The sequence below is a fragment of the Martelella radicis genome, assembly GCF_014196625.1.
Lineage (GTDB): Bacteria > Pseudomonadota > Alphaproteobacteria > Rhizobiales > Rhizobiaceae > Martelella > Martelella radicis.
On sequence record NZ_JACIDZ010000001.1, the window covers coordinates 513,927 to 571,077 of the forward strand.

General features: G+C 61.8%; 51 protein-coding genes and 1 tRNA gene (1 of these 52 running past the window's edge). 26 read left to right on the forward strand and 26 right to left on the reverse strand.

Translation table 11 applies throughout. The features are described from left to right. Positions 1 to 411 precede the first annotated feature (411 nt). A complete protein-coding gene (locus GGR30_RS02345) occupies positions 412 to 1,233 on the reverse strand; it encodes a hypothetical protein (protein ID WP_183482027.1) in 822 nt (273 codons plus the stop codon). A gap of 264 nt (positions 1,234 to 1,497) precedes the next feature. Between GGR30_RS02345 and GGR30_RS02350 the strand changes: the two genes are divergently transcribed. The 12 genes from GGR30_RS02350 to GGR30_RS02405 all read left to right on the forward strand — a co-directional run bounded on the left by GGR30_RS02350 (position 1,498) and on the right by GGR30_RS02405 (position 13,002). Beyond that, a complete protein-coding gene (locus GGR30_RS02350) occupies positions 1,498 to 2,163 on the forward strand; it encodes a hypothetical protein (RefSeq protein WP_183482030.1) in 666 nt (221 codons plus the stop codon). 341 nt (positions 2,164 to 2,504) lie between these two features. Further along, a complete protein-coding gene (gene rpsF / locus GGR30_RS02355) occupies positions 2,505 to 2,921 on the forward strand; it encodes a 30S ribosomal protein S6 (RefSeq protein ID WP_183482033.1) in 417 nt (138 codons plus the stop codon). A 25-nt stretch (positions 2,922 to 2,946) separates the two neighbouring features. Further along, positions 2,947 to 3,195, forward strand: coding sequence for a 30S ribosomal protein S18 (gene rpsR, locus GGR30_RS02360; protein WP_018062978.1), 249 nt, complete (start codon positions 2,947 to 2,949; stop codon positions 3,193 to 3,195). A 152-nt stretch (positions 3,196 to 3,347) separates the two neighbouring features. Continuing rightward, positions 3,348 to 4,346 (forward strand): DUF2232 domain-containing protein, encoded by a 999-nt coding sequence (locus tag GGR30_RS02365; RefSeq protein ID WP_183482036.1) that lies wholly within the window; start codon positions 3,348 to 3,350, stop codon positions 4,344 to 4,346. Further along, positions 4,337 to 4,963 carry a 50S ribosomal protein L9 gene (gene rplI, locus GGR30_RS02370; RefSeq protein WP_183482039.1) on the forward strand — a complete coding sequence of 209 codons (627 nt, stop codon included), beginning with the start codon at positions 4,337 to 4,339 and terminating at the stop codon, positions 4,961 to 4,963. Before GGR30_RS02365 ends, rplI begins: the two co-directional genes overlap by 10 nt. 329 nt (positions 4,964 to 5,292) lie before the next feature. Further along, positions 5,293 to 6,786, forward strand: a complete 1,494-nt coding sequence (locus GGR30_RS02375) for a replicative DNA helicase (protein ID WP_183482042.1) — start codon at positions 5,293 to 5,295, stop codon at positions 6,784 to 6,786. 62 nt (positions 6,787 to 6,848) lie between these two features. Beyond that, the gene (alr, locus tag GGR30_RS02380; protein ID WP_183482045.1) at positions 6,849 to 8,030 is read left to right on the forward strand and encodes an alanine racemase; all 1,182 of its coding nucleotides are present in this window, start codon (positions 6,849 to 6,851) and stop codon (positions 8,028 to 8,030) included. Positions 8,031 to 8,055: 25 nt separating this feature from the next. Next, the gene (radA, locus tag GGR30_RS02385; protein WP_183482048.1) at positions 8,056 to 9,456 is read left to right on the forward strand and encodes a DNA repair protein RadA; all 1,401 of its coding nucleotides are present in this window, start codon (positions 8,056 to 8,058) and stop codon (positions 9,454 to 9,456) included. 58 nt (positions 9,457 to 9,514) lie between these two features. Next, a complete protein-coding gene (locus tag GGR30_RS02390; RefSeq protein WP_183482051.1) occupies positions 9,515 to 10,093 on the forward strand; it encodes a CvpA family protein in 579 nt (192 codons plus the stop codon). A gap of 69 nt (positions 10,094 to 10,162) precedes the next feature. Then, positions 10,163 to 11,650, forward strand: a complete 1,488-nt coding sequence (gene purF / locus GGR30_RS02395) for an amidophosphoribosyltransferase (protein WP_183482054.1) — start codon at positions 10,163 to 10,165, stop codon at positions 11,648 to 11,650. 27 nt (positions 11,651 to 11,677) lie between these two features. After that, the gene (locus GGR30_RS02400; RefSeq protein ID WP_183482057.1) at positions 11,678 to 12,421 is read left to right on the forward strand and encodes an SDR family NAD(P)-dependent oxidoreductase; all 744 of its coding nucleotides are present in this window, start codon (positions 11,678 to 11,680) and stop codon (positions 12,419 to 12,421) included. A gap of 20 nt (positions 12,422 to 12,441) precedes the next feature. Further along, positions 12,442 to 13,002, forward strand: coding sequence for a DUF1349 domain-containing protein (locus GGR30_RS02405; protein WP_183482060.1), 561 nt, complete (start codon positions 12,442 to 12,444; stop codon positions 13,000 to 13,002). 6 nt (positions 13,003 to 13,008) lie between these two features. Here the strand turns inward: GGR30_RS02405 and GGR30_RS02410 are convergent, their stop codons facing one another. The 9 genes from GGR30_RS02410 to GGR30_RS02450 all read right to left on the reverse strand — a co-directional run bounded on the left by GGR30_RS02410 (position 13,009) and on the right by GGR30_RS02450 (position 23,720). Then, positions 13,009 to 14,157: an MFS transporter gene (locus GGR30_RS02410; RefSeq protein ID WP_183482063.1), complete on the reverse strand. Its 1,149-nt coding sequence runs from the start codon at positions 14,155 to 14,157 to the stop codon at positions 13,009 to 13,011. A gap of 71 nt (positions 14,158 to 14,228) precedes the next feature. Continuing rightward, entirely contained in the window at positions 14,229 to 15,029 is an 801-nt protein-coding gene (gene iolB / locus GGR30_RS02415) for a 5-deoxy-glucuronate isomerase (RefSeq protein ID WP_183482066.1), read from the reverse strand. A 22-nt stretch (positions 15,030 to 15,051) separates the two neighbouring features. After that, positions 15,052 to 15,945: a myo-inosose-2 dehydratase gene (iolE, locus tag GGR30_RS02420; RefSeq protein WP_183482069.1), complete on the reverse strand. Its 894-nt coding sequence runs from the start codon at positions 15,943 to 15,945 to the stop codon at positions 15,052 to 15,054. 29 nt (positions 15,946 to 15,974) lie between these two features. Then, positions 15,975 to 17,804 (reverse strand): 3D-(3,5/4)-trihydroxycyclohexane-1,2-dione acylhydrolase (decyclizing), encoded by a 1,830-nt coding sequence (iolD, locus tag GGR30_RS02425; protein ID WP_183482071.1) that lies wholly within the window; start codon positions 17,802 to 17,804, stop codon positions 15,975 to 15,977. Further along, the gene (locus tag GGR30_RS02430) at positions 17,804 to 19,735 is read right to left on the reverse strand and encodes a bifunctional 5-dehydro-2-deoxygluconokinase/5-dehydro-2-deoxyphosphogluconate aldolase (RefSeq protein WP_183482074.1); all 1,932 of its coding nucleotides are present in this window, start codon (positions 19,733 to 19,735) and stop codon (positions 17,804 to 17,806) included. Before GGR30_RS02430 ends, iolD begins: the two co-directional genes overlap by 1 nt. Before the next feature lie 3 nt (positions 19,736 to 19,738). Next, complete coding sequence (locus GGR30_RS02435) at positions 19,739 to 20,518, reverse strand: ATP-binding cassette domain-containing protein (protein ID WP_183482077.1); 780 nt, start codon at positions 20,516 to 20,518, stop codon at positions 19,739 to 19,741. Between the two features lie 2 nt (positions 20,519 to 20,520). After that, complete coding sequence (locus GGR30_RS02440) at positions 20,521 to 21,603, reverse strand: ABC transporter permease (RefSeq protein ID WP_183482633.1); 1,083 nt, start codon at positions 21,601 to 21,603, stop codon at positions 20,521 to 20,523. 207 nt (positions 21,604 to 21,810) lie between these two features. Next, positions 21,811 to 22,758 carry a sugar ABC transporter substrate-binding protein gene (locus GGR30_RS02445; protein WP_183482081.1) on the reverse strand — a complete coding sequence of 316 codons (948 nt, stop codon included), beginning with the start codon at positions 22,756 to 22,758 and terminating at the stop codon, positions 21,811 to 21,813. A 125-nt stretch (positions 22,759 to 22,883) separates the two neighbouring features. Continuing rightward, the gene (locus tag GGR30_RS02450; protein ID WP_210287901.1) at positions 22,884 to 23,720 is read right to left on the reverse strand and encodes a MurR/RpiR family transcriptional regulator; all 837 of its coding nucleotides are present in this window, start codon (positions 23,718 to 23,720) and stop codon (positions 22,884 to 22,886) included. A gap of 114 nt (positions 23,721 to 23,834) precedes the next feature. Here GGR30_RS02450 and iolG point away from each other — a divergent pair, with 114 nt between their 5' ends. From iolG to GGR30_RS02465, 3 genes are all read left to right on the forward strand, one after another. Next, entirely contained in the window at positions 23,835 to 24,839 is a 1,005-nt protein-coding gene (gene iolG / locus GGR30_RS02455) for an inositol 2-dehydrogenase (RefSeq protein ID WP_183482086.1), read from the forward strand. A 257-nt stretch (positions 24,840 to 25,096) separates the two neighbouring features. Further along, positions 25,097 to 26,923, forward strand: a complete 1,827-nt coding sequence (gene recQ, locus GGR30_RS02460; protein WP_210287902.1) for a DNA helicase RecQ — start codon at positions 25,097 to 25,099, stop codon at positions 26,921 to 26,923. A gap of 108 nt (positions 26,924 to 27,031) precedes the next feature. Next, the gene (locus GGR30_RS02465) at positions 27,032 to 27,196 is read left to right on the forward strand and encodes a hypothetical protein (protein WP_183482089.1); all 165 of its coding nucleotides are present in this window, start codon (positions 27,032 to 27,034) and stop codon (positions 27,194 to 27,196) included. Positions 27,197 to 27,314: 118 nt separating this feature from the next. Here the strand turns inward: GGR30_RS02465 and GGR30_RS02470 are convergent, their stop codons facing one another. Together GGR30_RS02470 and aceA are read right to left on the reverse strand one after the other, a co-directional pair. Next, complete coding sequence (locus GGR30_RS02470) at positions 27,315 to 27,587, reverse strand: SMc00767 family acetate metabolism repressor (protein WP_183482092.1); 273 nt, start codon at positions 27,585 to 27,587, stop codon at positions 27,315 to 27,317. 40 nt (positions 27,588 to 27,627) lie between these two features. After that, positions 27,628 to 28,914 (reverse strand): isocitrate lyase, encoded by a 1,287-nt coding sequence (gene aceA / locus GGR30_RS02475; RefSeq protein WP_183482095.1) that lies wholly within the window; start codon positions 28,912 to 28,914, stop codon positions 27,628 to 27,630. 217 nt (positions 28,915 to 29,131) lie between these two features. Between aceA and GGR30_RS02480 the strand changes: the two genes are divergently transcribed. Beyond that, positions 29,132 to 30,550 (forward strand): helix-turn-helix domain-containing protein, encoded by a 1,419-nt coding sequence (locus tag GGR30_RS02480; protein ID WP_183482098.1) that lies wholly within the window; start codon positions 29,132 to 29,134, stop codon positions 30,548 to 30,550. A gap of 43 nt (positions 30,551 to 30,593) precedes the next feature. On the opposite strand, the gene GGR30_RS02485 is transcribed toward GGR30_RS02480, so the two are convergent. Continuing rightward, positions 30,594 to 33,089, reverse strand: coding sequence for a heavy metal translocating P-type ATPase (locus tag GGR30_RS02485; RefSeq protein WP_183482100.1), 2,496 nt, complete (start codon positions 33,087 to 33,089; stop codon positions 30,594 to 30,596). Between the two features lie 231 nt (positions 33,090 to 33,320). On the opposite strand from GGR30_RS02485, the gene GGR30_RS02490 reads away from it, so the two are divergent. The 3 genes from GGR30_RS02490 (at position 33,321) to GGR30_RS02500 (ending at position 34,584) form a co-directional block, all read left to right on the forward strand. Next, entirely contained in the window at positions 33,321 to 33,647 is a 327-nt protein-coding gene (locus tag GGR30_RS02490) for a hypothetical protein (protein WP_183482103.1), read from the forward strand. A gap of 148 nt (positions 33,648 to 33,795) precedes the next feature. Then, a complete protein-coding gene (locus tag GGR30_RS02495; RefSeq protein ID WP_183482637.1) occupies positions 33,796 to 34,140 on the forward strand; it encodes a penta-EF hand family protein in 345 nt (114 codons plus the stop codon). A 12-nt stretch (positions 34,141 to 34,152) separates the two neighbouring features. After that, positions 34,153 to 34,584 carry a hypothetical protein gene (locus GGR30_RS02500; RefSeq protein WP_183482106.1) on the forward strand — a complete coding sequence of 144 codons (432 nt, stop codon included), beginning with the start codon at positions 34,153 to 34,155 and terminating at the stop codon, positions 34,582 to 34,584. 91 nt (positions 34,585 to 34,675) lie between these two features. Here GGR30_RS02500 and GGR30_RS02505 read toward each other — a convergent pair whose 3' ends face one another. The 9 genes from GGR30_RS02505 to GGR30_RS02545 form a co-directional block, all read right to left on the reverse strand. Continuing rightward, entirely contained in the window at positions 34,676 to 35,995 is a 1,320-nt protein-coding gene (locus GGR30_RS02505) for an MFS transporter (RefSeq protein WP_183482109.1), read from the reverse strand. Positions 35,996 to 36,002: 7 nt separating this feature from the next. Further along, positions 36,003 to 36,263 (reverse strand): metal-sensing transcriptional repressor, encoded by a 261-nt coding sequence (locus GGR30_RS02510; RefSeq protein ID WP_183482112.1) that lies wholly within the window; start codon positions 36,261 to 36,263, stop codon positions 36,003 to 36,005. Between the two features lie 178 nt (positions 36,264 to 36,441). After that, a tRNA-Lys gene (locus tag GGR30_RS02515) sits at positions 36,442 to 36,517 on the reverse strand. A gap of 134 nt (positions 36,518 to 36,651) precedes the next feature. Continuing rightward, complete coding sequence (locus GGR30_RS02520) at positions 36,652 to 37,560, reverse strand: PhzF family phenazine biosynthesis protein (protein ID WP_183482115.1); 909 nt, start codon at positions 37,558 to 37,560, stop codon at positions 36,652 to 36,654. A gap of 42 nt (positions 37,561 to 37,602) precedes the next feature. Continuing rightward, positions 37,603 to 38,343, reverse strand: coding sequence for an NUDIX hydrolase (locus GGR30_RS02525; RefSeq protein WP_183482118.1), 741 nt, complete (start codon positions 38,341 to 38,343; stop codon positions 37,603 to 37,605). Between the two features lie 128 nt (positions 38,344 to 38,471). Continuing rightward, entirely contained in the window at positions 38,472 to 39,698 is a 1,227-nt protein-coding gene (locus tag GGR30_RS02530) for an aminotransferase-like domain-containing protein (RefSeq protein ID WP_183482121.1), read from the reverse strand. 268 nt (positions 39,699 to 39,966) lie between these two features. After that, entirely contained in the window at positions 39,967 to 40,986 is a 1,020-nt protein-coding gene (gene ilvC, locus GGR30_RS02535; protein WP_183482124.1) for a ketol-acid reductoisomerase, read from the reverse strand. Positions 40,987 to 41,041: 55 nt separating this feature from the next. Continuing rightward, positions 41,042 to 41,668, reverse strand: a complete 627-nt coding sequence (locus GGR30_RS02540) for a TetR/AcrR family transcriptional regulator C-terminal domain-containing protein (protein ID WP_183482639.1) — start codon at positions 41,666 to 41,668, stop codon at positions 41,042 to 41,044. An 885-nt stretch (positions 41,669 to 42,553) separates the two neighbouring features. After that, positions 42,554 to 42,952: a winged helix-turn-helix transcriptional regulator gene (locus GGR30_RS02545; protein ID WP_183482127.1), complete on the reverse strand. Its 399-nt coding sequence runs from the start codon at positions 42,950 to 42,952 to the stop codon at positions 42,554 to 42,556. A 244-nt stretch (positions 42,953 to 43,196) separates the two neighbouring features. Between GGR30_RS02545 and GGR30_RS02550 the strand changes: the two genes are divergently transcribed. Further along, positions 43,197 to 44,078, forward strand: a complete 882-nt coding sequence (locus GGR30_RS02550; protein WP_183482129.1) for an NmrA family NAD(P)-binding protein — start codon at positions 43,197 to 43,199, stop codon at positions 44,076 to 44,078. Positions 44,079 to 44,152: 74 nt separating this feature from the next. Here GGR30_RS02550 and GGR30_RS02555 read toward each other — a convergent pair whose 3' ends face one another. Continuing rightward, positions 44,153 to 44,905 (reverse strand): pyridoxine 5'-phosphate synthase, encoded by a 753-nt coding sequence (locus GGR30_RS02555; protein ID WP_183482132.1) that lies wholly within the window; start codon positions 44,903 to 44,905, stop codon positions 44,153 to 44,155. Between the two features lie 768 nt (positions 44,906 to 45,673). Here GGR30_RS02555 and GGR30_RS02560 point away from each other — a divergent pair. The 6 genes from GGR30_RS02560 to GGR30_RS02585 all read left to right on the forward strand — a co-directional run bounded on the left by GGR30_RS02560 (position 45,674) and on the right by GGR30_RS02585 (position 52,503). Continuing rightward, positions 45,674 to 46,702, forward strand: coding sequence for a LacI family DNA-binding transcriptional regulator (locus tag GGR30_RS02560; RefSeq protein ID WP_183482135.1), 1,029 nt, complete (start codon positions 45,674 to 45,676; stop codon positions 46,700 to 46,702). A 43-nt stretch (positions 46,703 to 46,745) separates the two neighbouring features. Continuing rightward, positions 46,746 to 48,008: an ABC transporter substrate-binding protein gene (locus GGR30_RS02565; protein WP_183482138.1), complete on the forward strand. Its 1,263-nt coding sequence runs from the start codon at positions 46,746 to 46,748 to the stop codon at positions 48,006 to 48,008. 57 nt (positions 48,009 to 48,065) lie between these two features. After that, positions 48,066 to 49,673: a glycoside hydrolase family 43 protein gene (locus GGR30_RS02570; RefSeq protein ID WP_183482141.1), complete on the forward strand. Its 1,608-nt coding sequence runs from the start codon at positions 48,066 to 48,068 to the stop codon at positions 49,671 to 49,673. A gap of 70 nt (positions 49,674 to 49,743) precedes the next feature. Further along, positions 49,744 to 50,760 carry an ABC transporter ATP-binding protein gene (locus GGR30_RS02575; RefSeq protein ID WP_183482144.1) on the forward strand — a complete coding sequence of 339 codons (1,017 nt, stop codon included), beginning with the start codon at positions 49,744 to 49,746 and terminating at the stop codon, positions 50,758 to 50,760. After that, entirely contained in the window at positions 50,753 to 51,664 is a 912-nt protein-coding gene (locus GGR30_RS02580) for a carbohydrate ABC transporter permease (protein WP_183482147.1), read from the forward strand. Before GGR30_RS02575 ends, GGR30_RS02580 begins: the two co-directional genes overlap by 8 nt. Further along, positions 51,661 to 52,503: a carbohydrate ABC transporter permease gene (locus GGR30_RS02585; RefSeq protein ID WP_183482150.1), complete on the forward strand. Its 843-nt coding sequence runs from the start codon at positions 51,661 to 51,663 to the stop codon at positions 52,501 to 52,503. The genes GGR30_RS02580 and GGR30_RS02585 overlap by 4 nt, the downstream gene beginning before the upstream one ends. A gap of 109 nt (positions 52,504 to 52,612) precedes the next feature. On the opposite strand, the gene bglB is transcribed toward GGR30_RS02585, so the two are convergent. The 3 genes in view from bglB to GGR30_RS02600 are tightly spaced (at most 13 nt apart) and all read right to left on the reverse strand, a layout consistent with a single transcriptional unit that may run on beyond the window. Then, positions 52,613 to 53,713, reverse strand: a complete 1,101-nt coding sequence (gene bglB, locus GGR30_RS02590) for a beta-galactosidase BglB (RefSeq protein WP_183482153.1) — start codon at positions 53,711 to 53,713, stop codon at positions 52,613 to 52,615. A 13-nt stretch (positions 53,714 to 53,726) separates the two neighbouring features. Beyond that, complete coding sequence (locus GGR30_RS02595; protein WP_183482156.1) at positions 53,727 to 56,222, reverse strand: hypothetical protein; 2,496 nt, start codon at positions 56,220 to 56,222, stop codon at positions 53,727 to 53,729. Further along, positions 56,215 to 57,151, reverse strand: partial view of an HAD family hydrolase gene (locus tag GGR30_RS02600; RefSeq protein WP_183482161.1) — the 3' portion only. The gene runs 320 nt beyond the window's last position; the window shows 937 of its 1,257 coding nt (coding positions 321-1,257); its start codon lies off the right edge, out of view — the gene reads right to left on this strand; it ends in the stop codon at positions 56,215 to 56,217. The genes GGR30_RS02595 and GGR30_RS02600 overlap by 8 nt, the downstream gene beginning before the upstream one ends.

The following is a 57,151-nucleotide window of genomic DNA, read 5'->3' on the forward strand; positions in this document are numbered from 1 at the left end:
GGGCCGCGTCCACGGCTGGTGCGTCGCCTAATTCGAAACCATGCACCGCATGCGCACCTATCTCAGACAGGAACGCGGGCTTAGGCCGGATCAGCTCTATATTTCCAGCTACTGGAAACAGGGGCTCGGGGAGGATCGGCATCGGGTGGTGAAACGGGCTTATGCTGAGACGATGGATGATCCTCGATTTTGCGGAAAGCCCAATGAATTACCATTCGGTTGCACAAGGAACTCAACGTCGGTAGCGGTATAGCTTAGTGCCTGTCCAAGAATTAGCCGATAGGTCCTTAGCCCACAAATTTGCAGGCGTTAGGTCCATGAAATACGATATCCCAAGCTGGTTTGGCCTGACCCGACGCCACAATCTGCCGACAATTATGCATTCTTGAACAGACTCTGAGTACGTCCTTCCTATCCAAACAATCCGAGCAAGTCCGGAATCCCGAACGCCAGAGGCGTCGAAATGACCGATCTTTTATTCTGATCGACATGCTTCACAATACCCAGTCCTGCCAGTTGGGCGGTGCCCTGACGGACACTACCCCTCGCCGTCATGGTAGTTAGCCAAATCGGATCATAAGGGAATACGTAACGGTAAGCATGGGCTTCTGCGTAAATAAGTGGAGATTTTTCAAACGAATAGTTTTCTACATAGCATTTATCGGTATTGGCACCATTCTTTGTCCTACATCTTCTGTAGAATGAAATCGTCAACCCCTCCGCAACTTGCTTCTCAGGTTGTAGAATTTGCTCAACATCGATGGCCTTGATAGAAATCAGACGAAGAACCGTGCTCACCTCATACAGCTGAGGCGCGATGAAACCATCTTCGGGAAATCCTCGATTGAACATGGCCCGCGTCTCAGGGGACAGCACACCCGCTTCGGAAAGATGAAGCACCCTCGGCACATTTACATAATGTGGGGACCGAAGTTTATCGAGCCATACTGGCCTGCTAGCCGCGGTGCGCAAGAGCGACGCGTTAGAAACCTCTTGCTCTGCACTCGCCTTCCAACTTCGTAGAAGTTCCGGTGAAAATCCATCCCCACTGTTTTTGTCGATCAAATCGGCACAATCTGCGCATAGCCATATACCGTTATCAGCAGATTTACGTTCGGAGGCTGTCAAATTAGCTTCGAATCGGGGGCCATTCTTTGATGCTGCGGTGATGTGCGCGGCTCTACCAAAAGACGAAACATAAGCGGGATAGTCTGGGCTTGGAACGATTGTCATTCTCCGACACTCTGGACGAGAGCAATAGCCCGCTACCCTCGTCATAAGAGTACGAACGGTCGCCGCGTTGAAATCATCTCTGTTATTTTTGCCCATCTCCAACTCCCTCCTTCAAGCCAACCATAGCGCAAACAATCCACAATTAATTAGTCACCTTCTAAGGCAACACATAAAGTTCTTTATTACATAAATTAAGTCGTGATAGAATTTTATCGAAAATGTATTTCTTGCCGTGTTCGACCCTGCTACTCTGGAGCTTGAGATATGTCTGTATTGGATATCCCTCTGCGAAAATTGCTACAGCTGTTCTACGCGGCACCTCCACTGCGGCGGTCAATTCTGAAAAGGGATATTCATTTAGATCGTAAGAAGGCAGACGGCGGTAATCGGACCCAAGGAGGAGACTTCCACGGCCCATTCTGGTCAGATGTGAAGAAGCATATTGCAGGTGAAGGTGAGCTATTGCAGCTGACCGATGCGCGCGTAAATTCCAACAAGAATTTCAGAAGACTTTACCCACTCCTAAAAGAAGGCGTCCTCGAACTACTGAACGAAAAGTTGCGCTGGTCGAATGAGAGAGTTGAGATTATTCCTCAAAGTGTTCACGGCAACCTTCAGATCGAAGATCTTGGAGCAACAATTCGCATTAGGGACGCCCTTAACGCGAGAGTCAGAGAAAAGTATACACGCGTGGTATACCCATACTTCAGCGAGGACCCCGCTCTCTCTGAGGAAGGGGCGCGCATAGGCCTTTGGGTGATGAAACGGGCGCTTATAAATCTCAACGAGGACGACATGCGCATCATTGACCCGCTTCGAAAAACTTTCTTCTCCCCACAAACCGCGCCATGGCAGGGTGACGAAGAGTCCGTGCTCCATAAAAGGTACCGGTCGTTGATCAGCGAATGGGAGCACTTGAAACGCGAGTGAGCCTGTAATGCCTCATGCTCGGCAAACGAAGCTATCGGTGAGGACATAGCGCGCTTGTATCAATAGCCAATCTCTCACTTCGCCCACCCCTTGCATTCCGTCCGAAAATCCGTATAAGCCGCTCATCCACAGGTCCGGTCTTCAGGCTGGTGGCTGAACGGAGGGCTGTTTTCGCCGTGGCGAAAGCGCTTGGTGCGTGAAAAGCGCCTGCCTCCCGTGTCGCCGCTCTCGACCGTCTCGATCAAACGCTTTTCTTGCCGGGCTTGGCCCTCCAGGAGCAGTCGTTGAGGCTTAGCCGCCGAGGTCCGGATCACGGGTAAATGCAAGAAAGGCAATTCAACATGGCACTTTACGAACACGTGTTCCTGGCCCGCCAGGACATCACGGCGCAGCAGGTTGACGGCATCGTCGAGCAGTACAAGGGACTGATCGAAGAGCATGGCGGCAAGGTTGGCCGTATCGAGAACTGGGGCCTGAAGTCCCTCACCTACCGTATCCGCAAGAACCGCAAGGCGCATTACGCGCTGATGGACATCGACGCGCCGGCTGCCGCGATCCACGAGATGGAACGCCAGATGCGCATCAACGAGGACATCCTGCGCTACATGACCATCAAGGTCGAAGCGCATGAGGAAGGCCCGTCGGCGATGATGCAGAAGCGCGACCGCGACGACCGTCCGCGCCGCGACGGCGGCAACCGCGACCGCGGTGATCGTGGCGACCGCGGCGATCGCGGCGATCGCCGTCCGCGCAGCTGATTGCGAGATTTAAGGAGTTTTTATCATGGTAGCTATCGCCTCCATCCCGACGCGTCGTCCGTTCAACCGTCGTCGCAAGACCTGCCCCTTCTCCGGCGCCAACGCTCCGAAGATCGACTACAAGGACGTTCGTCTCCTGCAGCGCTACATTTCCGAGCGCGGCAAGATCGTTCCGTCCCGCATCACGGCCGTCAGCCAGAAGAAGCAGCGTGAACTCGCCCGCGCCATCAAGCGCGCCCGCTTCCTCGGCCTCCTGCCCTACGTCGTTTCGTAAGGCGCTTCGGCCGCAAGGCATGATTTCGGAGAAGGCGCATCTGGCGGCTTCTCCGGCACAAGGCTCCGGCGCGGTGGGCGCGCAGCAGCCAGAAAATTGAACCCAGGTTGGGAAACTTGATTTCCCTAACTGCTCAAAAGGCAGGACAGCGGATGAAAACACTCAATGCAAAGACATTGCTGATTGGCGCGCTTGCCGGCGTTGCGGGCTTCATGCTTGCTTACGCGGCGAGTTTCAACGCGCTGTTTTCAACGCTGCTTTCCGCCGCCTCCGCGCTTCCCATCCTGATTGCCGGCCTTGGCTGGGGCAATTTTGCCGCGATCGTCGCGATCATCGTCGCCGGCGGTCTCGGCGCGACCATGGTCTCGCCCTTCTTCGCGCTTTATACGCTCGCCATCACGCTGGTGCCGGCAGGCTGGCTCAGCCATCTCGGCAATCTGGCGCGCCCGGCAAGCGAGATCGGCGGTCCGGAAGGCCTTACCGCTTGGTATCCGCTGTCCGATATCCTGATGCATCTGTGCGCCGTCATCACGCTGGCGCTGATCGTGCTGGGGGCTGTCGCCGGTTACGGCCCGAATGCGACCGGCGAACTGATCGATGCCTTCATAGAGGCGTTGACGGTCCAGAACCCGGACCTTGCAGCCGATGCGGCGCTGATTGCGCAGTTCAAGTCGATGTTCGTGGTGATGCTGCCGATCGTCCAGGGCGCGACCTCGGTCATCCTCCTGTTCGTCGCCTATCATTTTGCCGCGCGGATCGTGATTTCGTCCGGGCTGACGAGCCGGCCGCGCGAGGACGTGGCCAAGTCGCTGCGCATGCATCGCAATGCGATCTTCGTGTTTCTCGCGGCGCTGGTCGCGACCTTTTTCGGCGGAACGATCGGCCTCATCGGCGCGGCCTGTATCGGCGCCTTCGGCGGCGGCTTTCTGCTGGCCGGTCTTGCCCGCATGCATCTTGCCGCGCGCGGCCAGAGCTGGGGCGTGCCGGTCATCATCCTCTCCTATCTTTCGCTGATTTTCACCTTCCCGGCCCTGATCTTCGTGGTGATGGGCCTTCTCGACACGCGGCGGGCCATTGCGCTCTCACCGGGCGCAACCCCGCCGGACGATGACAATGACGACGACACTGAAAGGAAAAACCCATGGACGTAATCCTGCTTGAACGCATCGCCAAGCTTGGCCAGATGGGCGAAACCGTCAAGGTTCGCGATGGCTATGCCCGTAACTACCTTCTGCCGACCGGTCGCGCGCTGCGCGCCAACGCCGCCAACAAGGCCCGTTTCGAAGCCGAGCGCGCGGTGCTGGAAGCCCGCAACCTCGAGCGCCGCAACGAAGCCCAGAAGATTGCCGACACGCTTGACGGCAAGTCCTTCATCGTTGTCCGCTCCGCCGGCGAGACCGGCCAGCTCTACGGCTCGGTCGCGACCCGTGACATCGTCGAGATCCTCGGCGAGGAAGGCTACAAGATCTCCCGCAATCAGGTGGTTCTCAACCACCCGATCAAGACGGTCGGTCTGCACAAGGTCGAGATCCAGCTCCACGCCGAAGTCTATGTCACGGTCGAGCTGAACGTCGCCCGCACCGCCGAGGAAGCCGAACGTCAGCTCCATGGCGAAGACCTCACCTCCGCCGATGCCATCTACGGCGTTGACGAGGATGCGCTGCGTCCGGAAGACTTCTTCAACCCGGATGCCGACTACGACCTCGACGACGAGGACGAAGCCGAAGAAGCCTCCGCCGAAGAAGAAGGCGACGAGGAAGACAAGTAAGGCCTCTGGTCTTGCACAGGCTTCCGGCAACCTTTGCTTTCCTCTGACCTGTCATGCTCGGGCTCGACCCGAGCATCCAGGCGGCACGGAAAATGAGCGACGGTCCGCTATGCGCCCGGCCTTTCCAAGGCCGGGTTTTTCGTTTTCCGCCGCTCGGGTGTATCATGCACTCTCGCGTGACGGGGGCGAATCGTGTCAAGGCCGCTTGGCCCCGCCCTCGCGTTTAATTTTTCAGCCTGTGAATTAGTGTTGAGGACGGCTTCGGCCCTTCACCAGCATTCTCATTCGTCTATGCTTGGGCGAACCAGACGAGAGCCACCGGAAAAATCATGAATGACATCGCGCCTTCCCTTTCCTTCCAGACGCCCGGAGCGCCCCAGCAGCGCGAGGCGCCGAACAATCTGGAAGTCGAACAGGCCCTGCTCGGCGCAATCCTCGTCAACAACAGCGCGTTCTACCGCGTCTCCGATTTCCTGAAGCCGGAGCATTTCTACGAGCCGCTGCACCGCAAGATCTACGAGCTTGCCGGCGACACGATCCGCATGGACAAGATCGCCAACACGATCACGCTGAAGACGCATCTTCCCTCCGACATGAAGGTCGGCGACCTGACGGTCGCGCAGTATCTCGCCCGTCTCGCGGCCGAGGCCGTCACCATTATCAATGCCGAGGATTATGGCCGAACCATCTACGATCTGGCGATCCGCCGGCAGTTGATCGAGATCGGCGAAGGCATCGTCAATACCGCCTATGACGCGCCTATCGACCTGCCGCCGGCCGAGCAGATCGAGGACACCGAGCGCAAGCTTTTCGCGCTTGCCGAGACCGGCCGCTACGAGGGCGGTTTCCAGTCGTTCGAAAACGCCGTGACCATCGCCATCGACATGGCGAGCAAGGCGTTTGAAAGCGACGGTCACCTTTCGGGCATTTCCACCGGCATCAACACGCTCGACGGCAAGATGGGCGGCCTGCAGCGCTCCGACCTGATCATCCTCGCCGGGCGTCCGGGCATGGGCAAGACCTCGCTTGCGACCAATATCGCTTGGAACGTCGCCTCGGCCTATGAACCCGAGGTCCTGCCTGACGGCACGATCGAGGCCAAACAGGGCGGCGTGGTCGCGTTCTACTCGCTCGAAATGTCCGGCGAACAGCTCGCCACCCGTATCATTTCCGAGCAGACGGAAGTCTCGTCTTCGAAGATCCGCCGCGGCGACATCACCGAGGCCGACTTCGACAAGCTCGTCGCCTGCTCGCAGACCATGCAGAAAGTGCCGCTCTATATCGACCAGACCGGCGGCATTTCCATCGCCCAGTTGTCGGCCCGCGCCCGCCGCCTGAAACGGCAGCGCGGCCTCGACCTGCTCGTGGTCGACTATGTCCAGCTCATGACCGGTTCGAAGAAATCCGGCGACAACCGCGTGCAGGAGGTGACCGAGATCACCACCGGCCTGAAAGCGCTGGCCAAAGAACTGGAAGTGCCGATCATCGCGCTCTCCCAGCTCTCTCGTCAGGTGGAAAACCGCGACGACAAGCGGCCTCAACTCTCCGACCTTCGCGAATCGGGCTCGATCGAGCAGGACGCCGACGTGGTGCTGTTCGTCTACAGAGAAGAGTATTACGTCCAGAATCTTGAACCGCGCGATCCCGACGATCCGGCCTATGACGAGTGGAAGATGAAATACGAGAAGGTGCGCGGAACCGCCGACGTCATTATCGCCAAACAGCGTCACGGCCCGACCGGAACCGCCAACCTCGCCTTCCAGGCCGCCTATACGCGCTTTGCGGATCTTGCGGACCCGTCCTATTCAAGTTTCGACGAATAAATATGGGCGAAACGGCGTGAACACGCTATAATCGCCGCATATTTGCAACAAACGGCGATTTCATGTCTGAATATTCGAATGATCTCAACGAAGAACCGCTTCAGGAAGGGGAAATCCCCTTCTCGGCTGCCCCTGCCCGGCTGACAGTCGATCTCGGCGCCATCGTCGACAACTGGAAAACCATGCGCGCGCTTTCCGGCAGCGCCCGGACGGCGGCCGTGGTCAAGGCCGATGGCTATGGCCTCGGGATCGAGGATGTCGGCGAAGCGCTTTATGGCGCGGGCGCAGCGGATTTTTTCGTCGCCGTGCCCGAGGAAGGCGAAACGCTTCGGCGGTTTGCACCCAATGCTCGCATTTTCGTACTGTCCGGCATGTGGCCCGGCACGGAAGAGATTTTCTTCGAAAATGATCTCGTGCCGGTTCTTGCGAGCACGGAACAGCTTTCCTTCTTTTTCTCCGCCGTTGCGGAATACGGCGATTTTCCCTGTGCCCTTCAGGTTGATACCGGCTTCAACCGGCTCGGTCTGACGGTGGAGGAGGCTTTGGCGCTGGCCGGCGATGTCTCTCGGCCGGCAAGCTTCGAACCGGTCCTCATTCTCTCCCATCTTGCCTGTGGCGATGATCCGGCGTCTGCGATGAACAGGGCCCAGCTCGACTGGTTCCGCATCGTCACTGCAGCCTTTGAAGGCGTGGAGGCGAGCCTGTCTGCGTCGGCCGGAATTTTCCTCGGCGCCGATTATCATTTCGACCTCACCCGTCCGGGGATCGCGCTTTATGGCGGAGATTCGCAGCCCGGCACCTCAAAACAACTGAAACCGGCGGCAAAAGCTGAAGCACGGATCGTCCAGATTCGCCACGCCCGCGCCGGCGCGACGGTTTCCTATGGCGCCACCTGCCGGCTTGCGCGCGACAGCCGGCTTGCAATCGCCGCTGCCGGCTATGCCGATGGCTATCACCGCTCGCTTTCGGGTTCCGGCGCGCCGCTGCGCGAAGCCGTCAGGTCCGGCGGCCACGGCTTCATCGCCGGCCATAGGGTGCCGATTGCGGGCCGGATCACCATGGATATGACGATTTATGACGTGACCGATGTGCCCGAAGGCACCATCAGGGTCGGTGATTATATCGAGTTGATCGGCCCCGACCTTCCGCTCGATGAGGCGGCGACGGCGGCCGGCACGATCGGCTATGAACTGCTAACATCCCTTGGCTTGCGCTACCGCCGCCGCTATACCCAGCCCGACTGACGCTTTTTCCGACAAAGAAGAGACCTTGGCCAAACAGAAGACCCAGTTCATCTGCCAGAATTGCGGCAGCGTGCATCCCCGCTGGGCGGGACGGTGCGATGCCTGCGGCGCCTGGAACACGATCGTCGAGGAAAACCCGGCAGCCGGCATTGGCGGCGGCCCGGCCCGCGCGCCGAAGAAAGGCCGTCCGGTGGCCCTCGTCAAGCTCGACGGAGAAAGCGAGGAAGCGCCGCGCATCGCCAGCCTGATGGCCGAGCTGGACCGGGTCACGGGCGGTGGCTTCGTTCGCGGCTCCGCCGTTCTGGTGGGCGGCGATCCCGGCATCGGCAAGTCGACGATCCTGATGCAGGCCGCCGCCGCCCTTGCCCGTCAAAACCAGCGGGTAATCTATGTTTCCGGCGAGGAAGCCATAGCGCAGGTCAGGCTCCGGGCCCGGCGCCTTGGCGCGGCCGATACCGAGGTGCTTCTCGCTGCCGAGACCAATGTCGAGGATATTCTGGCGACACTCGCCGAAGGCCCCCGTCCCGATCTCGTCATCGTTGATTCGATCCAGACGCTCTGGTCCGATCAGGCGGAAGCCGCTCCAGGCACGGTCACGCAGGTGCGCACCGGCGTGCAGGCGATGATCCGTTTCGCCAAGCAGACGGGCACCGCCATGGTTCTGGTCGGCCACGTCACCAAGGAAGGCCAGATTGCCGGCCCCCGCGTGGTCGAGCACATGGTCGATGCCGTGCTCTATTTCGAGGGCGAGCGCGGCCATCACTACCGCATTTTGAGAACGGTAAAGAACCGCTTCGGCCCGACCGACGAGATCGGCGTGTTCGAAATGGGCGATACAGGCCTTCGCGAGGTCGCCAACCCCTCCGAGCTTTTCCTCGGCGAGCGCAACGACAAGGCGCCAGGCGCCGCGGTATTTGCAGGCATGGAAGGCACCCGACCTGTTCTCGTTGAGGTTCAGGCTCTGGTCGCGCCCACTTCGCTCGGTACGCCGCGCCGCGCCGTGGTCGGTTGGGATTCGGCAAGGTTGTCGATGATCCTCGCCGTGCTGGAAGCCCATTGCGGCGTGCGGCTCGGCAATCACGATGTCTATCTCAACATCGCCGGCGGCTACCGTGTCACCGAGCCCGCGGCCGACCTGGCCGTTGCCGCCGCGCTTATTTCCTCGCTCGCCGGACTTGCTCTCCCGGCCGATTGTGTCTATTTCGGCGAGGTCAGTCTTTCCGGAGCGATCCGTCCGGTGACCCATGCGGCGCAGCGTCTGAAAGAGGCTTCCAAGCTTGGTTTTGCGCGCGCGGTGCTCCCGTCCGGTTCCGCAGAAATTGCGCAAGTGAACGCAAACGGATTAAAAGGACTTGAAGCTCTACCGGAACTTGTGGCCGACATTGCGGGCATGAAGCCGGAGAATGGGGCGGATGACAGCGAGTGAGACGCCTCAGGGCGACCGGTCCGGAAAAAGTGCGGACCCACGACAAGCGGAGCAATGAATGCCAGTAACCCTGTTCGATCTGATTGTTGTCGGCGTTGTTCTGTTTTCGGCCCTACTCGCCATGGTTCGCGGGTTTTCTCGGGAGATCCTCTCACTTCTAGCCTGGGGCCTGTCCGCCGTCATCGCCTATCTGGCCTACCCCTTCCTGGCGCCGACATTCGAGGGTTTTCTCGGAGACGCGCGCATGGCCATGGCTGGCGCCTTCGCGGTTGTTTTTCTCATCGCCCTTGTCGTTCTTTCACTGGTGACCACGCGATTTGCGGACTATATTATCGACAGCCGCGCCGGCGTGCTGGATCGTTCGCTTGGTTTTGTCTTCGGCCTTGTGCGTGGCGTGCTGATTCTCGCGGTCGCGGTCGCATTCTGGAACTGGCTGGTCGGCGATGCCCAGAGCCCCGACTGGATCAGGAACGCCAAGTCGAAGCCCGCGCTCGACATGCTTGCCGCCAAGCTTGAGTCCTATCTGCCCGGCGGCAAGGAGATCGAGAGTTCGCTTGAGCGCGATGAGACGCGACTTCTGGCAATGATCGACGGTAACGTCATTTTGAATTTCCGGCCGGATGTCCGGCCTATCTGATATCTCTAGTACTGTCTGGATGAACCTGCTTTCGGACGAGCCCTGCCCCAGCCATTTCCGGATCACGCGATGACCAGTTTTGACCACCATGACGATTTCAGCCTGGACGATGATACGCTGCATGAGGAATGCGGCGTCTTCGGCATTCTGGGCCACCCAGACGCGGCGGCGCTGACCGCGCTCGGCCTGCACGCGCTGCAGCATCGCGGCCAGGAGGCGGCCGGCATCGTCTCCTATGACGGCCAGCAGTTCCGCTCGGAGCGCCATCTCGGCCTTGTCGGCGATCACTATACCGATCCGGCCATGCTGGAGAGCCTCAAGGGCTCCATGGCCATGGGCCATGTGCGCTATTCGACGACCGGCGGAACGGTGCTGCGCAATGTCCAGCCGCTTTTCGCCGAACTCGGCGTCGGCGGCATCGCCATTGCCCATAACGGCAATTTCACCAACGGCCTGTTCATGCGCCGCAAGCTGATCTCCGACGGCGCGATCTGTCAGTCGACCTCGGATACCGAGGTCGTTCTGCACCTGATCGCCCGTTCACGCGCCAAGACATCCTCCGACCGCTTCATCGACGCCATCGGCCAGATGGAAGGCGGCTACTCGATGATCGCGATGACCCGCACCAAGCTGATCGCCGCGCGCGACCCGACGGGCATCCGCCCGCTGGTGATGGGCGAGCTGAACGGCAAGCCGATCTTCTGTTCGGAAACCTGCGCGCTCGACATTATCGGCGCCAAGTTCATCCGCGACGTCGAAAACGGCGAAGTCGTCATCTGCGAGCTTCAGCCCGACGGAACGGTCTCCATCGACAGCCGCAAGCCCGCGCTCAAACAGCCCGAGCGCCTCTGCCTGTTCGAATATGTCTATTTCGCCCGCCCCGATTCCATCGTCGGCGGCCGCAATGTCTACCAGACGCGCAAGAACATGGGCGTCAATCTCGCGCAGGAGGCTCCGGTCGAAGCCGATGTCGTCGTGCCGGTGCCCGATGGCGGCACGCCGGCGGCGATCGGCTATGCGCAGGAAAGCGGCATTCCCTTCGAGCTCGGCATCATCCGCAACCATTATGTGGGCCGCACCTTCATCGAGCCGACGCAGCAGATCCGCGCCTTCGGCGTCAAGCTGAAGCATTCGGCGAACAAGGCGGTGATTGCCGGCGCGCGGGTGGTGCTGATCGACGATTCCATCGTGCGCGGCACGACTTCGGTGAAGATCGTGCAGATGCTGCGCGAGGCCGGCGCCAAAGAGGTGCATATCCGCGTTGCCAGCCCGATGATCTACCATTCGGACTTTTACGGCATCGACACGCCCGATCGCGACAAGCTGCTTGCCAACAATCACGAGACGCTTGCCGACATGTGCAAGTTCATCGGCGCGGACTCGCTGCAGTTCCTCTCGATCGACGGGCTCTACATGGCCGTCGGCGGCGAGAAGCGCAATAATGCCCTGCCGCAGTTCACCGATCACCAGTTCACCGGGGACTATCCGACCCGCCTGCTCGACAAGGAGCATGAGGGAGAGTTTTCCAAGATCGAGCTTCTGGCCGGCAACGGCTGAAGCCTGAACCCATCCGGAGACCACATCATGAGCAAGTCACTCGAAGGCCGGCTGGCGGTCGTCACCGGCGCCTCGCGCGGCATCGGCTATTTTACCGCGCTGGCGCTGGCAAAGCGCGGCGCGCATGTCATTGCCTGCGCGCGCACGGTCGGCGGGCTTGAGGAACTGGATGACGCAATCAAGGCTGACGGCAACGGCTCGGCAACGCTGGTGCCGATGGACCTTGCCGATATGGGCGCGATCGACCGTCTCGGCGGATCGATTTTCACGCGCTGGGAAAAACTTGACATCATGGTCGCCAATGCCGCCGTCCTCGGCGTCGTCTCGCCGCTCGCCCACCTGGAAGCCAAGGTGTTCGAACAGGTGATGACCGTGAACGTCACGGCGACCTGGCGGCTGATCCGTTCGCTCGAGCCGCTGCTGCTGCAGTCCGATGCCGGCCGCGCGGTGCTGATCTCCTCCGGCGTTGCCCATACCTGCCGGCCCTTCTGGGGCGCCTATGCCGCCTCCAAGGCCGCCGTCGAGGCCATGGGGCGCACATGGGCCGCGGAAACCGCGCACACCGCGATCAAGGTGACGAATTTCGATCCCGGCCGCACCCGCACCGCCATGCGCGCGCAGGCAGCCCCCGGCGAGGACCCGATGACGCTGCCGCATCCAAGCGAAGTGGCGGAAAAGATCGTGCCGCTGGTCAGCCCCGACTTTCAGGAGAGCGGCAAGCTCTTTGTTTCCCGCGAGGACCGACTGAAGGACTATCGCCTGCCGGAATAGGCACGGCACGGAGGAACATCATGGCGCAATGGCTGAACGAACCTGCTGAATGGTCGGAAGAGAACGGGACGCTGGAACTGGTGACCGACAAGGCTACCGATTTCTGGCGCAAGACTTTCTACGGCTTTACCCGCGACAGCGGCCATGCCCTGCTTGAGCCGGTCGCCGGCGATTTCTCGGCCAGCGCGACCGTCACCGCCGACTACGAGACGCTCTACGATCAGGCGGGCCTGATCCTGCGCATCGACGAGACCCACTGGATCAAGGCGGGCATCGAGTTCACCGACGGGCTGATGCATTTTTCCACCGTCGTCACCCGCGACATCTCGGACTGGTCGGTCATACCGCTGCATGATGCGAACCCTCAGACGCCTGTCTCGATCCGCATTACCCGCCATGATGATGCTGTGCGGGTGCAGTTCCATCTGGGCGACGGCCAGTGGCAGATGGCACGACTTTGCCCCTTCCCTTCATCTGACGCCCTGATCGGCATGACTGCCTGTACGCCCGAACGGGCGGGCCTGAAAGTGCGGTTTGCCGATTTTACTGTCGGCGACCCGATTTCGCGCCAGCTGCACTGATAGCTGTCAGGCCCTGCGCAGCCGCCACATGAGAATAACACAGACGGCCAGGAAAAGGCCGCCGCAAAGGCTGACCGCCCCATACCCGAACCCCGCATAGAGACCGCTCATCAGCAGCGGCCCGAAAAACACCGCGCTATAGGTCACGGTGGTGTTCAGGCCGATCAGCGTTCCGCGCGCTTCGAGCTTGCGTTCGGCGAGAAGCAGGACGGTCAGGTTCAGGCCGAAATGATTGAATATCCCGAGCAGGAAAGTCGCCAGCAGCGATGACCAATAGGCTTGCGTCGATGGATAGAGCAAGAGATAGACAAGTCCGGATCCGCCCAGCAGGAACGGAAACAGCCTTGCAGGACCGAGCCGGTCGACATGGCGCGCCAGAATACCGCCGATGCCGAAGCCGATACCGTAGGTCATGACGGCAAGGCTTGCCGCTGCCGCGCTGATGCCGAGCGCATCGCGCATCCTGAGGCCGAGAAGCGCGTAGGTCCCGTAGAAGACCGTCATGAACAGAAGTCCGGTCGCGAGCATGCTGACAACGCCGCGGACGCGGATCGCCTCGCGGCGCGTGTAAACCTTTCCGCGCGCGTTGTCAGGGTTGCCATCACCCGTGACGGCAAAGATCAGACAGGTCAACAGGGCGAGCGTCGCCAGCGCGCCATAAGCAAGGCGCCAATCGAGGGCATCGCTCAACATCGCGGAAAGCGGCACACCGACGATCAGCGAAAGCGACCAGCCCGAAAGGACGATGCCAAAGGTTCGCGCCCCCTTCCCCGGCGGCGCCGCGCGCACTGCCTGCGAGTAGACGGCAGGCAGAAGCACGCCGGTTGCCAGACCGGTTACCGCCTGAAAGAAGGCAAGAACCTGCCATGCCGGACTCAGGGCAGACCCGGCAAAGCCGGACGCGATCAGCAAGGCGGAGCCGGACAGAACCACGCGCATGGCGTAACGATCGATAACACCGGACAGAAAGAAGGCGGAAAAGGCTGCCGCCGCGCCAAAGGCAGAGATCGCGCGCGTCACGGCGACCGGCTCCGTGTCGAGCGTCCGCGCGACGTCGCCGAGGATCGGCCCGAGAACGAAGGAATTCGCGCCGATCAGAAACACGCCGACGACCAGCGCCGCCAGTCGCAGGCGTTGAAGCAGGGAAGATTGCACGGAAGAGCCTATGCGCGGTGATTCACTTCAGACCATTATCCGTGATCGCCGGGGACAATCAACCGCGGTCCTTACGCCTGCTGCTTTGCGATCCAGTCGTGATCCGGATGGTTCTTGAAGCGCCATTTGCGCATCGGCCCGGCCATGACATTCAGATAGTACATCTCATAGCCATGCGGCGCGCCGCAGGGATGATGGCCCTTCGGCACCAGAACGACTTCGCCGTCATGCACCGCCATGGTCTCGTCCAGTTCTCCGTCCTCGGTGAACACCCGCTGGAAACCGAAGCCCTGGGCGGGATTGAGGCGGTGGTAATAGGTCTCCTCCAGATAGGTCATATCCGGATAATTGTCCTCGTCATGCCTGTGCGGCGGATAGGACGACCAGTTGCCCGCCGGCGTGAACACTTCGGTTACCAGAAGACTGTCGGCAATGTCCTTGTCTTCCATCGCGATCGGATGGATGTAACGGGTGTTGGAGCCCTTGCCGCGCTCTTCCAGCCCGATGTCCTCAATGACCCTGGCACTGTGACCGCCCTTGCCGGGCGCCGAGCAGACGGCGAGCGTGCAGTCCGTTTCAGCCCTTGCCGACCACTCCGCGTGGTCGGGCACATAAACGGCGGCAGGCTTTTCCCGCTCGAACACGTTCATGCGTTTGCCGAGCGTGCCGAAATCCTGGCCGGCCCCTGAAATCGCGGCCTTGCCCTCGACAAGCACCAGAATGACCTCGCGGTCCTCCGTCTTTTCCGAGACGGTCTCGCCCGCGGCAAGGCGATAGAGCCCGAAGCCGACATAGCCCCAGCCGGCGCTTTCGGGCGTGATGTCGTGAACCTTGCCATCGGTTCCGTTCGGCTTGACCAGCAATCGGCTCATCTCGGTTCTCCTCGTCTTCTCTCTACTTCAGTCCGGCTTGCTCGGCCGCCGCCTTCAGCGCCTTCAGCCCCAAGCTCTGGTATTTGAACGGATTGCGAACGGCGGGGTCCTGCTCGGCCTCGATCACGATCCAGCCGGAATAGCCATGTTCCGCGGCGATCTTCAGCACGGGCGTGAAATCGACGATCCCCTCTTCGTCGCCCGGCACGGTAAAGACGCCCCGCCGCACGCCCTCCAGGAAGCTCAGCCCCTCGTCCCAGACCTGCTTCATGATTTCACCGCGTACATTCTTGGCGTGGATATGCCGGACGCGGCCCATATGGCGGCGCGCCAGCGCTTGCGGATCGCCGCCGCCGAAGGTCGCGTGGCCGGTGTCGAGCAGCAGATACACATCCGGCCCCGTCAGCGCCATCAGCCGGTCGATCTCGGATTCGCTCTGAATGATCGTACCCATATGATGGTGATAGACGAGCGCGATGCCATCCTCGGCGCAATAGGCCCCGATCGCATCGAGCTTTGCGGCAAATCCGTCCCAGGCGGCATCATCCAGCACGGGTCGGGTGTTCAGGGCAGCGCCGTCATTGCCGTGAATGGCGTTCGATGTCTCGCAGACGATGCAGACCTTTGAGCCCTGCGATTTCAGCAAGTCGAGGTGCGGGCGGATCGCGGCCTTCTCGTCTTCGACCGAATGCGTAAGCAGGTTGAGCGAGTGCCAACCCGAGACGAATTTGAGGCCATGGGCGGAGAGTACGGCCGAAAGCGCTTCCGGTTCGGTCGGGAACTTGTGGCCCTTCTCGATACCGTCAAAGCCGATCTCGGCGGTTTCGGACAGGCAGGTTTCAAGCGGGATGTCAGCACCGAGGCTCTGGTCGTCATCATTGGACCAGGCAATCGGATTGGTTCCGAAGAGGATCATGATTTCACCCTTTCAAAGGCAAAAGGAACTCAGTCAAAGGCGCGCTGGTTGGCGCGGTCTTTCAGATAGTTTTCACGCGCCGCATTCACTTGCGTGCGTTCGGAAACTTCCGGCACGGCCACATCCCACCAGTTGCCGCCGGCTTCCGTGGTGATCATCGGGTCGGTGTCGATGACGATCACATGGCTGCGGTCACTGGTCTTCGCGCGCTTCATCGCTTCCTCCAGCGCCTCGATGCCATCGACCTTCTCCGCGATCGCGCCGAGGGACGCGGCATGGGCGGCGAAGTCGATGTCGGAGGGCACGACGTGGCGGGCGGTATCGATCAGATTGTTGAAGCTCTCGCCGCCAGTCGCGCGTTGCAGCCGGTTGATGCAGCCGAAACCGCGATTGTCGAGCACGACGACGGTGATCTTCTGACCGAGCATGACGGAGGTCGCGAGTTCGGAATTCGCCATCAGGTAGGAGCCGTCGCCGAGCATGACGATGACGTCGCGCTCCGGCAGCGCCATCTTGACGCCGAGGCCGCCGGCGATCTCGTAGCCCATGCAGGAATAGCCGTAATCGAGGTGGTAGCCATTGGGGCGTTCGGCCTGCCACAGCTTGTGCAGCTCGCCCGGAAGTCCGCCGGATGCGCAGACAACAATGGCATCCTCCCCGCTCTGGCGCTGGACGGCGCCGATCACATGCCCGTCGCTTGGCAGCGCATTGCCGGAGGGCGCATCGGTGGCGGCGGCGACCGAGGCCATCCAGGTTCTCTTCAGTTCGGGATCGACGGCCGGAGCCTGATGCCCGCCGAGCTTCTCGCCCAGCATTTCCAGTGCAACCCGCGCATCGGCCACGAGCGGCAGGGCATCATGCTTGTAGCTGTCGAACGCCGTGACATTGATCGCCAGAATGCGCCGCGCGGGATTCCTGAACACCGACCAGGAACCGGTGGTGAAATCCTGGAACCTTGTACCGACACCGATCACCAGATCGGCATCGGCGGCGATCGCATTGGCGGCAGAGGCGCCGGTCACACCGATGGAGCCGAGGTTCAGCGGATGGCTGGCGGCAAGCGAAGACTTGCCTGCCTGCGTTTCGGCAACAGGAATCCGATGCTTTTCGGCAAAGGCTTTCAGGACCTCTGTCGCCCCCGAAAAAAGCACGCCGCCGCCGGCCACGATGAGCGGCCGTTTGGCAGACTTGATGGCGTCAACTGCCCGCATCAGCGCACCCGCATCCGGCGCGGGGCGGCGCTGATGCCAGGTCTTTTCGGCGAAGAAGCTTTCCGGCCAGTCGAAGGCTTCCGCCTGAACGTCCTGGCAGAAGGAGAGCGTCACGGGGCCGCAGCGCTCCGGATCGGTCAGCGTCGATAGCGCGCGCGGCAGCGCGGTCAAAAGCTGCTCCGGTCGCGTGATCCGGTCGAAATAGCGGCTGACCGGGCGGAAGCAGTCATTGGCGGAAACCGTCGCGTCGTCGAAATCCTCGACCTGCTGCAACACCGGATCGGGCGCGCGGCTGGCGAAGACATCGCCGGGAATCAGCAGCACCGGCAGGCGGTTCACATGGGCGAGCGCGCAGGCCGTCACCATATTGGTCGCGCCGGGGCCGATCGAGGTTGTCACCGCCATGGCCTGGCGCCGGTTCTTCGCCTTAGCATAGGCGATTGCCGCATGCGCCATGGTTTGTTCATTGTGGCCGCGCCATGTGGGAAAGCTGTCGCGCACGCCATAAAGCGCCTCGCCAAGCGCCGCGACATTGCCGTGGCCGAATATCGCCCAGCAGCCGGGAATGACGGGATCGCCGTCCTCGTTCTTCTGCGCGATCAGATAGCGCACCAGTGCCTGCGCGGCGGTCAAGCGGATCGTTTTCATCAAAACGCCTCATCTCTTTCATGCTGTCCTGCAGCCTGCCGTGCCTCGTCCCAATAGCGGCAGAAGCTGCGGTATTTGTTCGTCATCTCCGCGACGGCCTCATCATCGCCAATTGCGCCTGAAAGCCAGGCACGGGCCGCGTCAGCGAAGATCGAACGACCGACGGCGAACCCCTTGACCAGCGGAAAACGCGCGGCTTCGGCAAAGCTGGCCGCCAGTTCCTCTTCCGGCGCATCGAGGCCGAGCACGACGATGCCGCGCGTGTGGCGGTCATTGCGCTCGATCGCCGCGCACACATTGGCCCATGCGGCTTTCGATGTCAGTGGCTCCAGCTTCCACCAGTCGGGATAGATGCCGATCTCGTAAAGACGCTCGATCACCCGCGCGGCGCTCATATCATCCGTCTCGCCATGCTTTGATGACACGACCTCCATCAGGAATTCCAGCCGGTTTCGGCGCGCGGCGGCAAAGAGCCGCGTCAGCGTCGCCTCCTGCTCGACCTTCAGCGCCGCATCGTCATCGGGGTGATAGAAGCACAGAACCTTGACCACATGTTCGGCGGGCCATTCGGCAAGCCCGCCCATGTCCTCGCCAAGCTCCGGCTCGAGCGTGAGCGGACGCGAACCCGGCCATTCCGTCGGCCGCCCGATCCAGAGGCCGGTTCCGGCGGCCTTGTAAAGCGATGAACGGCCAATCCGGCTGTCGCAGAGAATACCGTAGCCCGGCCTGCCGTCGGCCACATCCAGAGCCGCCCTCAGGCAGAGCTCCTTGAACGCGCCCAGCCTTTGGGCCGGAACGCCGCATTCCGCGACCATGTCTTCAAGCTGGATCCGGTGGTCGAAGGCAAAGACCCGCATTTCCGGCCAGTCGCCGTGCCTGTTGGTCGACCAATGAAGCTGTTCCAGCGCCTTGTCCTTGCGCAGCGCCAGCATGGTTGAGCCATGCTCAAGGAAATATTCAAGTTCCGTCAGGCTCGGATAGGCTGGCGTGCAGCCATGACGGGAGACGGCGAAGGCTCCGCAAGCATTGGCGATCGTCAGGCTTTCGGCCCAGTTCCGATCCGTCAGCCATCCCTTCAGGAGCCCGGCCATGAAGCCATCGCCGGCGCCCAAAACATTGAAGACCTCGATGCGGAAGCTTCTGCCCGCAACGCCGCCATCGATATCATCCGGAATAGCCCCCTCGAAGGCCGAAGCGCCGGCCGCGCCGCGCTTCAGCACCAGCGTTGCGTCGCTCACCTTGCGCACCTTCTTCAGCGCCTCAAGCGTATCCGTCGTGCCGCCGGCAATGTGGAACTCCTCTTCCGTGCCGACGATGAGATCGAACAGATGCAGCGTCGACTGAAGCTTGGCGGTCACTTTCTCGGACGCAATGAAGCGGTTCTCACCGTCGCCGTGACCGGAAAGGCCCCAGAGGTTCGGTCGGTAGTCGATGTCGAGCGCGTTGCGGGCGCCGTGCTTGCGGGCAAGGTCAAGCGCCTTCAGCACAGCCGCCTCGGTCTGCGGGTTGGAAAGATGCGTGCCGGTGGCGACCAGCGAACGCGAGCGCGCGATCAGCGCCTCGTCGATATCGTCTTCGCAGAGCGCCATGTCGGCGCAGTTCTCACGATAGAAAATCAGCGGAAACTGCTCCTCATCCCGAATGCCCAGGATCACCAGTGCGGAAAGCCGTTCCGGATCGGTGATCACGCCGGTCACGTCGACGCCTTCCTTCGCCAGTTCCTCGCGGATGAAGCGGCCCATATGCTCGTCGCCGACACGGGTGATCAGCCCGGACTTCAGGCCGAGACGCGCCGCGCCCGTCGCCATATTGGTCGGCGAGCCGCCGAGATATTTCTCGAAGGACAGCATATCCTCCAGCCGACCGCCGACCTGCGCGCCGTAAAGGTCGACCGAGGAACGGCCGATCGTGAGACAATCGAGTTCATGCATGCTCTAGACAGTGCCTCCAAGCGAGGATTCGAGTTCAACCAGTTCGCGTCCGCCCGCCATCAGATCCTGCAACTGTTCGGCATTGATCTCGCCGCGTTTGGCAGTGCCCAGCGTCTTGCCATGATTGATGACGGTGAAGCGATCGCCGACGGCCAGCGCATGACGGACATTATGGGTAATGAAGACAACGCCGATACCCTTCTTGCGCACGGCATCGATGGTGGAAAGCACATTCGCCGTCTGGCGCACGCCGAGCGCCGAGGTCGGCTCGTCAAGGATCAGCACGCGCGCGCCGAAATAGACGGCGCGGGAAATGGCAACCGTCTGCCGCTCGCCGCCCGAAAGCGTGCCGACCGCCTGATCGGCGGAGCGCAGGTGAATGCCCATCTTGGCCATTTCCTCAACGGTGATGGCGCCCGCTTTCTTGTGGTCGAATACCTTGATCGGGCCGATGCGCCGCTCGGGCTCCCGGCCCATCCAGAAATTGCGGGTCACCGACATCAGCGGGATCATCGCCAGGTCCTGATAGACCGTGGCAACGCCTGCCGCCATCGCGTCGCGCGGATCGTTGAAGGTGACTTCCTTGCCGTCGACGAGGATGCGGCCATAGCTCGGCTTGTGCACGCCCGACATGGTCTTGATGAAGGTGGACTTGCCCGCGCCATTGTCGCCGAGCAGGCAATGGCATTCCCCGGCCATGACCGAGAGCGAGACGCCAGCCAGCGCGATCACCGGGCCGAAATGCTTTTCGATTTCCTGAAGTTCGATCAGAGGTGCGCTCATCTCTAGCGTTCTCCCGTGATGCGACGGCGGATATAGGTGTTGAGAATGACGGCGAGCAGCAGGATGACGCCGAGGAACACGCGGAACAGCGAGCTTTCGACGCCTGCGAAGAACAGGCCCTGCTGGACGACGCCGAAGATCAGCGCGCCAAGCGCCGCACCGATGACGGAACCGTACCCGCCGGTGAGCAGCGCCCCGCCGATGACCACGGAAATGATCGCCTCGAACTCCTTCAGCAGGCCGCGGTCGGCCGCCGCCGAGCCGAACTCCATCACCTGGCAGGTGGCGAAGATGGTGGCGCAGAAGGCCGTCAGCATGAACATCAGGATCTTCACCCGGTTGACCGGCACGCCGACATAACGCGCGGCCTGGGCATCGCCGCCGGCGGCGAAGATCCAGTTACCGAATTTGGTGCGCACCAGAAGAAAATGGCCGAGCGCGATCAGAATCAGCGCCCAGACCATCAGCATCGGAATGCCGTCGACGACGGGTTGCCCGGCGCGCGGGCCGGCAACGAAGGTCGCGATCATGTCATTGTCGGCAAGCCAGCGGAAGAAACCGCCGAACACCTTGCCGCCAAAGAGCGCGGCGACGACATCGCCTTCCGATGCCTCGCGCACGCCGCCGATGATCGTCTTGCCGGTGGTCGAGATGGCGATGAAGATCGTCAGCCCGCGCAGGATGAACAGGAAGGCGAGCGTAACGATGAAGGACGGCAGGCCGGTGCGGATCACCAGGAAGCCGTTCAGCGCGCCGATGGCGACCGCGACGGCAAAGGCGGTGATGATCGCAAGCCAGGCGGGCCAGCCCCATTGCACGGTCAAAAGCGCGATGATGATGCCGGAAAAGCCGATCATCGAACCGATCGACAGGTCGAATTCGCCCGCAATCATCAACAGGCAGGCGCCGACGGCGATGATGGCGAACTGGGCCGAGACCGTGCCCCAGTTGATGAAGCCTTCGGCTGAAAACATGCCGCTGTCGCCGGCGATCATGGCAAACAGCAGAAAAACGAGAATGGTGCCGCAGATGGAGCCGAGCTCCGGCCGGATCAGCGCCTTGCGCCAGCGCGGCACGGGGCGCATGCGCTCTTCGAGGATCAGCTCCTCGATCGGCCGGTGCGGCTTTTGTTCGTGGGATTTGGACATCAGATTGTCTCCGCCGCGTAGGCAATGGTTCCCCGCGCCGGCGGCGCGTTTTCGCTGCCTGCCGTACCGGGCGTCTCAGGAGACCGGCGGTTGCCGGTCAGGACGCCGCGCGGCAAGTCCGCGCGGCATCGCCATTGTCAAACGTCAGCGATACTGGCCGGCGTATTTCTCGACCAGTTCGATGTTGCCGTCGGTGATGAAGCCGGGACCCGAATTGATCGAGTTGCCCGGCATCACGCCATAGCGGGCGTAGTTGGTCAGGATGACCACCGGCAGATAGCCCTGCAGGTAGGGCTGCTGGTCGATGGCGAAGTTGATCGTGCCGGCCTTGATCGCATCGGCAATGCCGCTCGAAAGGTCGAACGTGCCGAAATAGACCTGACCGGCCTTACCGGTTTCATCAAGCGCGGCAATCGTCGGCTCGGCGGAGTTGGGGCCGAGTGTCAGGATCGCGCCGGTATCCGGATTGGCATTGAGATAGGCCATCACCTTCGACTTGACCTCGGACGGGTCCATGCCGCTGTCGATCATCTGCTGGCCGAGCTCGACGCCCAGACCATCGGCAAAGCCCTGGCAGCGCTCAACGGATGCCGGGTTGGTGATGTAGTGGTTGACGCACAGGAAGCTGTCGGCGTCCGACTCCTTCTTGGCGCGCTCGCCTGCAAGCTTGCCCGACATATATTCCGGCTGGCCCACATGCATCATCGCGCCGAGCTGTTTCGACTGCTCTTCCGTGCCCGAATTGATGGTGATCACCGGAATGCCCTTGGCCACGGCATCCGAGATCGGACCGGAAAGAACGTCATAATCGGCGATCGTGACGATGATGCCGTCCGGATTGGACGCGGCCGCCTGCTGGACGATACGGCCCATATCGGCAAGGTCGCCCGTCGGCGGGTTGCGGTATTCCACTTCGACGTCCATCTGGTCGCCCGCGACATTGATCGCGTTCTTGATCGTGTTCCACCAGCTGTCGCTGTCGGGCGCATGCGAGATCAGCACGAAGCGCTCGCCCTCGGCCCAGGCCGCAGCGGGCGCCAGGCTCGTCAGTGCAACGGCAGCAGCCGCCAGCGCAAGAAATCTGCTCTTCATCTTCAAGTCCTCCTCCAAGGGATGAATTCGCCCCGACCTCCTCCCGGCAAGGGCAATATCGGAACGCGAAACCGGTTCACGCTCCGGGAGGGAATTTAAATTCCATTCCGTGACGATTGCAATATTTATTTTCTATTTTTTCCATTCTCGCGTGCGGCGCCCACGGACACTGCAAGCGAGATCGCAAGCGACAACGATCCGGAAAGGGCCCGGAAGGCGCCGACATCGGGTTCGGCCACATTCAGCGTCGTGGCGCCGAGCCGGACCAGCGGACTGGTGACATAATCGGTGATGGCGACAAGCCCCGCGCCGCGCGCCCTGCCGGCTTCCGCGATCTCCAGCGTGCGCTCGGTATAGGGGGCGAAGGTGACGGCGAGCACGGCATCATTGGGCCGAATGGCATATTCCAGCCCGAGCCCCGCAATCCCCGTATGCAGCATTGCCGGGATATCCATCTTTTCAAATGCATAGGCGAGATAGGAGGTCACCGGAAAGGCGCGACGAAAGCCGACGAGGTGGATGGTCTCGGCCTTCGCCAGCATCGCCACGGCCTCGTTCAGCGCTTCCGTCTCGACCGAGGTCAGCAGGTTTTCCAGCGACAGCCGGCCAACCTCGACGAATTCGGCAAGAAGCGCCGCCGGACTGTCCGACCCGTGATCGCGGAGCGAATCGATGCGCGTCGCATAATCCGGCCATTTGCGCGAATAGTCGCTGCGGAACAGCCGCTGCATCTGGGAAAAACCCGAAAAGCCCAGTTCCTGGCAGAACCGCATGAAGGCCGAGGGCTGGACGCCCGCCTCTGCCGAAAGCTCGGCCACCGTCGAGACCGCCACCCGATCGGGATTGGCGGCAACGAAATCGGCGCATTGCTTCAGGCGCTTGGGGAAGCCCGGTGAGCGCTCCGCGAGGCGGGCGAAGAAGGCGTCGATCGTATCGGGCGCATCACTGGCGTGATTGGGCATGGGCGGCTCCGCTATTGCGCTTGACATATTCCACAATCAGTGTTTTTAGAATTTTTATTCCATTTACACAAGCGGCACAAGATCGATCGCCGATACGGAATAGCGGGAGGACATATGACTGTATCGATTGCACTTTTGGGCGCAGGACGGATAGGCCGCGTGCACGCGCGCGCCGTTACCTCGGTGGCAGGCGTCCGGCTCGCCGCCATCGCCGACGCCAATGCTGAAGCCGCCGGCGAGATTGCCGCGCTTTACGAGACCCTCGTCTCGACGATCGACGATATCGCCGCCGATGACAATATCGACGCGGTCATCATCGCCACGCCAACCGGAACCCATGCCGACCTGATCGAGAAATTCGCCCGCGCCGGAAAGGCGATTTTCTGCGAAAAGCCCGTCGACCTCGATTCGGCCCGCGCCCGCCAGTGCCTTGCCGTCGTCGAGGAGACCGGAGCGCGGCTGATGCTCGGCTTCAACCGCCGCTTCGATCCCAACTTCCAGGCGCTCAAGCAGACGATCGCCGACGGCAAGATCGGCAATCCCGAAATGCTGCACATCGTTTCCCGCGACCCCGCCCCGCCGCCGATCTCCTACCTCGCCTCCTCCGGCGGCTTCTTCAAGGACATGACGATCCACGATTTCGACATGAGCCGGTTCCTGCTCGGCGAGGAGATCGAGACCGTGCAGGCCAGCGGCTCGGCGCTGATCGACCCGGAGATCGGCAAGATCGGCGATTTCGACAGCGCCTCGACGATCCTGACCACGGTTTCCGGCCGCCAGTGCACGATCTCCAATTCGCGCCGCGCCACATTCGGCTACGACCAGCGGATCGAGGTTCTGGGCTCCAAGGGCGCGGTTTCGGCGGAAAACCTGCGGCCCGCCTCGATCGAGCTTGCGACCGCCGAAGGTTTCCTGCGTCCGCCGATCTACGACTTCTTCATGACCCGCTATGTCGACGCCTTTGCCGCCGAAATCCGCAGTTTCGCGGAAAACCTGAAATCGGGCGCGGCGATGTCGCCGAGCGGCAATGACGGGCTGAAGGCGCTGGAGATCGCGGAAGCCGCCGATCTTTCGGCGCGCGAGAAGCGTCTTGTCTATGTTTCGGAAATCCGGGGCTGAGCCTGAAACAAGCTGATTGACCGGCGTCCAGGTCAGACTGGAGCTCAATCCTGCCGGCGTTACCCTCGGGCTTGACCCGAGGGTCTCATCACGCCGCCTGATGAGCGGCGCTTCTGTTTCCGCAACGGGTTTGGATGCTCGTGTCAAGCCCGGGCATGAGGCATGAGAGTGCAGCAATCCTTGTGAATTTTTCAGGAGAGGCTCGCACCGGACGAGTGGATTTGCGATAAGGGTAGCCTGCCACGAAGGATATTCTCTTGCCGCACCTGCCTGCCCCCACCGCCGAACCGCTTGCCGTCCTCAAGGAAATCTACGGCTACTCGGAATTTCGCGGCAAACAGGCCGCCGTGATCGATCAGGTCGTCTCAGGCGGCGATGCCGTGGTTCTGTTTCCGACGGGGGCCGGCAAGTCGCTCTGCTATCAGGTTCCCGCCCTCTGCCGCCAGGGCGTCGGCGTGGTGATCTCGCCGCTGATCGCGTTGATGCGCGACCAGGTCGAGGCACTGAAACAGCTTGGTGTCCGGGCAGCCGCGATGAACTCCTCGCTGTCGCAGGAGGATTTCATCGCAACGCGGCGGGCCCTTGCGCGCGGTGAACTCGATCTTCTTTACGTCACGCCGGAACGCGTCGCCACGGCCGGCTTCATGGACATGATGCGCGATCTTGAGATTGCGCTCTTCGCCATTGACGAGGCCCATTGCGTCTCCCAGTGGGGCCATGATTTCCGCCCGGAATACCGCGCGCTCGACCGGCTGGCTGAGGCCTTTCCCGGCGTTCCGCGCATGGCGCTGACGGCGACGGCCGACCCGCATACCCGCGAAGACATCATCGAGCGGCTGGCGCTCACGAATGCGGCGGTGTTCACCACCTCCTTCGACCGGCCGAACATCACCTATGAGATCGTCGAGCGGGCCCAGCCGCGCCGCCAGCTTCTCGATTTCCTCTCCCGCCACAAGGGCGAGAGCGGTATCGTCTACTGCCTCTCGCGCGCCAAGGTGGAGGAGACCGCGGAATGGCTGAACGGCGAGGGCATAAGGGCGCTCGCCTATCATGCTGGCATGGAGCGCGAGGTCAGGGACGCCAATCAGGACGCGTTCCTCAAGGAGGACGAACTCTGCCTCGTCGCAACCGTCGCCTTCGGCATGGGGATCGACAAGCCGGATGTGCGCTATGTCGCCCATCTGGATCTGCCGGGCTCCGTCGAAGCCTATTATCAGGAGACCGGGCGCGCCGGACGCGACGGCCTGCCGGCCGATGCCTGGATGGTCTACGGCATGGCCGACGTCACCCAGCGCGGCCGCATGATCGATCGCTCCGCCGCCGCCGATGAGATCAAGCGCGTCGAGCGCGCCAAGCTCAATGCCCTGCTCGGCATCTGCGAGACCGCCGATTGCCGCCGCCAGGCGATCCTTGCCCATTTCGGCGAGAAGCATGACGGCGGCTGCGGCAATTGCGATACCTGCCTGTCGCCGGTTGAAACCTGGGATGGCACGGAAGCCGCAATCAAGGCCATGGCCGCGATCTACCGCACCGGCGAGCGCTTCGGCGCGGGCCATCTGATCGACGTGCTCACCGGCAACGAGACCGAACGCACGGAACGCTTCGGCCATACCGCCATGCCCGTCTTCGGCGCGGGCAAGGATATCGCGCCGAAGACCTGGCAATCGGTCTACCGGCAATTGCTCGCCAAGGGGCTGATCCGGGTCGACCATGAGGCCTATGGCGCGCTGAAGCTCGAGGAAGGCGCGCGTGCGGTCTTCCGGCACGAGCAGTCGCTGCGCTTCCGGGTCGACCGGGCGCCGAAGGGCAAGGCCTCGTCCGGCACGCGCAAGCGCAACGACGCCAAGGCCGCGCTTTCCGAACAGGATCAGTCGCTGTTCGAAGCGCTGCGCGCCACCCGCACGGCGCTTGCCAAGGAACTCGCCGTGCCGCCCTATGTGATCTTTCCCGATACGACGCTGATCGCGCTTGCCAGCCATCGGCCGGGTTCCGCCGAGGCCATGCTCGAGATCCAGGGCGTCGGCAAGACCAAGCTGCAGCGCTATGGCGCGGAGTTTCTCGACACGATCCGCGCGCACGGCTGAGGCGAATGCGCGCCTCATCGGCCGTATTTTCTCTCTGACCTTCGATGGAACAATTTCCCCTGCCCGCCTGTTTTCTGGACGAGTGTCCGAACCAGAGGAGAAATTGCGATGAGCAAGATCGACAAGGATAAGGAAACGGAACGCACGCTGCGACAGGTCGAGCACATGGGCGCCGGCGGCCATCTCGGCGGCACCTATTTCGGCCAGGAGCCTGACGCGACCACCTCTGCCAATCACGCGAGATCGCGCCCGAACGGCAATAGCCAGAAATAGGCTCGGACTCCGCTGACCGAAGCGAAATACAAAGAACCCGCCGTGCGATTGCCGGCGGGTTCTTTTTTGTTCGGGACCGGGCTGTCAGCGAAAGGCCGTGAGCCCCTGCCCGCCGCTCTTAACTTGCGGCCAGGCTCGCTTCCTCATCCGGCTCCTCCGCCTGTCCGGCGATGATGATCGGCACCAGAAGATCGCCCCAGCTCTTGGTTCCGCCGTGGTGACGGGCCGAGCGGATGATCTCGACGGAAACGCCGGCATCCACCGCCCGCATGACCGACTGGTTCAGCCGGTGCAGGTCATTGGCGACCATGCGGATCGCGGCCTGCTGCTCGCTGCTCATCCGCGTCGACTGTGCCTCGGCGCGTTCCTTGACATTGATCCTGCGCGTCATTTCTTCTCCTCCTCTTCGAGAAATAATCGCATCCGCCGGCCTATTCGGCCGCGTGGAACTGCGCGGTTTCGGTGGATTCTCCCATGGCGGTGGTCGAACCCGTGCCGCCAGTGATCGCCATCGAGACTGCGTCGAAATATCCGGTCCCGACCTCGCGCTGGTGGCGGGTCGCGGTGTAGCCGTTGGCTTCCGCCGCGAACTCGGCCTGCTGCAACTCGCTGTAGGCCGCCATCTGACGGTCGCGATAGCCGCGCGCCAATTCGAACATGCCGAAATTGAGCTGATGGAAGCCGGCAAGGGTGATGAACTGGAACTTGTAGCCCATGGCGCCGAGTTCCCTCTGGAAACGCGCAATATCCTCGTCGCTCAGGTTCTTCTTCCAGTTGAACGAGGGCGAGCAGTTATAGGCGAGAAGCTTGCCCGGATGATGCTTGTGCACGCCCTCGGCGAATTTGCGCGCCTGCTCCAGATCCGGCTTGGAGGTCTCGCACCAGATGAGATCGCAGTAAGGCGCATAGGCGACGGCACGGGCGATGCAGGCCTCGAGGCCGTTGCGGACGCGGTAGAAGCCTTCCGCCGTGCGGCCGGCATCATAATCGACAAAGGGCTGGTCGCGCTCGTCGATGTCGGAGGTCAGAAGCTTGGCCGCCTCGGCATCCGTACGCGCGATGACGAGCGTCGGAACGCCCATGACGTCGGCGGCAAGCCGGGCGGCGGTCAGATTGCGGATATGGGCGGCTGTCGGGATCAGAACCTTGCCGCCGAGATGGCCGCATTTCTTCTCCGAAGCCAGTTGATCCTCGAAATGAACGCCGGCAGCGCCCGCCTCGATATAGGCCTTCATGATCTCGAAAGCGTTGAGCGGACCGCCGAACCCGGCCTCCGCATCGGCGACGATCGGAGCGAACCAGGTTTCGACGGAAAGCCCGCTATCTTCAGATATTTCAATCTGATCAGCACGTTGAAGCGTTTTATTGATCCGCTTTACCAGCTCGGGGCCGGCATTGGCCGGATAGAGCGACTGGTCCGGATACATGGCGGACGCGGTGTTGGCGTCGGCTGCGACCTGCCAACCTGAGAGATAGATCGCCTTCAGCCCGGCGCGAACCATCTGCATGGCCTGGTTGCCCGACAGCGCGCCGAGCGCATTGACGAAATCATCCTCATGGATCAGCTTCCACAGCCGCTTGGCGCCCTCCTCTGCCAGCGTCGAACGGATGCGGACCGAGCCGCGCAGCCGCTTGACGTCGTCCGCGCTGTAGCTGCGCTCGATGCCGTCAAACCGGCCCTCTGCGGCGCCCTCGACAAGATTGTAAAATTCAGACATGCCCATTCCTCCTCTTCCAGGCAATTTGAAAGTCGACCGGTGCTAAACACCACTTGGCGACAGTTCATGTGACATTTTTTACTGAATTGATGATTGCAAATCTACAGAATTGGCTTAGATCAAGCGCGAATTCGGGTTATCTTGTATTCTGCTTGACAGAGACGACGAGTAAAACTGTAAAATTTGTAAATCATCAAATCGGCCTGGAGGAGACCGGATGACGGAGAAGAAGATTTTCGCGGGACCGCGGCTGCGGCGCATCCGCAAGGGCCTTGACCTGACGCAGACGGCGATGGCCGAGGCGCTTTCGATTTCGCCCTCCTACCTCAACCTCATCGAACGCAACCAGCGCCCCTTGACCGTGCAGCTGCTTCTCAAGCTCGCGTCCGTCTATGACATTGATGTCGGTGAATTGCAGGGAGAAAGCTCGGGCACGATCAGCCAGTTGAAGTCGGTCTTTTCCGACTCGCTGCTTTCCGGCGAACTGCCGGGCGACCAGGAACTCGTTGAAGTGGCGGAGGCCGCGCCGAACGCAGCGCTCGGCATAATCAAGCTTTACCGCGCCTATTGCGAGCAGGCCGCCCGGCTCTCCGACCTCACCGCGCTTCTCGCCCATGAGGGACGGGAGACCCACCTTCCCGGCAAGCGCCTGCCCCATGAGGAGGTGCGCGACGCGATTTCGCGCCGGCCCTACTTCTTCGACGACCTCGACCGCGCTGCGGAAATGCTCTTTGCCGAACTCGATGCAGGCGATGACCTCGCGCCCGCATTGAAGGCGTGGCTGATGAAACACCACGGCATCACCGTCAGAATCCTGCCGCCGCACGCGATGGTCAATCTCGGACGCCGTTTCGACCGACATACGATGCGCCTGTTCATCTCGGCCCGCTTCTCACCCTTTGACCGACAGCGCGAGATCGCCATCGAAACGGTCCTTCTGGCGCTCGCCGACCCGATCGCCGCAGCGGTGGAGGCGCTTGATCTATCAAGCGATGAGTCGCGCCGGATCGCGCGTTTCGAGCTGGCCCGTTATGCCGCGCTGGCGCTGATGATGCCCTATGCCCCCTTCATCGAGGCCGCCCGCCGCGACCGGTTCGACATCGGCCTCCTGTGCGGCCGTTTCGGTGTCTCATTCGAGCAGGCTGCAACCCGCCTTGTCAGCCTTCAGCGGCTGGACAATGCCGGCCTTGCCTTCTTTGCCATGGAGATCGACCAGGCCGGCAATATCCTGCGGCGCATCGGCGCGGAGGGTTTTCCGCATGCGGGCTTTCGCGGCGAATGTCCGCGGCTTGATCTCTATGACGCCTTCAGCCAGCCGGGCCGGATCGTGTCCCAGCACGTGGAAATGCCGGACGGCGTCGGCTATCTGACGCTTTCACGCACGCTGGAAGGTCCGGAACCCGCGCTCGGCGAACGGCCGCACCTGACGGCTATTCTGCTGGGCCTGCGCTGGGACAAGGCAGCGGCCACGGCCTATGCGGCCAATGGCGGCGCGGCGGGAGGCCCCGTTCCCGTCGGCCCGGTCTGTCGGCTCTGCGAACGGCCCGGCTGTCTTTCGCGCGCCGAGCCGCCGGTCACGCGGCCGCTCGGACTCGACGAGATGGTCGCCGGCCTGTCCGCCTTCGACTTCCGCTAAACCCGGTCGTTCACTGATGCGTCTCCAGGAAGAGTGGAAGGCTCTACAGCTTCGTCGCCCTCAGACGCAGCGCATTGCCGATGACCGAGACAGAGGAGAGACTCATCGCGGCGGCAGCCACGATCGGCGACAGCAGGATGCCGAAGAAGGGATAGAGGATCCCCGCCGCCAGAGGGACGCCGGCGGAATTGTAGACAAAGGCGAAGAACAGGTTCTGTCGGATATTCGCCATGGTTGCCTCTGCCAGGTGGCGGGCGCGGACAATGCCGGTCAGGTCTCCCTTCACCAGAGTGATCCCGGCGCTCTCCACGGCGACATCCGCGCCGGTACCCATGGCGATGCCGACATCGGCTGCGGCAAGCGCTGGCGCGTCATTGATGCCGTCGCCTGCCATGGCGACCGACAGCCCCTCTCCGCGCAGGCGCTCGATCAGATCATGCTTGTCCTCGGGACTGACGCCGGCGTGGACCTCGTCAATCCTAAGGCTAGAGGCCACCGCCTCGGCGGTCGCCTCGGCGTCACCCGTAGCCATCACGATGCGCATCCCTGCCTCGTGCAGCGCCCGGATCGCCTCCGGCGTGGTCTCCTTGATACGGTCCGCCACCGCGACGATGCCGGCGACGCTGCCGTCAAAGGCGATGTACATCGCGGTCTTGCCCTCGCCCTGCAGCGCGTTCACCCGTTGCTTCAGAGCGCCGATGTCAACTTTCTCTGCTTCCATCAGCGCCGCATTGCCGAGCGCGACGCGTTTGCCGTCGACGGTGCCCGTCACGCCCTGTCCGGTTACCGCATCGAAATCGCTGCTCTCCTTCTCGGGCGCACCCGCCTCGCGCGCACCCGTCACGATCGCTTCGGCCAGCGGATGCTCCGAACCGCGCTCCAGGGCTGCGGCGATGGAAAGCAGCTCGACGCGCGCGAAACCCTCGGCAGGCTCTGCTTCGGTGAGCGCGGGCTTGCCCTCGGTCAGCGTTCCAGTCTTGTCGACGACCAGTACATCAACCTTGGAAAAGCGCTCGAGCGCCTCCGCATCACGGATCAGCACGCCGGCATGGGCGCCGCGACCAGTTGCCACCATGATCGACATGGGCGTCGCCAGACCAAGCGCGCAGGGGCAGGCAATGATCAGAACCGAAACGGCCGCGACAAAGGCATAGGAGAGCGCCGGCGACGGGCCGAAAATGACCCAGGCCAGAAAAGCAATCACGGCCACGGAGACCACGGCGGGCACGAACCAGGCCGCCACCCGGTCCGCCATCGCCTGGATCGGCGCGCGCGAGCGCTGGGCCTTCGACACCATGTCGACGATGCGCGACAGCGTGGTTTCGGCCCCGACGCTTTCCGCCCGCATCAGGAAGCTGCCGGTCTTGTTGAGCGTGCCGCCGGTGACCGGTTCGCCCTCGGTCTTTTCGACCGGGACCGGCTCGCCGGTGATCATGCTTTCATCGACCGATGAGTGGCCCTCGGTGACCACGCCGTCGACCGGCACGCTTTCGCCGGGGCGCACGCGCAGCACGTCGCCGGCCTTCAGCGTATCGACGGGCACATCCTTCTCACCCTTATCCGTAACCTTGCGCGCGGTCTTCGGCGCAAGATCGAGAAGGGCCCGGATCGCATCGCCCGTGCGTTCGCGCGCGGCCAGCTCCATCACCTGGCCGATCAGCACAAGGACGAGGATCACGGCAGCCGCCTCGAAATAGACAGGCGCCATGCCGGCGCTGTCGCGCATGGAGGCCGGAAAAAGGCCGGGCGCGACCAGCGAAACGACCGAGAAGACGTAGGCCGCCCCCGTGCCGAGCGCGATCAGGGTCCACATGTTGGGGCTCCTGTTGACGATCGAGGACCAGCCGCGCTTGAAGAAAGGCCGGCAGACGAACACGACGGGCGTGGCCAGCGCGAATTGCAGCCAGCCGAACAATGCATGCCCGAACCAGTCCTCGAACGGCAGGCCGAGATGACTGCCCATCTCCAGAACGAAGACGGCGAACGCCAGCGGCGCGGTGATCATCAGGCGGCGTTTGAAATCGACATATTCGGGGTTCGGGCCCGTATCGGCCGACGGCGTCATCGGCTCGAGCGCCATGCCGCATTTCGGGCAGTCGCCGGGATGATCCTGCACGATTTCCGGATGCATCGGGCAGGTATAAAGCGTTCCTTCGGGCTGGGGCTCCGGTTCCGGTCGGCCATGGACGTATTGATCGGGGTCCGCCTCGAATTTCGACTGGCAGCCGGAAGAACAGAAATAGAAACGCTCGCCTTCGTGCTTGAGCATATGCTGGGCGCTGGCGCGATCGACCGACATGCCGCAGACCGGGTCCTCCGCCGTCAGATAGGCTTCCGGTTCCTGCAGGAAACGGTCACGGCAGCCTTCGGAGCAGAAGTGAAAAAGCCGGTGATCATGTTCGGTCGTCGGCTTTCCGGCCTCCGGATCAACGGTCATGCCGCAGACGGGATCGCGCAACGGCCTCTTGTCCGACACCGTTGCGTCATGGCTGCCGCCGCTTCCGGCATCGTGGGAATGCCCGTCATGGGAATGTTGCATCTGAGCTCTCCTGTCGGTTCCGTTTCCGCCAACATGGCCCTTCCAGTCACTGGAAGGTCAAGAGCGCCCGGATTACCCGGCTACAGATAGCGCGGGCAGGCGATCAGGAAACCGGGCAGCCCAGCCTTTTCGGCCCACAGAAAAAGGAGGATGATCCTGATCAATTCCCGACCGCCGTGAAATATGCCAGATTGGCCTTCCATCGTAGGTCCCACTCGATTCGAAGAGACCATGTTCAGCCGGCTTCGCACACTTGCCATTGCTTTCGTCTTCCTGCTCGGGCTCCTTGCCGGTGCGGGCACGGCCGTCAGCTTTGAGCCCGCCGACATGGCGTCCTGCAACGAACAGTCGGTCTCTATCTCCGCAGCAGATGCCTGCGGCAAGGCGATGATCCACACGTCATGTCTCTATCACGGGACCTGCGGCCTGTTCCTCTCGCCCGATCCCGCGCGCATCCATTCCCGGACGGCGCCTTCGGCACGGAATATCCCGCTGACCGCTCCTCTTGCCGGTCAGGCTTCGGCACCCGAAACGCCACCGCCCATCTCCGCACTCTAGAGCCTTCACGCCCGGCACATGCTTGCCGGCTTCGTGATGATCCCGGCAGCCCGCGGGCGCCGGGAAACGCTCCCGGATTCTGTAATTCATATAAGTATCAGAGTGTTGGGAGCCATATCTAAGATAGCGCTCTAAACGGAGATTTCCCATGAGCAAGATAATTTACGCCGCCGCGCTCACGCTTACCCTCGGCGCGAGCCTCGCCTACGCCAACCCGGCCCACCACACAGGAACCGATCAGGTCCCTGATGCCGGCAACATGATGCAGTCCGGCATGATGGACGGGTCGATGATGGGCGGCATGATGAATTCCGACATGATGGTGATCATGCTCGATGCCGATGGCGACGGCAGCCTTTCGCTCGCCGAATTCCAGGGCATGCATGAGCGCATGTTCGGCTATCTCGACGGCAATGGTGACGGGACGCTCGACGCCAGCGAAATGGAAGCCCACCACGCGGGCGCCATGCCCCATGGCGGCGACAGCGAGTAGGGAGGAAAACCAATGATGAAAATATCTCGCAACAGCGCAGCCTCGGCCATCGCCACGCTCGGCCTCGTCTCGGTTCTGCTGGCAGCGCCGGCGGCGATCAGCGCCGAACAGCCTGAAATTCCTGCAGGCGAAACGATCTCCACCTGGGTCGAGAATGGTCAGGACGGCCGTTACCTCCTCCAGCTTCTTGAAGGCGCCGTGCCGGAAGGCAAGGCCGCGATTGCAGGGACAATCCTGTCAGATACGGATTGCGCGCCAGACGCCGATGGGATCAATCATTGCAAGAACGAGATCCGCCTCGAGGACGGCAGCGCGCTCAAGGGCATCAACAACCACCGCATGAGCGTCAATCGTTGCCTGAAGCCGGGTGAAACCGTCACGGTCACGCCGCTGAATGACGAATGGGCGGTCGTGCTCATCGAGGAAGCCGCGGTCAACGAGTAGAGGTTGAGCCAGCAATGCGAGGCCGCGTTTCGACGCGGCTTCGCACCTTGGGCCTGACTTGCCGGGCCAGAATGCCCTTTCCCGGGCAGCGCTAGAACTGGTTCGTCCAGCGCGGATGCAGGTCATCGATCACCAGAGCGTGGCTGTGGGTCCTGTCACCCTTTAGATGCGGGTGATCCAGCGGCAGATTGTCATGGCTGTGCTCGATCGGCTCTTCCTCGTCCGCCGGCCACTGCCCGAGACAGACGAGCGCCCCGACGCCCGCGAGACCGGCGAGCGAAACAAGCGCCGTCACCGCGCCAAACTCGGTCATCAGCCAGCCGGAAAGCGGATAGGCGATCAGCCAGCAGGCATGGGAGAGCGCAAACTGCGCGGCAAACAGCGCCGGCCGGTCTTCCGGATGCGCCGAGCGCCGCAGCAGACGTCCTGACGGCGTAAGCACCGCCGAATAGCCGAAACCGACGAGAAGCCAGGCCGCCAGCAACGCCAGCCAGACAAGACCGCCGATGGCGATTTCGGCGGCAAGCCCGACAAGCGTCGCCGCCATCAGACAGGCTCCGGCCAGCATGACCGGCCTGTCGGAAACGCGATCGAGGACCTTCGGCAGAAGAAGCGCCGCAGTCATCGACCCGGCGCCGAAGGCGAACATGGCCCAGGCGAGATCGCTGTCGGATAGGCCTAGCTGGCCGCGCACCAGCACCACCGAATTGACCAGAACCATCGCCCCGGCGGCGGCGACCGACAGGCTGAGCGCCAGAAGCCCGCGCAAGCGCGGCGTGGCCAGATAGATGCGGATGCCCCGCGTGGTCCGGTCATAGATCCCGCGCGGCTTGGCCGCCTTCGGGCTCGGCAACAGCACCGAGACGACCAGAAGTGCGGAAGCGAGGAAGCCCGCCACGGTTCCAAGAAACAGAACATTGTAGCTCATCACCGCCAGAAGCAGGGCCGCCAGCGTCGGACTGACGATATTTTCAAGGTCATAGGCAAGCCGCGAGAGCGACAGCGCGCGCGTGTAGCGTTCCTCTTCCGTCAAAACGTCCGGAATCGTTGCCTGAAAGGTCGGCGTGAAGGCGGCCGAAGCCGATTGCAGAAGGAAGAGCAGCAGATAAACCTGCCAGACGGAGGAGACGAAGGGCAACGCAAGAGCCGAGGCGGCGCGAACGAGATCGAGCGTGACCAGCATGAAGCGACGATTGACCCGCTCGGCAAAGGCACCGGCTATCGGAGCGATGCCGACATATGCCACCATCTTGATGGTGAAGACCGTGCCGAGAACCATTGCGGCCCCCTCGCCCGCAAGATCATAGGCCAATAGCCCGAGCGCGACAGTCGTCAGGCCGGTTCCGAGCAACGCCACGATCTGCGCAAGGAATAAATGGCGGTAGGTGCGATCGGCGAGAATGTCCAGCATCGAAGCCTCAGAGATAGCGTGTGATGGTTTTCAACTCTTCAAGTTCCGACTCGCTATCGCGCGCGCCGAGACAATGGTCGACATGATCGTGGATGAGCGCCTGTTTGGCGTTGCGGATCGCGCTTTCGACGGCCTGAAGCTGCTGAGCGATCTCGAGACAAGGCCGCCCCGCCTCAATCATCGCGACGACGGAATTGAGATGTCCTTCGGCCCGCTTGAGACGCGCGACGATCCTGGGGTGACTTTGGTGACGATGTTCTGTTCCCATGCGCGGAGAATATCCTCCCCCGGGGGATATTGAAAGGGCCAAATCAACGCGCGCTCTGGAGCCGGCGATGACCAGCCAGAAAGGAACAAAGCGCCAAACGTCCGCATGAACCCACGAAACGACAATAAGGCGCGCCAGGAAGCAAGCGATGGAAAACAGGAAATCTAAAGAGAAGGAATGGTGGGTGATGTAGGTCTCGAACCTACGACCCGCTGATTAAGAGTCAGCTGCTCTACCAACTGAGCTAATCACCCACGAGACACGTCGCTTTCGCGTCGTGTGAGGGCCGTATAATGGGGATTCGGCGGATTGTCCAGCGCCCTGTTTCATTTTTTTGACGCTAATTTTCTTTTCCTTACAAAGCCTCGAGTCCGCCGGCGGTCACACTCTAAAGCAAGGTACCGCGCGCGACGCAGACAGCCTGTCCGCCGATGCGCGCAGCGCTGATCTCGCCGCTTGCGCCGGTTTCGAGATTGAGCCTGAGATAGGACGGACGACCCATCTCGACGCCCTGCTCGATGACGAAGGTGTGGGAGCCTTCGCCCGGTGCGTCAAAATACTGGATGGCGCCGGAAAAGGCTGCCGCCGCCGACCCGGTCGCGGGATCCTCGACAATCACCTCGGCTGCGAACATACGGGAATGGAAATGCGCGTCATGGCGCACGCCGCCGCGCGTATAGACATAGGCCCAGACGGGAAGCCCATCGATGAGCGGCGCGAAGGACAGCCATCGGCGCGGGTCGAATTCGATCTTCTCCGCCACGCCGAGATTGCGCAGCGGCACCAGAGCGAAGGGCACGCCGGCCGACCAGATCGTCGGCACGTGATTTTCAAAGCCGATCTCGTCAACGGCGATGCCGAGCGCCTCGGCGAGCTTTTCGCGGGCAATCACCTCGTCACAGCGGCGCGAAAGCTTGGGCAGGTCGAATTCGGCAAAGCCCGCCGCATCCTGCCTGAGCTTGACCGCGCAGCGGACGGGCCCGATCTTTTCGCCCAGCACCGAAACCATGTCGATCTCGGTGTCGCTGCCATGCTGGCGCTCGGCAAGGGCGATAGCAGCGCCCACAGTCGGGTGGCCGGCAAAGGGAAGCTCGCCGCCCGGCGTGAAGATACGCGCCGAGGCTGACTGAGACACATGTTGCGGGGCAAACAGAAAGATCGTCTCGGAGAGATTGAACTCGCAGGCTATGGTCTGCATCGCCTCATCATCCAGCCCATCGGCGTTAAAGACGACAGCCAGTGGATTGCCATGATAGCGTTCCGCCGTAAACACATCATAGATCGCATATTCACGCATCTCAGCAAAACCTCCTCTGCCATTTCGCCGGACAGTCTACCCTCATCCGCGCCTGCCGAAAACCAGATCAAGCGCCGGCGGCATAGAATGGGCGTAGTCGAAATCGTCCCTGTTGTCGCCGGTTATCGCCAGAACCGCATCAATTTCCTTCTCCGTGTCCCGTCGCATGTGGTCATGCACGCTTGCCAAAAGGGCATCTGCACCCAGCGGAGAGCGGAAAAAGCGATAGAACATCACGATCTGTCCCCACCATGCACAAAAGTAACCGGGCGCGGCCTCCATGTCGGCGAGTTTCAAGCCTGTTTCCTCCGCCACCTCTCTTTCCATGTTGGCGTCAAGATCGATCCGGCCGTCAACAATGTCGTCTTCCTCCAGGGAACCGGACGCGCAATAAACCTTGCCGGCATTGGCCGTGGTTCTGCTCATGCGGATGGCGATGATGGCGTCATCGGCGGACTGGATCACAGGCATGCCGAAACTGTGGAAAGTCGGCGGCTTTTCAGCCTGTCGGCGCCACCACAGATGATAGGCATAAGGCACGATCTGACCCGTTGCCCGCACCGCCCCGTCGCAAAGGTGAACCTGGTTGAGCGTCACCAGCCGGCCGTTGAAGAGATGGGGATTGGCTGCCTTCTCGCGTTCCCAATTGGCCGAAACAGCGGCTTCGTAGCGCTCCAGTCCTAGCGGATCTTCATCCCTCACGCGGATATCGATTTCACGGATCGGAAAGGCTTCATTTTCCGGTGGCCAGTCCTGCGGAGCGGCGAGAAGAGAAACGGGCATCGAATTTCCTGCTGAATTATGGGCGCCTGCAATCGAACGCCTGCACGCTACAGGACAGCCCTGCCAAACAAAAGGCCCGCCACAGGAATGACGGGCCTTTCGGCGATGGCGATGAAAATGGCCAAAAATCAGGCAACCGCAGCCAGTTCCTCGGTCAGAACCGCACCGAGGCGCCTGATGCCTTCATCAATGACTTCGGGCGCGCTGCAGGAAAATGACAGGCGCAGGTGATTGCGTCCACTGCCATCGGCATAAAAGGCGTTGCCGGGCACAAATGCGACCTTTGCCGTCTTCAGCGAGACCGGCAGCAGAGCTGCCGCATCCATGCTTTCGGGCAGCGTGAGCCACACGAACATGCCGCCCTCCGGACGCGTCCAGTCAACACCCGCGGGCATGTAGTCGGAAAGCGCTTTCAGCATTGCATCACGGCGCTCGCGGTAAACGGTATTGATCTTCTCCGCCTGATCCTCGAAATCTGCCTCGGCCACGCGCGCGATCGCCATCTGGTTGATGGTCGGCGAGTGAAGATCAGCCGCCTGCTTGGCCAGAACGAGGCGCTTGATGATCGGCGTCGCGGCGCAAACCCAACCGACACGAAGACCCGGCGACAGCGTCTTGGAAAAGCTGCCGCAATAAAGCGTGCGCGTGTTCTCGATTCCGCCGGAGCGCTCGCAGTCCATCGCCAGCAGCGTCTTCTGCCGTTCGCCCTCGTAGCGCAGCGCCCGGTAGGCCGCGTCCTCGATCACGGCGATGTCGAGCGCATCGGCGATGTCGAGCAGCTTCTCCCGCTCCATCGGCGTCAGCGATTCGCCCGTCGGATTGGCAAAATCGGCCGAAAGATAGGCGAACTTGACGCGGCTGCCGGCTCTCTCGGCCGCCGCCGCATAGGCTTGCGGCTCGACATTGCGCGACAGGTCGAGCCGGTCATAGCGCGGCTCATAGGCGTTGAAGGCCTGCAGTGCGCCGAGATAGGTCGGCCAGCTCACAAGCGCGGTATCGCCCGGCGAAAGCATCAGCTTGCCGAGATAATCGAGCGCCTGCTGCGAACCGGAGGTGATGAAGATATTGCCGAGATCGGCATCGATGCCGCGCGCGCGCATGCGCTTCACGATCCATTCGCGCAGGCGCGGATAGCCCTCGCTCACCGAATATTGCAGCGCCTGACCGGCCTCCGGACCGGACAGGATATCGTTGTAGGCCGCCTGAAACGCCTCATTCGGAAACAGTGCAGGATCCGGAATGCCGCCCGCAAAGGAAATGATGTCGGGCTGGTCGAGAAGCTTCAGAAGTTCGCGGATTTCGGACGCGCCCATGCGTTTGGCGCGCGTCGCATAGATTTTTTCCCAGTCAAGCATGGGGGTTTCCTCGAAGTCTTTTTTAGTAGCCGTACATGACCATAGCCAGCGATTTAAGTCAACAATACTGACCTATTTTTCGGCAATAAAACCGTCTTTTCAGATCGGATAGGGTAATATTCGGTCGGCAATTCGGCAAGCACGGTAATTTTCTGACAGCCCGCACTGCCGCCGACCAGTTTCGGCTCCCCGCACCGGCAGCCGAAACGAAGCGAGCCGGACGGTTGTTCCGCCCGGCTCGCCAAGTCATGAGAAAGAGGTCTTGCGCTTAGTTGCGCTCTTTGTCGACCAGCGCGCCCTTCTTGATCCAGGGCATCATGCCGCGCAGCTTTTCGCCGACTTCCTCGATCTGGTGACGGTCGTTCAAACGGCGGGTGGCCTTGAAGCGGGCAGCGCCCGAGTGCCATTCCTGCATCCATTCAGCGGTGAACTTGCCGGTCTGGATGTCCTTCAGGACGCGCTTCATCTCGGCCTTGGTCTCGTCGGTCACGATGCGCGGACCGGTGACATATTCGCCCCACTCGGCCGTGTTCGAAATCGAGTAGTTCATGTTGGCGATGCCGCCTTCATAGATCAGGTCGACGATCAGCTTCACTTCGTGCAGGCATTCGAAATAGGCCATCTCCGGCGCGTAACCGCCTTCGACCAGGGTTTCGAAACCGGCGCGGATGAGTTCTACCAGACCGCCGCAGAGAACGACCTGCTCGCCGAAAAGGTCAGTCTCGCATTCTTCCTGGAAAGTCGTCTCGATGATGCCCGCGCGACCGCCGCCAACGCCCGAAGCGTAGGAAAGAGCAACATCGAGCGCGTTGCCGGAGGCATCCTGCTCGACGGCTACGAGGCAAGGAACGCCGCCGCCGCGCTGATATTCTCCGCGCACCGTATGGCCGGGACCCTTCGGCGCGATCATGATGACGTCGACGGTCTTCTTCGGCTCGATCAGGCCAAAATGGACGTTGAGGCCGTGGGCGAAAGCGATCGCAGCGCCATCGCGGATATTGGGGGCGATCTCGCTATTGTAGATGCCGGCCTGCAGTTCGTCGGGCGTTGCCATCATCATCAGGTCGGCCCAGGCGGCGGCCTCGGCAACGGTCTTGACCTCGAAGCCATCAGCTTCCGCCTTCTTGGCGGTGGCCGAACCGGCGCGCAGCGCGATGGCGACGTTCTTCGCGCCGCTTTCCTTCAGGTTCAGAGCATGGGCGCGGCCCTGCGAGCCGTAGCCGATGATGGCGACCTTGCGGCCGTTGATGAGATTGATATCCGCATCCTGATCGTAATAAACACGCATTGTCTTTCCTTCCCTTGACAAAAACTTCGCCTGTCCACGCCTTGCGGCAGGCAATTCATGCGGCCGCAAAAAGCGTCCAGAATCTTTCAACCGCCCGTTCGGCCCGGCGCTGGAACAGGCCGCGATCGGCGGCCTCTCCAAGCAGAAAGCGAACATGGCTGTCGCCGACGATGAGCCCGTAGAATACGCGGTAGGCCTCGTCGCCATTATCAAACACCAAGAGCCCCGAGCGCCTTCCATCTTCCAGAAGCGCCCTCGCCCTCTGGTCAATCTGGGCCCGGCCGCGCTCCAGAAGCATGCGGCCGAGTTTCTGACCATCCTTCGTCACGCGCCCGATCGCCAGCCGGTTGAGCGCAAGCGAAACATCGCCGGCCAAGACCTCGAGCAGATCCTGGGCGAACGCGCTGAGATGGCGCCTCAACTCATCGGCATCAAGCCTGTGGCCGGCGCTTTCAAAAGTCCTGACCTTGCTTGCCTGATAGGCGATCATGGCCGAAAGCAGACCGTCGCGGTCACCAAACCATTTATAGAGGCTCTCCTTCGAACAACTGGCCGCCCGGGCGATGCCCGCCGTCGTGACGGACTTCTCGCCTCCTTCGACAAGCAGCCGAAGCGCCTGTTCAAGGACCGCCTGCTGGCGGGGCGTAAAGTGAAGTTCGGTGTCGACGTCGTCGATCAAGATACTGCTCTCGCGTTTGGTACGGTACGGTACGGTACCTATTGCAGCAGTTTTCCTTCGCCGTCAAGCGGGCCGTGCGCCAAATCAGAGCATTTCACGGGCATCTGAAGCAATCGACGTTCGCTGGACGGCCCTCCTTCGCAGACAGACGAAGTGAATGAGTCCTTTTCACGGCAGACAGACCCGCTGGTAGGCAATGCGAACGGCCCCATCCGGATTCCAGAAGGCGCATTCGCCGAACATTTCGGGCGCAACCCCGCGTTCCGCCATCCGCGCCTTTCACGGAAGGTAGGATTTGGGACCCATGGACGCATCCAAAGTGGTTGAAGGTCCCGATACGTGAAGAAAACAATGATAGCCCCGCCTCGCACACGTTCGTCTCACGAACCAATATTGCCTTAGGATGCGGGTAATCGGCCAACCTTCGCAAGGACCGAATGAAGCTCCCGACGGCAATGCGCAGGGTCGGACAACAAAATTTAATCAATCGATTGACTATCGAATATCGATCCACTATCTTCACTTTCAACAAGCGGGTGACCCCCTCATCCGTACGTCTTCATCGTGATGCGGCTCCTGAACGGCACGTCTCTGCCCTCAGCCTTGCACGTTTGCGATGACCTCCGGAAACGCCTCGGCAGAACCCTGCGCCGGGGCGTTTCTCGTTTCAGCGCTCCTGCCAGGCAACCGTGGCGATCTGCCGCAGAACTGTCTTTGTTTTGGCACCACACTGTCTCCGCCTTCGCGCATCGAAGCGGATTCAAAATGAGCGGAAATTAACCATATCAGGGAACAAGAAAGACATTGCCGACGTTATGGCGGTATATCTTCCGAACGACCTCCAACGAGCACCCCGGCATTCCCCTGCGCCGGGGTGTTTGCTTTCCCCTAGAGATCACCCGTTTCAGCATCGAAACGGCGGCGCGCCGCGTGGACGCGTTCACGGTTTTCCTTGGCCCAGACGACAACGCCCTGCCAGGCCTCAAGAAAAGACGACCCCTCATCCGTCAGCGCATATTCGACCTGCGGCGGCTGGGTCGGATAGACCTTGCGGCTGATGTAACCGTCCCGCCTGAGCTCGGTCAGGGATTTCGTCAGCATGCGCTGGGAGATATCCGGGGCAAAGCGCTTCAATTCCGAAAATCGCCGCGGCCCATTGCTGAGCGCGATAAGCAGGAGTGTGCTCCACTTCCCCGATACGCGGCTCAAGACGTCGCGCACCGGGCAGGAATCGATGTCCTTTGCTCCGAGCATCAGCTCCATTCGTCCGTCGATCCACTCGTCCATCTCTCGTCCTCTGCTGCTTTGCGGCATCGGTTGATTGGTCCCGGCCGCCCTTTTTTCTTCTTCCTGCTGCCTTCGCCCGGAGCCGAAGAAAACCGGATATTGCGTGCACGTTCGAAGCCTTGAGGCACATCCATGTAACCGCGCCACAAATTGGTGCCTCCTTTACAATCGCACCGCGATCCATACATCAGATGCAGTCTCGTTACGAGACCATATCTCTATCGGGCATGAGAAAGGACACATCATGACGAACACTACGGTTCTGGTGACGGGCGCCTCGGGAAAGCTGGGACGCGAAACGCTGGACATTCTGCTGGCCAACGGCAAACCCGCCGAGCAGATCATCGCGACGACGCGCGCGGTCGAGAAACTCAGTGATTATGCGGAAAAGGGCGTGACGGTGCGCAAGGCGGATTTCAACGATCCCGCTTCTCTGCCCGATGCCTTTGCCGGCGCTGCGCGCATCGCGATCATCTCGACCGATGCGATCGACCCCGGAACCGATCGCGTGGCGCAGCATGCTGCCGCCGTCGAAGCGGCAAGAAAGGCCGGCGCGCGCCATCTCGTCTACACTTCACTGCCGGATCCCGAAAATTCGAAAATCAGCTTTGCACCGGATCATCTGGGAAGCGAAAAGGCCGTGATCGCAAGCGGTCTCGGCTACACGATCCTGCGCAATAGCTGGTACCAGGAAAACCTGCTCATGGCATTGCCCCATGCCTTTTCGCAAGCCGTCTGGGCAAGCGCCGCCGGCAATGGAAAACAATCCTTCATCGGCCATGAGGACTGCGCCCGCGCGATCGCGGCCGCACTTCTCGCTAACGACGACCACAGCAGCATCCTGACGCTGAACGACGGCGAAAGCCGGACCGTGGAGGAAATCGCTGCTCTCGCAAGCGAGGTCACCGGCAAGCCGCTCAAGGTCGAGCACATCAGCGCCGAAGCCCTGCGCGAAGGCCTTGTCGGCGCTGGTTTGCCACCCTTTGTGGTCGATCTTTCCGTCAGTGCCGACGAGAATATCCGCGCCGGCGGCTTCGATATCGTCAATGACGACTTCGAAAAGCTCACGGGCAGGAAACCGCGACCGCTCCGCGCTTTCTTTGAGGAAAACAAGGCCGCCTTCTGAGAAATCTACCGGTTGAAGCGACAAATGAACATGCCCGGCGCAGGCCGGGCATGTTCACCCCCGCACTGGCAGGCTCAGACGTGTTCGCCGCACGCTCGACGGAAACGGCGGACCGTCTCGGCCATGCCATATTCCAGCGCGTCCGCCGTCAGCCCGTGACCGATCGAAACCTCGCAAAGATGTGGAATATGACTGGCCAGAAGCGGAAGATTTCCAACCGTCAGGTCGTGCCCGGCATTGACGCCGAGGCCGAGTTCCAGGGCGGTTGCCGCCGTTTCTCCGAGCTGCGCCGCGATTGCCTTTTGCTGCTCCGGCGAATCAAACGCTCCGCCGTATGGACCGGTGTAGAGCTCGATCCGATCCGCGCCGCTTGCCCGCGCGGCTTCGAGCTGCGGCCTGCTCGTATCGCCATCGGCAAACAGGGAAATGCGGATATTCTTCTTCTTCAGCCGTGCGACCATGCGTTTCAGGAGATCGCGATTGGCGATGAAGTCCCAGCCGTGATCAGACGTCGACTGGGCCGGGTCGTCGGGAACCAGGGTCACCTGCTCGGGCTCGCTTTCAAGGCAAAGACCGATGAAATGGTCGCTCGGAAAGCCTTCGATATTGAATTCGGCCTGCGGAAATTCATCGTCAATCAGAGCCCTGATGACCGGCAGGTCGGAAAAACGGATATGGCGCTGATCCGGGCGGGGATGAACCGTCAAGCCATAGGCGCCAGCCTCAAGCGCGATCCTGCCCAGATGGCGCACGCTCGGCCACGGCAGGTCCCGGCGGTTGCGCAACTGGGCGATTGCATTCAGATTGACGGACAGTCTCGCGGCCATGCTTTCCTCCGTTATTCAGAGGCGCCATTCATATACGCGAAGATGCGATTGCCGAAGCAAATTTTTGCATAGACCCCGGCTATCCTGAACCGGATTGGCGGCGAGCGGGTTATGAAGTCCACAATCTCTTTCTAGATTACTATTATTTTTCAAAATGATAACATAATATTTTGATGTTTCGGATAAAACATAACGGCGCATTTCTGGCACCGGCTGCACAACAATTCGAAGCCGTGCCTGCCGAATTATCGGCAGGCTTGCCGGTCAGATCACAACCCGGTCAGATCCTCAGGGATCGCGATTCCGCTGCTTGCGAAACCTGCTCCAGAAGCGCGGCGGACAAAGCCGGACCGCGCCGCTCCTCTCCGAAACAAGCGCCCTGAGGTCCATTCAAGACACAGAAATGCGCACGTTGCTGCGCGGTAAAAAGTGGCTCCAACGTGCAAGAAGACCGCGCGGAGCCCCCCCCGGATAGCATCCCCATCGGCAAAATCGGACGCCTGTCGGCCAATGCCGGCGATATCGGGCGTCATGCTGCGGCTTCGGATGCGTTTCCTGACGGTTGAGCACGGCAAGGTCTTCCGACAACTCCACCTTTCCCAAGCGGCATTGGCGCATATCGCTTTTTGCGCGCTGCCGCGTCGCCCGGCCGATGTTGTCTGCACGGTTATCTGAAGTGATCACATCAGAATTCATGATTTGATACCGTCAGGGCCGATGGAGTCGCCGCTTGCCATCGGGATAATCAGGGCCAGGAGCAAAACAGGCATGACCACGATCACACTCAAGGACGTCGCCGAAAGGGCCAATGTCAGCATAGCGACGGTGGACCGCGTGCTGCACGAACGCGCCGGCGTCAGCGCGCGGGCGCGCCAGCGGGTCAAGGAGGCGATCCACGATCTCGGCTTCGGTCAATTGCCCGTGAGGTTGACGCGCGCGGCGCGCGGCAAGCTCAGATTTCTGTTTCTGATGCCAGGCCTTGAGACCGAATTCGTGCGCAATCTCTATGACGGCCTGAAGAAGGCCCGCACGATCGTACCCGATGTCGAAATCCAGATAGAGGTGCAGCGCGTGAGCCTCGCCGATGGCAAAGGCATCATCGCCGCCCTCGAACATGTCGGGCCCGACCGCTTCAACGGCGTCGGCGTCTTCGCCGTCGACGCGCCCGGCGTGCGTCAGGCAATCGACGAAACCGTCGACCGCGGCGTGCCCGTAGTCACCCTCGTCTCCGATGTGCCTCTTTCGCGCCGCGCCCATTTCGTCGGTATCGACAACGTAGCCGCCGGACGCACGGCGGGAAGGCTGATGGGCAAGTTCCTGCGCGGCGTTTCCGGTTCGATCGGCCTGGTCACCGGCAATCAGCACATGCGCGACCATGTCGAAAGGCATATGGGCTTCCGACAGATCATAGGCATGGACTACCGCGGCCTGAAAATGCTGCCGCCGGTCGAAGGCGAGAGCATGGATGCGCGCAACAGATCCATCGTCATTGACCTGATGCGCGATCACGGCGATCTCGCCGGCATCTACTCCATCGGCGCGGGCAATGGCGGAATCATCACGGCTATCGAGGAAATGCAGCCCGCCCGAAGGCCGGTCGTGATCCTTCACGAACTGACCAGACAGACGCGCAAGGCGCTCGCCGCCGGCGCAGTCGACGCCATCATCGTTCAGGATACGGGACATATGACGCGCAGCATCGTCCGGCTCCTGAGCTCCCTCGCGTTCAGCGAGGAACACCACGACGATCAGGAGAAAATCCGGATCGAGATCTTTCTGGCGGAAAACGACCTATAGGCCGCTTAGCCGCACCGCAAACCGGACCCAAAGGGAGGTAACTATGGGAACATTGCACAAACTGGCTCTGACAACGGCGATTTCCACGCTCATGGCTTCAGCGGCCTATGCCGCAGAAACCGAGATCAACATGCTGTCGATCACGGTCAACCCCAATGTACGGGCCTATTTCGAGGAAATCGAAAAGGCGTTCGAGGCCAGTAATCCGGGCGTCGACGTCGTGATTTCCTATCAGGACGACGAAAGCTTCAAGACCCGTCTGCCAACGCTCCTGCAATCCAGTTCACGACCGGACATCTTCTATAGCTGGGGCGGCGGCGTCTTCCGCGAGCAGGCCCGCGCCGGCGTGCTGGAGGACATCGGAGCGATGGCTTCCGAGGAGTGCAAGGCGACTTTCTCGCAGGCCGGCCTCGGCGCCTTCAGCGCTGAAGGCGTCCTCCACGGGCTTCCCGAATATGCCTCGGAAGTGGTCGTCTGGTACAACAAGGATCTCGCTGCGGAAGCCGGCATTGACGCCGAAGGCATCGCCACCTGGCAACAGTTCCTGGACGCGGTCGAGACCGCCAAGAAAGCCGGCGTCACGCCGATCGTCGCGGGCGGCAAGGACAAATGGCCGCTGCAGATGTATTACGGCCTGCTCGCGCTCAGAATGGCCGGCGGCGAAGCGATTGCAGCCGCGGGCGAAGGCGAGGATGGCGGCTTTTCAAATCCCGTATTCGTCGATGTCGGCAACAAGTTCCTCGAGCTCGTGGCGCTCGAGCCGTTCCAGACCGGCTTCATGGATGCCAGCTATGATCAGGCGACCGGCCTCTTCGGCGACGGCAAGGGCCTCTTCCATGTCATGGGCAACTGGGATTACGGCTCGTCCAAGGCGGCTTCCACCAGCGGCGAAGGACTGAGCAATGAACAGCTCGGCGTCATCTCCTTCCCCATGGTCGAGGGCGGCGGGGGCGACCCCGCCGAAACGCTGGGCGGCATCAATGGCTGGCTGGTCACCAAGGGCGCGAGCCAGGAGGCGGTCGATTTTCTCTGCTTCGCCATGAACAAGGAAAACCAGACCAAGGCCGGCGCTGAAGGTTACTGGATCCCGGTCGCCAAGGGCGCGTCCGAGGCCATTTCCAACCCCTATTTCGCCAAGATCTCCGAGGATCTGTCGGCCTCTCCCTATCACCAGCTCTTCCTCGATCAGGCTTTCGGCGCTTCCGTCGGCGGCACGATCAACGATGCGGCTGCCGATCTCGCCTCGGGCGCGACCGACCCTGAAGAAGCGGCCGCGCGCATCGAAGAAGCCCGCATGTTCCAGTAACAAACCCACCCTGCCGCAGGAGCCCTACGGCTCCTGCGGTCAGCCAGGAATAACCAGATGAGCATCATCAATCCCGTCCTCCGGGGCTTTAATCCGGACCCATCGCTTTGCCGTGTCGGCGACGACTATTACATGGCCACCTCGACCTTCGAGTGGTTTCCCGGCGTCCAAATCCATCATTCGACGGACCTCGCCAACTGGACGCTCGTTTCGCGGCCGCTCGACAGCGCAAGGCTTCTGGACATGCGCGGCAACCCCGACAGCGGCGGCATCTGGGCGCCCGCGCTTTCCTGGTCCGACGGGCTTTTCTGGCTGATCTACACCAATGTCAGGCGGCTTGACGGCAACTATAAGGACGCTCCGAATTTCCTGACGACGGCGCCCGACCTGAAAGGCCCGTGGTCCGATCCGGTCTATCTCAATGCTTCCGGCTTCGACCCATCCCTGTTCCATGACGATGACGGCCGTAAATGGCTGGTCAACATGCTCTGGGATCACCGCTCGACCATGGAACACCGCCGCTTTGCCGGAAGCAACTTCAACGGCGTCGTGCTTCAGGAATATGACCCATCTGAAAGGAAGCTCGTCGGATCGATCCGCAAGATTTTCCAGCGTTCGGAGCTTGGCCGCACCGAGGCGCCGCATCTGATGAGGCGCAACGGCTACTACTATCTCGTAACCGCAGAAGGCGGAACCGGCTACAACCACGCTGTTACCCATGCCCGCAGCCGCGATCTCGGCGGGCCTTACGCGCTTCACCCCGACACGCATGTGCTCACGACCAAGGACGCTCCCTCCTCGCCGCTGCAGCGCGTCGGCCACGGCCAGGCCGTCGAGGGACCGGAGCCCGGCACCATGATCCATTCCTTTCTGTGTTCGCGCCCCCTGCCTGGAAGGCGTTCGCCGATGGGACGCGAATCGGGCCTTGCCGTACTTGAGTGGCAGAGCGACGGCTGGCTCTATCTGCGCGGCGGTGGAACCGTGCCCCCGGTCGAGATCGACGGCGCCGAAACGAGCCCCGCGCCTTTCGAGGAAGCCAGCGATTTTGCGCCAGGGTCGCTGCCGTCCGCTTTTCAGTGGCTGAGAACTCCTCAACCCGAACGGATCCTTTCGACGGATGCCCGTCCGGGATGGCTCAGGCTTTTTGGTCGCGAATCAATCGGATCCTGGTTCGAGCAGGCGCTCGTGGCACGCCGTCAGACGGAACATGTCTGCTCGGCCGAGGTTGAACTGGAATTTGCCCCGGAAACCTATCAGCAGCAGGCAGGCCTGACCGCCTATTACAACCGGCACCAGTTCTACTATGCCTATCTGACGCTTGACGACGAGGGAAAATACCGCGTCACGATCCAGCAATGCGCCGGCGGCTGGCCGGAGGGGCGGCTGGAATATCCGATCGGCGAAGGCATGGAAATCCCGGGTGGCCACGTCTTCCTGCGGCTCGAAATAGACCATGCTGCGCTACAGTTCAGCTTCCGTACCGAGGCTTCGCAACCGTGGCGCAAGCTTGGGCCGGAACTCGATGCCTCGGTCCTTTCCGACGAGGGCGGACGCGGCGAGCATGCCTCCTTCACCGGCAATTTCGTCGGTATGGCGGCCCAGGATCTCTCCGGCCGCGGGCATCCCGCGGATTTCCGCTCCTTCGTCTATCGTTCGCAATGCTGAGGCTCGGCCGGCCATCAAAGGCCCGCCGGTGCACGCCCGCGCCCAGAAAATCAAAAACAGGTGGCTGAATATGGCCGAAGTTCAACTCAGTGCCCTCAAGAAGAGATTTGGTTCGGTCGAGGTCATACCCTCGCTCGACCTCTCCATTCCCGACCGCTCCTTCACCGTTCTCGTCGGCCCTTCCGGTTGCGGCAAATCCACGCTGTTGCGGATGATCGCCGGCCTCGAAGATGCAACCGCCGGAGCGATCCGCATCGGCGGCGAGGACGTGACCGATATCGACCCGGCAAAGCGTGGCCTTGCCATGGTATTCCAAAGCTATGCGCTCTATCCGCACATGACGGTTGCCCAGAACATCGGGTTTGCCCTGAAGCTTGCCGGCAGGCCCAGACGCGAGATCAACGAACGCGTGCGCGAGGCAGCCTCCGTACTGCAGCTCGAGCCGCTTCTCGACCGCAAGCCGAAAGCACTTTCCGGCGGCCAGCGCCAGCGCGTCGCCATCGGCCGCGCCATCGTGCGCGAGCCGAAGGTCTTCCTGTTCGACGAACCCCTGTCGAACCTCGACGCGGCGCTGCGCGGTCAGATGCGCGTCGAACTGGCGGAACTGCACGACCGCCTGAAGGCAACCATGATCTATGTGACACACGATCAGGTCGAAGCCATGACCATGGCGGATCAGATCGTGGTGATGAAAGACGGCGAGATACAGCAGGTTGGCGCACCGTTGAAGCTCTACAACGATCCCAGCAATCTCTTCGTCGCCGCGTTCATCGGATCGCCGAAGATGAACCTGATTTCGGGGGAACTTGCAGAACGCGCCGGCGGCACGACCATCGGCGTGCGCCCCGAGCATCTGGAGATCGCCGAAAACGATCCGCTGTTCACCGGGACCGTCGTTCACGCCGAGCATCTCGGCGCAGACACGATAGCCTATATCAACGACGCCCGCGCCGGGCGCATCATCGTCCGCCTCGATGGCGCCACGCTCCTGGAGACGGGTCAGTCCATCAGCCTTTCGCCGAAACCCGGCATGCTCAAGGTCTTCGACGGCGAAGGCCGCAATACGGAGCATCTCTCCCATGTCTGAGACCGTCGTCAAAAAGACGCCATTCCAGAAGGCGTTGTCGGATGGACGGGTTGCGACCGTTTTCCTGTTCCTGCCGCCCGCCCTGCTTCTTTTCACTTTCTTCGTGGTTTTGCCGCTGTTTGATGCGGCCGGTTACGCCGGCTACAAATGGTCGGGCTATGGCGAACCGACCGACTGGGTCGGCCTGCGAAACTTTTCCATCCTGGCGCAGCACAGCGTCTTTCACCAATCGCTTCTCAACACGGCAAAGGTGATTGCGGCCTCCTGCCTGCTGCAGATGCCGCTTGCCCTTGGCCTTGCCCTGCTGATCTATCGCAAGAACTGGATCAACACCGCCTTCCGCCTGGTTTTCTTCGTGCCCTATATCCTGGCCGAAGTTGCGACCGGTCTGATCTGGAGCTTCGTCTTCGACGGGAATTACGGCATCGCGGCGAAGGTATCCGAAACGCTGGGCACCGAGCCGATCTTTCTCCTTTCGGATCGCCAATGGGCCTTCGTCGTCATCATGTTCGTCGTCGTCTGGAAGTTCTTCGGCTTCCACATGATGATCTTTCTGGCCGCCCTTCAAGGGATTCCGGAGGACCTGACGGAAGCCGCGCGCATGGACGGCGCAAGGCCCGGCCAGATCGCCTGGCACGTCAAGCTGCCGCTCCTAAAGCCGGCGATCGCCGTTTCCGGCTTCTTCGCCATCATCGGTTCGCTGCAACTCTTTGATCTGATCATACCGCTGACCAATGGTGGTCCGTCCAACACCACGCACACGATCGTCAGCTATCTCTACACCTTCGGCCTGACCCGCCTCCGCGTCGGCTTCGGCAGCGCCGTCGGCATCGTGCTCTTTGTGCTCTGCGTCGGCTTCGCCATCCTTTACCGCGGCACGGCTATGCGGGGAGAGAAATCATGAATCGCTTCGCCCGAAATCATTTCGACTGGCGCGACGCCCTGCGCATCTCGGTTCTTCTCCTGGTGGCCGCAACCATTCTGCTGCCATTGACGGCCACCGTGCTGGGCGGCTTCAAGACCACCGGCGAACTCAGGGTCCAGCCCTTCTCCATCCCTTCGACCTGGCACACCGAATTCTACGCAAATGTCCTGTCGGACCCGAATTTCTGGCACTATCTCTGGAATTCGTTCTTCATCGCCGTCATGACCGTGATCATCACGCTTCTCTTCGGCAGCATGGCGGCCTATGTGTTTTCACATATCCGCTTTTTCGGGGCCTCCTACATCCTGTCCTACCTGCTGCTCGGCATGATGTTTCCCTTTGCCGCCGCCATCGTGCCGCTGTTCATCAAGATCCGCGACATCGGGCTGCTGGACACGCCCTGGGGCGTGATCCTGCCGCAGACGGCCTTCGGCCTCGGCTTTTCCATCCTTCTGTTCAAGACCTTTTTTGACCAGTTGCCGGGAGAGTTGTTCGAGGCGGCGCGGATGGACGGATGCACCTATACCGGCTTCTTCTTCCGCTTCACCCTGCCGCTCTCCACCCCGATCCTCGGAACGGTCGCGGTCTTCGTTTTTGTCTCGAGCTGGAACAACTACCTTCTGCCGCTGATCGTGCTGAACTCGACGGATCAGTATCCATGGACGCTCGGCATGATGCAGTATCGCGGCGAGTATATCGTGGAGTGGAACCGGATCCTGGCCTTTGTCACGCTGACGTTGACGCCGGCCGTCATCTTCTTCCTGGCCGCACAACGCTATATCGTCGCCGGGCTGACAGGGGGTGCGGTAAAGGGATAGTTACCCCTGCCCGCAGACGCCAGACGAAAAAGGCTTCATCCGCACGGATGAAGCCTTTTCTTTCCTGCGTTGCCTACCACCGGCACCAAAGCCCCGAGCCACTGCCCGATCAGGAAACCCGGGCGTGCCGGGAGCTTGCGAACCGGGCCATGGCATCCACGAGCATCAGCATGGTCAGCGCCTGTCCGTAGGGCGCCGGGATATCGGGAATCTGGCGATAGAAGTCGAGCGAATGGCCCATGGGCGTGCCGTCGGAGACGTGAGCGACGATTCCATCGTCTCCGATACAACCGAGGACGGCATCGAAGGCCCTGTCGGCGACCGGGCGAAAGGACTTCGGCAGGACCCCGAGCGAAATCCCCCTGGAAATGCCATAGGCGATTCCCGCAGTAGCCGACGCCTCGATCGGTGCTTCCGGGTCGTCGAGGAGCGTGTGGAAGAAGCCTTCGTCATTCTGCAGCTTTTCCAGAGCCGTCACCTGGGCTGCCAGAACATTCGCCAGATAGCGATGGGTCGCAGGCGGCAGGGTTTCCACAATCGAGAACAGTTCGGGTATCGCGATGGTTATCCATGAATTTCCGCGCGCCCACAGCGCATTCGCGAAATTGTGGCGTCCGTTGAAGGTCCAGCCATGGTACCAGAGACCACTCTTCGCATCGCCGAGATAACGCGTGTGGATCAGGAACTGGTAGACTGCCTCCTCAACCCATTCCGGCCGTTCGAAACGCTTTCCGGCGCGCGCCAGGAACAGGCAGGTCATGAACAGCGTGTCGTCCCACAATTCGCCGTCATTCATCCGTTCCTTGACCACATGCTGGAAACCGCGATCCTCGGTGCGCGCCAGCCCTGTCATCAGCCACTCGGCCCAATCCTTGACCAGCGCCTCCCATTCCGGCCGCTCGACATCGTCGATCAGGAAGGAAAGCGCCAACATCGGCGCCGTGGAATTGACCTGACGCGGCGGCAGTCCGCGCGAAATCTGCCATTCATACCAGTCGGCCAGCGCATTGATCAGGTCGAGGTCGCCGGTCTGGCAGGCATGGCGATAGAGGCCGTAAAGGCCGACCCCGATCTCCCAGTCCCATTCGTCGAACTGGATAGAGAACGTGCCCTCGGTGATCGGCGCGGTCTCGTTGATGCCTCTGATACGGGAAAGGCCGGTGGCGACGCTTTCGAGATAGCCCAGAAGTTCCTGTCTGTCGTGGTGCATTGTTCTTGTCTTTTCAGTTCGAGGCCGGCACGGCAAAAGCTGTGAGCCAGGCGATTTCAGGCGTTTGCGACGTCGTCGGGAAAGGCGCGTGTCGGCCCTCGACGAAAAGGCCGTCGCGGTAGTCAAGGCGAAGCGCCGGCGTGAGCGGGCCCTCGCAGGAGAGGTTCAGCGGATCGTCCGAGAGGCTGAGGTTCGTTCCTTCGGCCAATGCGGCAAGCTCCGCCAGGCTGCGCCCGCCAAGAGCGCCGACCAGGATCGCCCAGCCGCTGCGCTTTCCCCGAACCCGGTGTTCGATGCCCGCGCCCGGCCCTTCGCCGACCGCTTCGATCGGTCCCGTCGCCTTCAGCGCGACGAAGCTTTCCGCCGAGCGCAGCACCAGGAAATCTTCTCCCGCGATATGGTCGTCGAAGACGGAGAGCGGCGCGTAGGCATGGGTGAAGGCAAGGCGCGGGTTTTCGCCGAGGTCACTCAGGAACAGGCAGCAGTTCTGATGCTGGGTGACGCGCGGCATGACGCCGTTGCCTGCCCAGTAGGATGGCCTGTCGGAGCCCCAGGGGTCGTCGGCGCCCGGGTGATTGATCCAGACCCGAGCCATCGGATGGCCGGCGGCCTGCACGTCGACGAGATGCTGCTGATGGCCCTTCGCGCCGGGCGTTGCATCGATGCTCGCGGAAAGCTGCACGCCTGCGGTCTTGTAAAGCGCAAGCTGTGCCGCGCGCCCATAGCCCTGCACGTAATGAGCGGAGACGGCCCGGCCCTCTGGCGGGGCGACGAACTGGTCAAGACCCTCCGGCGGAACGTAATCGCCGGCGCAGAACATCGGCAGCGCGGCCACGCCGCGATTGAGCCAGCCGGTCCCGAAGGCTATCGTGGCAAAGGGCGCCAGTTCCGACAGCGGCCCGGCGCGCAGTTCCTTGTCATAGGCCCTTCCCATCGACCCGGCGGAGACGCCGTTGATCGTGTGCAGCGCGATCATGGAGAACAGCCGGTCGAGCACCGTCTCGGCTCGCGTCTTCAGCGTCTCCCCGGCAAAGCGCTGCAGCGCCAGAAGGCCAATGAAGTCGATAGGGTAATAGGCCGCCGAGTTCCATTCGGCGAGACCGTGATCCTCGACCGCATCGAACCAGCGCGCCAGGCGCTTTTCGGCAAGGGCCGCATGCTCGCGCCCGCTCATGCCGGAATTGGCAAAGACGTCCTCCGCGAACAATCCGCCTGCGATCAGTTCCGCGACATGGAAGCAGAGGACGTGGTTCTCGCTCCAGAACCACATCGTGTCATTGCCCGGCTCGTCCATCCAGTAACGATAGCCGAGAATGGCCGCCTCGATGCGCTTACGAAGTGAAGGCGGCAGCGCCTCGCGATGATCGGCATAGATCCACAGCAGCGGAACGATGACAAAGTCCGAACAATCCCGCCGCGTGTCGATGGCATCGAGCGTATCCTCAAGCGCCGCGCGGTCGCCGTCATCAAGATCGAGGCCGAGCGCAAGGCGGGCCAGAACGCGCCCGGCCCGAAGCTCGCCATGTTCCGCAAGCCAGGAAAGCCCTTCCCTCTTGCGGGCGGCAAGGTCGCCGGCCAGTCGATGCGGGCCGTCGTCCCGCAGAAGCGCGAAGGCAATGGTGCGGTTAATGCGGCTTTCGCCGAGCGAGAACGCGATATCCAGCTCGTGATAGCCGTCGGGCAGTTCCCCAGGCAGCGCGAAGACCGCCTCCTTCTCGCCAACCGCAAGCGTCGACGCCGCCTCGAACAACGGCGGCAGATGGCGCATGTGGACGCTTTGGTGCACTTTCGCCTCGATTGTGACGGCCGCCGTCGCGGGCTGGTCGACGACAAGGCGGAGGTCCTCGCCTTCGCCAAAGACAATGCGGGCCGGACGGATGGCGCGGGCAAGCGCCATCAGCATTTCAAGCGTCTTGCCATCGGCGTTGCCGGGCACCTCCGCCGCAAGCGGCCCCTCGCCGAGCCAGGTCAGTTCGACGAAATAATTGGTGTCGCGCTCGGCAATCTCCTCCACCAGCATGACCAGATCGGAGCCGTCTGCGGCAAGCGGCAGGACGATTTCCGTCTCCTGGGCCTCGTTGCGGGTATAGGGCTCGAAGGCTGCGATTTTATTGCCGTCAACGAAAACATGGACGCCGCCGCAGGTGGCAAGGCGGAAGGAATAATCTCCTCCTTCCGGCGGGACGAACCGGGTGCGGACCCAGCGGGAAAGCCGCGTCGGGCGATGCCAGAAACCGGAGAATTCGAGCCTGCGATTGAAGCCCGGCAGATTGGTCGAGACGATCTCGAAATCATCCTTGAGCGCAACCGTGCGGTCGGCGATCTCCGCGCGAACCGCTGTCCGGCACGGCAATTCGCCGACATCGACAAAACCGTTGATGAATTTGTAGTCGACATTGTCGGCCCCGCGCGTCACCGCGCCGGGATAGTAGACGGCTTCCAGCCGCCCTAGGGCGAACGCGGTCACGGTCTCGCCCGTGTGCGTAACAAAGCGCGCGCGCTCAGGCATGGTCGTTCTCCCAGTCAGGCAGGCAGAGTTCGATGGCCTCGATCTTCGAGACCAGTTGATCGAGCCGGTCGATGCGGAAATGCGGCTCCTCCGACAAATCCGCCGGCACATGCGTCCGCCGATGCGACCAGCCGACGAAGAGGCTGATGAGGCCAAAATTATTCGCGCCGCGAATATCGCGGGCGAGATTGTTGCCGACCATGACGATGCGGGACCTGACGCGCTCTTCAAGGCCGAGCCCGGCGAGAGCCGCGGCGAACATCCTCGGCGACGGCTTATGCTCGCCGACATCGCCGGAAATCGCATGGCATTCCATCAGGTCCCAGATACCGCGCGGCTTCAGCATGTTCTCGAAGGTCTCGCGCGGTCCGTCGGCAACCAGCGCCAGCCTGTAGCCGAGCCCGTGGAGCGTGCGAACCGCGTCCATGGCGAAGGGAATTTCGTCGGCTTCGGTCACCACCTCGCTGCCGGGCTTCTTCACCTCGGTCGCCTCGTCGATCAGCGTGTCGCCGCAATCGAGAAATACGGCGGCGAGATGCGGCACGGCCTGCGGAAGCGCCGCAATCAGCGCCCTCATCCGCTCGGGGATCCAGGCCGAGAGCGTTTTCCACGGCATGAGGACGGGGTCTTCCGCCGCCGCGAGTACGAAGCGCGGAACAAAGGCCGCGCGTTTCATCGCAAGTCTTGCCAGGCGATGATCTCTTGGGGACGCCGACCAGGCGCCGGCGTCGGCGAATTCATTGCCGCCATGGATGCCGCCTGTGCCGGCCTCACGGCCGCACATCTCGGCTATCTTCGGGCCGCCCATGAACCGCATGATCCGGGCGACGCCCCAAAGCGCGTGTTTTCCCGGCTCTACATAAAGCACCGGCCGTCCGCCGCGCATTTCCGGCAAGCCGCTGCCATCATCGATCGAAACGCGCAGGCCA

Excerpts from the sequence above, each read along its gene's own strand:
- GGR30_RS02405 (WP_183482060.1), top strand. The coding sequence starts at position 12,442 with ATGGCGCAATGGCTGAACGAACCTGCTGAATGGTCGGAAGAGAACGGG.
- iolG (WP_183482086.1), top strand. The coding sequence starts at position 23,835 with ATGACTGTATCGATTGCACTTTTGGGCGCAGGACGGATAGGCCGCGTG.
- iolE (WP_183482069.1), bottom strand. The coding sequence starts at position 15,945 with ATGATCCTCTTCGGAACCAATCCGATTGCCTGGTCCAATGATGACGAC.
- GGR30_RS02465 (WP_183482089.1), top strand. The coding sequence starts at position 27,032 with ATGAGCAAGATCGACAAGGATAAGGAAACGGAACGCACGCTGCGACAG.
- GGR30_RS02345 (WP_183482027.1), bottom strand. The coding sequence starts at position 1,233 with ATGACAATCGTTCCAAGCCCAGACTATCCCGCTTATGTTTCGTCTTTT.
- GGR30_RS02545 (WP_183482127.1), bottom strand. The coding sequence starts at position 42,952 with ATGGACGAGTGGATCGACGGACGAATGGAGCTGATGCTCGGAGCAAAG.
- GGR30_RS02400 (WP_183482057.1), top strand. The coding sequence starts at position 11,678 with ATGAGCAAGTCACTCGAAGGCCGGCTGGCGGTCGTCACCGGCGCCTCG.
- GGR30_RS02365 (WP_183482036.1), top strand. The coding sequence starts at position 3,348 with ATGAAAACACTCAATGCAAAGACATTGCTGATTGGCGCGCTTGCCGGC.
- GGR30_RS02375 (WP_183482042.1), top strand. The coding sequence starts at position 5,293 with ATGAATGACATCGCGCCTTCCCTTTCCTTCCAGACGCCCGGAGCGCCC.
- GGR30_RS02430 (WP_183482074.1), bottom strand. The coding sequence starts at position 19,735 with ATGCATGAACTCGATTGTCTCACGATCGGCCGTTCCTCGGTCGACCTT.
- GGR30_RS02390 (WP_183482051.1), top strand. The coding sequence starts at position 9,515 with ATGCCAGTAACCCTGTTCGATCTGATTGTTGTCGGCGTTGTTCTGTTT.
- rpsR (WP_018062978.1), top strand. The coding sequence starts at position 2,947 with ATGGTAGCTATCGCCTCCATCCCGACGCGTCGTCCGTTCAACCGTCGT.
- GGR30_RS02440 (WP_183482633.1), bottom strand. The coding sequence starts at position 21,603 with ATGCGCCCCGTGCCGCGCTGGCGCAAGGCGCTGATCCGGCCGGAGCTC.
- GGR30_RS02555 (WP_183482132.1), bottom strand. The coding sequence starts at position 44,905 with ATGGCCGCGAGACTGTCCGTCAATCTGAATGCAATCGCCCAGTTGCGC.
- GGR30_RS02435 (WP_183482077.1), bottom strand. The coding sequence starts at position 20,518 with ATGAGCGCACCTCTGATCGAACTTCAGGAAATCGAAAAGCATTTCGGC.
- GGR30_RS02445 (WP_183482081.1), bottom strand. The coding sequence starts at position 22,758 with ATGAAGAGCAGATTTCTTGCGCTGGCGGCTGCTGCCGTTGCACTGACG.
- GGR30_RS02585 (WP_183482150.1), top strand. The coding sequence starts at position 51,661 with ATGAATCGCTTCGCCCGAAATCATTTCGACTGGCGCGACGCCCTGCGC.
- GGR30_RS02485 (WP_183482100.1), bottom strand. The coding sequence starts at position 33,089 with ATGCAACATTCCCATGACGGGCATTCCCACGATGCCGGAAGCGGCGGC.
- GGR30_RS02575 (WP_183482144.1), top strand. The coding sequence starts at position 49,744 with ATGGCCGAAGTTCAACTCAGTGCCCTCAAGAAGAGATTTGGTTCGGTC.
- ilvC (WP_183482124.1), bottom strand. The coding sequence starts at position 40,986 with ATGCGTGTTTATTACGATCAGGATGCGGATATCAATCTCATCAACGGC.
- GGR30_RS02530 (WP_183482121.1), bottom strand. The coding sequence starts at position 39,698 with ATGCTTGACTGGGAAAAAATCTATGCGACGCGCGCCAAACGCATGGGC.
- GGR30_RS02500 (WP_183482106.1), top strand. The coding sequence starts at position 34,153 with ATGATGAAAATATCTCGCAACAGCGCAGCCTCGGCCATCGCCACGCTC.
- GGR30_RS02520 (WP_183482115.1), bottom strand. The coding sequence starts at position 37,560 with ATGCGTGAATATGCGATCTATGATGTGTTTACGGCGGAACGCTATCAT.
- rpsF (WP_183482033.1), top strand. The coding sequence starts at position 2,505 with ATGGCACTTTACGAACACGTGTTCCTGGCCCGCCAGGACATCACGGCG.
- bglB (WP_183482153.1), bottom strand. The coding sequence starts at position 53,713 with ATGCACCACGACAGACAGGAACTTCTGGGCTATCTCGAAAGCGTCGCC.
- alr (WP_183482045.1), top strand. The coding sequence starts at position 6,849 with ATGTCTGAATATTCGAATGATCTCAACGAAGAACCGCTTCAGGAAGGG.
- GGR30_RS02580 (WP_183482147.1), top strand. The coding sequence starts at position 50,753 with ATGTCTGAGACCGTCGTCAAAAAGACGCCATTCCAGAAGGCGTTGTCG.
- iolD (WP_183482071.1), bottom strand. The coding sequence starts at position 17,804 with ATGAAAACGATCCGCTTGACCGCCGCGCAGGCACTGGTGCGCTATCTG.
- aceA (WP_183482095.1), bottom strand. The coding sequence starts at position 28,914 with ATGTCTGAATTTTACAATCTTGTCGAGGGCGCCGCAGAGGGCCGGTTT.
- GGR30_RS02470 (WP_183482092.1), bottom strand. The coding sequence starts at position 27,587 with ATGACGCGCAGGATCAATGTCAAGGAACGCGCCGAGGCACAGTCGACG.
- GGR30_RS02565 (WP_183482138.1), top strand. The coding sequence starts at position 46,746 with ATGGGAACATTGCACAAACTGGCTCTGACAACGGCGATTTCCACGCTC.
- GGR30_RS02550 (WP_183482129.1), top strand. The coding sequence starts at position 43,197 with ATGACGAACACTACGGTTCTGGTGACGGGCGCCTCGGGAAAGCTGGGA.
- GGR30_RS02510 (WP_183482112.1), bottom strand. The coding sequence starts at position 36,263 with ATGGGAACAGAACATCGTCACCAAAGTCACCCCAGGATCGTCGCGCGT.
- GGR30_RS02505 (WP_183482109.1), bottom strand. The coding sequence starts at position 35,995 with ATGCTGGACATTCTCGCCGATCGCACCTACCGCCATTTATTCCTTGCG.
- GGR30_RS02560 (WP_183482135.1), top strand. The coding sequence starts at position 45,674 with ATGACCACGATCACACTCAAGGACGTCGCCGAAAGGGCCAATGTCAGC.
- GGR30_RS02570 (WP_183482141.1), top strand. The coding sequence starts at position 48,066 with ATGAGCATCATCAATCCCGTCCTCCGGGGCTTTAATCCGGACCCATCG.
- GGR30_RS02480 (WP_183482098.1), top strand. The coding sequence starts at position 29,132 with ATGACGGAGAAGAAGATTTTCGCGGGACCGCGGCTGCGGCGCATCCGC.
- purF (WP_183482054.1), top strand. The coding sequence starts at position 10,163 with ATGACCAGTTTTGACCACCATGACGATTTCAGCCTGGACGATGATACG.
- rplI (WP_183482039.1), top strand. The coding sequence starts at position 4,337 with ATGGACGTAATCCTGCTTGAACGCATCGCCAAGCTTGGCCAGATGGGC.
- GGR30_RS02350 (WP_183482030.1), top strand. The coding sequence starts at position 1,498 with ATGTCTGTATTGGATATCCCTCTGCGAAAATTGCTACAGCTGTTCTAC.
- GGR30_RS02495 (WP_183482637.1), top strand. The coding sequence starts at position 33,796 with ATGAGCAAGATAATTTACGCCGCCGCGCTCACGCTTACCCTCGGCGCG.
- GGR30_RS02490 (WP_183482103.1), top strand. The coding sequence starts at position 33,321 with ATGTTCAGCCGGCTTCGCACACTTGCCATTGCTTTCGTCTTCCTGCTC.
- GGR30_RS02450 (WP_210287901.1), bottom strand. The coding sequence starts at position 23,720 with ATGCCCAATCACGCCAGTGATGCGCCCGATACGATCGACGCCTTCTTC.
- iolB (WP_183482066.1), bottom strand. The coding sequence starts at position 15,029 with ATGAGCCGATTGCTGGTCAAGCCGAACGGAACCGATGGCAAGGTTCAC.
- GGR30_RS02525 (WP_183482118.1), bottom strand. The coding sequence starts at position 38,343 with ATGCCCGTTTCTCTTCTCGCCGCTCCGCAGGACTGGCCACCGGAAAAT.
- GGR30_RS02595 (WP_183482156.1), bottom strand. The coding sequence starts at position 56,222 with ATGCCTGAGCGCGCGCGCTTTGTTACGCACACGGGCGAGACCGTGACC.